Origin of the sequence: Pseudofulvimonas gallinarii, from assembly GCF_004343305.1 — a bacterium.
Lineage (GTDB): Bacteria > Pseudomonadota > Gammaproteobacteria > Xanthomonadales > UBA2363 > Pseudofulvimonas > Pseudofulvimonas gallinarii.
The window spans coordinates 112910-170264 of record NZ_SMAF01000006.1 but is presented as its reverse complement, the minus strand read 5'-3'; the positions used below and the strand labels follow the sequence as shown (position 1 = coordinate 170264).

The 57355-nt window shown below is 68.1% G+C and carries 51 protein-coding genes and 1 tRNA gene (2 of these 52 cut by a window edge); 28 read left to right on the top strand and 24 right to left on the bottom strand.

The genetic code is table 11. From position 1 onward, the window contains the following. The 5 genes from ftsH to EDC25_RS06250 form a co-directional block, all read right to left on the bottom strand. Nucleotides 1–602 carry the 5' end (the start) of an ATP-dependent zinc metalloprotease FtsH gene (gene ftsH / locus EDC25_RS06270; protein WP_123521053.1) on the bottom strand. Its footprint begins 1321 nt before the window's first position, so the window shows 602 of its 1923 coding nt (coding positions 1–602); it begins with the start codon at nt 600–602; its stop codon lies beyond the left edge, outside the window. Nucleotides 603–656: 54 nt separating this feature from the next. Beyond that, on the bottom strand, nt 657–1286 hold the full coding sequence (rlmE, locus tag EDC25_RS06265; RefSeq protein WP_123521052.1) for a 23S rRNA (uridine(2552)-2'-O)-methyltransferase RlmE: 630 nt from the start codon (nt 1284–1286) through the stop codon (nt 657–659). Between the two features lie 159 nt (nt 1287–1445). Then, nucleotides 1446–2153, bottom strand: coding sequence for a hypothetical protein (locus EDC25_RS06260; RefSeq protein WP_123521051.1), 708 nt, complete (start codon nt 2151–2153; stop codon nt 1446–1448). 13 nt (nt 2154–2166) lie between these two features. Further along, entirely contained in the window at nt 2167–2766 is a 600-nt protein-coding gene (locus EDC25_RS06255) for a hypothetical protein (protein ID WP_123521050.1), read from the bottom strand. A 40-nt stretch (nt 2767–2806) separates the two neighbouring features. After that, complete coding sequence (locus EDC25_RS06250) at nt 2807–3448, bottom strand: hypothetical protein (protein ID WP_123521049.1); 642 nt, start codon at nt 3446–3448, stop codon at nt 2807–2809. Nucleotides 3449–3999: 551 nt separating this feature from the next. Between EDC25_RS06250 and EDC25_RS06245 the strand changes: the two genes are divergently transcribed. Both EDC25_RS06245 and EDC25_RS06240 read left to right on the top strand, forming a co-directional pair. Then, the gene (locus EDC25_RS06245; protein ID WP_123521048.1) at nt 4000–5754 is read left to right on the top strand and encodes a cation:proton antiporter; all 1755 of its coding nucleotides are present in this window, start codon (nt 4000–4002) and stop codon (nt 5752–5754) included. Nucleotides 5755–5759: 5 nt separating this feature from the next. After that, nucleotides 5760–6728, top strand: a complete 969-nt coding sequence (locus EDC25_RS06240) for a mitochondrial fission ELM1 family protein (RefSeq protein WP_123521047.1) — start codon at nt 5760–5762, stop codon at nt 6726–6728. Nucleotides 6729–6865: 137 nt separating this feature from the next. Here the strand turns inward: EDC25_RS06240 and EDC25_RS06235 are convergent, their stop codons facing one another. The 4 genes from EDC25_RS06235 to fabA all read right to left on the bottom strand — a co-directional run bounded on the left by EDC25_RS06235 (nt 6866) and on the right by fabA (nt 12385). Continuing rightward, a complete protein-coding gene (locus EDC25_RS06235) occupies nt 6866–8863 on the bottom strand; it encodes a serine/threonine-protein kinase (protein ID WP_132577313.1) in 1998 nt (665 codons plus the stop codon). A gap of 185 nt (nt 8864–9048) precedes the next feature. Continuing rightward, nucleotides 9049–10482 carry a choice-of-anchor Q domain-containing protein gene (locus EDC25_RS06230; RefSeq protein WP_123521938.1) on the bottom strand — a complete coding sequence of 478 codons (1434 nt, stop codon included), beginning with the start codon at nt 10480–10482 and terminating at the stop codon, nt 9049–9051. Nucleotides 10483–10662: 180 nt separating this feature from the next. Continuing rightward, nucleotides 10663–11871, bottom strand: a complete 1209-nt coding sequence (gene fabB, locus EDC25_RS06225) for a beta-ketoacyl-ACP synthase I (protein ID WP_123521939.1) — start codon at nt 11869–11871, stop codon at nt 10663–10665. A 1-nt stretch (nt 11872) separates the two neighbouring features. Continuing rightward, a complete protein-coding gene (gene fabA / locus EDC25_RS06220; RefSeq protein WP_205984951.1) occupies nt 11873–12385 on the bottom strand; it encodes a 3-hydroxyacyl-[acyl-carrier-protein] dehydratase FabA in 513 nt (170 codons plus the stop codon). 29 nt (nt 12386–12414) lie between these two features. Here fabA and EDC25_RS06215 point away from each other — a divergent pair, with 29 nt between their 5' ends. The 8 genes from EDC25_RS06215 to EDC25_RS06180 all read left to right on the top strand — a co-directional run bounded on the left by EDC25_RS06215 (nt 12415) and on the right by EDC25_RS06180 (nt 20257). Then, nucleotides 12415–12630, top strand: a complete 216-nt coding sequence (locus EDC25_RS06215; protein ID WP_132577312.1) for a hypothetical protein — start codon at nt 12415–12417, stop codon at nt 12628–12630. A 33-nt stretch (nt 12631–12663) separates the two neighbouring features. Then, nucleotides 12664–13713, top strand: coding sequence for an ABC transporter substrate-binding protein (locus EDC25_RS06210; RefSeq protein WP_123521941.1), 1050 nt, complete (start codon nt 12664–12666; stop codon nt 13711–13713). After that, entirely contained in the window at nt 13710–14723 is a 1014-nt protein-coding gene (locus tag EDC25_RS06205) for a FecCD family ABC transporter permease (protein WP_123521942.1), read from the top strand. The genes EDC25_RS06210 and EDC25_RS06205 overlap by 4 nt, the downstream gene beginning before the upstream one ends. After that, a complete protein-coding gene (locus EDC25_RS06200) occupies nt 14723–15496 on the top strand; it encodes an ABC transporter ATP-binding protein (protein ID WP_123521943.1) in 774 nt (257 codons plus the stop codon). Before EDC25_RS06205 ends, EDC25_RS06200 begins: the two co-directional genes overlap by 1 nt. Nucleotides 15497–15660: 164 nt before the next feature. Then, nucleotides 15661–15909, top strand: coding sequence for an EF-hand domain-containing protein (locus tag EDC25_RS06195; protein ID WP_123521944.1), 249 nt, complete (start codon nt 15661–15663; stop codon nt 15907–15909). A 200-nt stretch (nt 15910–16109) separates the two neighbouring features. Continuing rightward, a complete protein-coding gene (locus EDC25_RS06190) occupies nt 16110–18251 on the top strand; it encodes a TonB-dependent receptor (protein WP_132577311.1) in 2142 nt (713 codons plus the stop codon). A gap of 145 nt (nt 18252–18396) precedes the next feature. Then, the gene (locus tag EDC25_RS06185; RefSeq protein WP_123521947.1) at nt 18397–19590 is read left to right on the top strand and encodes a class I SAM-dependent rRNA methyltransferase; all 1194 of its coding nucleotides are present in this window, start codon (nt 18397–18399) and stop codon (nt 19588–19590) included. A 49-nt stretch (nt 19591–19639) separates the two neighbouring features. Further along, a complete protein-coding gene (locus EDC25_RS06180; protein ID WP_123521948.1) occupies nt 19640–20257 on the top strand; it encodes a glutathione S-transferase family protein in 618 nt (205 codons plus the stop codon). Between the two features lie 157 nt (nt 20258–20414). On the opposite strand, the gene EDC25_RS06175 is transcribed toward EDC25_RS06180, so the two are convergent. From EDC25_RS06175 to rsmD, 7 genes are all read right to left on the bottom strand, one after another. Beyond that, a complete protein-coding gene (locus EDC25_RS06175; RefSeq protein WP_123521949.1) occupies nt 20415–21485 on the bottom strand; it encodes a class III poly(R)-hydroxyalkanoic acid synthase subunit PhaC in 1071 nt (356 codons plus the stop codon). 4 nt (nt 21486–21489) lie between these two features. Then, nucleotides 21490–22713, bottom strand: coding sequence for a class III poly(R)-hydroxyalkanoic acid synthase subunit PhaE (gene phaE, locus EDC25_RS06170; RefSeq protein WP_164484019.1), 1224 nt, complete (start codon nt 22711–22713; stop codon nt 21490–21492). 102 nt (nt 22714–22815) lie between these two features. Next, nucleotides 22816–24537, bottom strand: a complete 1722-nt coding sequence (ggt, locus tag EDC25_RS06165) for a gamma-glutamyltransferase (RefSeq protein ID WP_123521951.1) — start codon at nt 24535–24537, stop codon at nt 22816–22818. Next, on the bottom strand, nt 24534–24791 hold the full coding sequence (locus tag EDC25_RS06160) for a YfhL family 4Fe-4S dicluster ferredoxin (protein WP_123521952.1): 258 nt from the start codon (nt 24789–24791) through the stop codon (nt 24534–24536). Before EDC25_RS06160 ends, ggt begins: the two co-directional genes overlap by 4 nt. A gap of 79 nt (nt 24792–24870) precedes the next feature. After that, nucleotides 24871–25389: a hypothetical protein gene (locus tag EDC25_RS06155; protein ID WP_123521953.1), complete on the bottom strand. Its 519-nt coding sequence runs from the start codon at nt 25387–25389 to the stop codon at nt 24871–24873. A 73-nt stretch (nt 25390–25462) separates the two neighbouring features. Beyond that, a complete protein-coding gene (coaD, locus tag EDC25_RS06150; protein ID WP_123521954.1) occupies nt 25463–25954 on the bottom strand; it encodes a pantetheine-phosphate adenylyltransferase in 492 nt (163 codons plus the stop codon). A 47-nt stretch (nt 25955–26001) separates the two neighbouring features. Further along, a complete protein-coding gene (gene rsmD, locus EDC25_RS06145) occupies nt 26002–26610 on the bottom strand; it encodes a 16S rRNA (guanine(966)-N(2))-methyltransferase RsmD (RefSeq protein ID WP_123522036.1) in 609 nt (202 codons plus the stop codon). 76 nt (nt 26611–26686) lie between these two features. Between rsmD and ftsY the strand changes: the two genes are divergently transcribed. Genes ftsY through EDC25_RS06125 form a run of 4 tightly spaced genes read left to right on the top strand, consistent with a single transcriptional unit; the run spans nt 26687 to nt 30343 of the window. Beyond that, nucleotides 26687–27880: a signal recognition particle-docking protein FtsY gene (gene ftsY, locus EDC25_RS06140; protein ID WP_377600463.1), complete on the top strand. Its 1194-nt coding sequence runs from the start codon at nt 26687–26689 to the stop codon at nt 27878–27880. Between the two features lie 3 nt (nt 27881–27883). Then, nucleotides 27884–28990, top strand: coding sequence for an AsmA family protein (locus EDC25_RS06135; protein ID WP_123521956.1), 1107 nt, complete (start codon nt 27884–27886; stop codon nt 28988–28990). Continuing rightward, nucleotides 28947–30068: an A/G-specific adenine glycosylase gene (gene mutY, locus EDC25_RS06130; RefSeq protein ID WP_243695102.1), complete on the top strand. Its 1122-nt coding sequence runs from the start codon at nt 28947–28949 to the stop codon at nt 30066–30068. Before EDC25_RS06135 ends, mutY begins: the two co-directional genes overlap by 44 nt. Before the next feature lie 2 nt (nt 30069–30070). Further along, complete coding sequence (locus tag EDC25_RS06125; protein WP_123522038.1) at nt 30071–30343, top strand: oxidative damage protection protein; 273 nt, start codon at nt 30071–30073, stop codon at nt 30341–30343. A 223-nt stretch (nt 30344–30566) separates the two neighbouring features. Here EDC25_RS06125 and EDC25_RS06120 read toward each other — a convergent pair whose 3' ends face one another. Next, nucleotides 30567–30980 (bottom strand): DUF6491 family protein, encoded by a 414-nt coding sequence (locus tag EDC25_RS06120; RefSeq protein WP_123521957.1) that lies wholly within the window; start codon nt 30978–30980, stop codon nt 30567–30569. A 204-nt stretch (nt 30981–31184) separates the two neighbouring features. Between EDC25_RS06120 and EDC25_RS06115 the strand changes: the two genes are divergently transcribed. Continuing rightward, nucleotides 31185–31260, top strand: a tRNA-Phe gene (locus EDC25_RS06115). A gap of 181 nt (nt 31261–31441) precedes the next feature. On the opposite strand, the gene EDC25_RS06110 is transcribed toward EDC25_RS06115, so the two are convergent. Next, on the bottom strand, nt 31442–31708 hold the full coding sequence (locus EDC25_RS06110) for a hypothetical protein (protein WP_123521958.1): 267 nt from the start codon (nt 31706–31708) through the stop codon (nt 31442–31444). A gap of 1075 nt (nt 31709–32783) precedes the next feature. Between EDC25_RS06110 and EDC25_RS06105 the strand changes: the two genes are divergently transcribed. From EDC25_RS06105 to EDC25_RS06065, 10 genes are all read left to right on the top strand, one after another. Further along, on the top strand, nt 32784–33599 hold the full coding sequence (locus EDC25_RS06105) for a hypothetical protein (protein ID WP_123521959.1): 816 nt from the start codon (nt 32784–32786) through the stop codon (nt 33597–33599). A gap of 10 nt (nt 33600–33609) precedes the next feature. Next, the gene (locus tag EDC25_RS06100) at nt 33610–34221 is read left to right on the top strand and encodes a hypothetical protein (protein WP_123521960.1); all 612 of its coding nucleotides are present in this window, start codon (nt 33610–33612) and stop codon (nt 34219–34221) included. After that, nucleotides 34218–34751: an SH3 domain-containing protein gene (locus tag EDC25_RS06095; RefSeq protein ID WP_123521961.1), complete on the top strand. Its 534-nt coding sequence runs from the start codon at nt 34218–34220 to the stop codon at nt 34749–34751. The genes EDC25_RS06100 and EDC25_RS06095 overlap by 4 nt, the downstream gene beginning before the upstream one ends. 143 nt (nt 34752–34894) lie before the next feature. Then, nucleotides 34895–35389, top strand: a complete 495-nt coding sequence (locus EDC25_RS06090) for an SH3 domain-containing protein (protein ID WP_123521962.1) — start codon at nt 34895–34897, stop codon at nt 35387–35389. 60 nt (nt 35390–35449) lie between these two features. Then, on the top strand, nt 35450–35830 hold the full coding sequence (locus tag EDC25_RS06085; protein ID WP_164484020.1) for a hypothetical protein: 381 nt from the start codon (nt 35450–35452) through the stop codon (nt 35828–35830). 530 nt (nt 35831–36360) lie between these two features. Then, on the top strand, nt 36361–37839 hold the full coding sequence (locus tag EDC25_RS06080) for a choice-of-anchor Q domain-containing protein (RefSeq protein ID WP_164484021.1): 1479 nt from the start codon (nt 36361–36363) through the stop codon (nt 37837–37839). 29 nt (nt 37840–37868) lie between these two features. Then, entirely contained in the window at nt 37869–39542 is a 1674-nt protein-coding gene (locus EDC25_RS14680; protein ID WP_165910882.1) for a choice-of-anchor Q domain-containing protein, read from the top strand. 28 nt (nt 39543–39570) lie between these two features. Beyond that, entirely contained in the window at nt 39571–41316 is a 1746-nt protein-coding gene (locus EDC25_RS06075) for a CSLREA domain-containing protein (RefSeq protein ID WP_164484023.1), read from the top strand. 4 nt (nt 41317–41320) lie between these two features. Then, the gene (locus tag EDC25_RS06070; protein ID WP_164484024.1) at nt 41321–42928 is read left to right on the top strand and encodes a CSLREA domain-containing protein; all 1608 of its coding nucleotides are present in this window, start codon (nt 41321–41323) and stop codon (nt 42926–42928) included. Between the two features lie 24 nt (nt 42929–42952). Continuing rightward, entirely contained in the window at nt 42953–43534 is a 582-nt protein-coding gene (locus EDC25_RS06065; protein WP_132577310.1) for a hypothetical protein, read from the top strand. A 562-nt stretch (nt 43535–44096) separates the two neighbouring features. On the opposite strand, the gene EDC25_RS06060 is transcribed toward EDC25_RS06065, so the two are convergent. Further along, a complete protein-coding gene (locus EDC25_RS06060) occupies nt 44097–46391 on the bottom strand; it encodes a tetratricopeptide repeat protein (RefSeq protein ID WP_164484025.1) in 2295 nt (764 codons plus the stop codon). Between the two features lie 456 nt (nt 46392–46847). Here EDC25_RS06060 and EDC25_RS06055 point away from each other — a divergent pair, with 456 nt between their 5' ends. Both EDC25_RS06055 and EDC25_RS06050 read left to right on the top strand, forming a co-directional pair. Then, nucleotides 46848–47609, top strand: coding sequence for a c-type cytochrome (locus tag EDC25_RS06055; protein ID WP_165910881.1), 762 nt, complete (start codon nt 46848–46850; stop codon nt 47607–47609). After that, nucleotides 47606–48913: a c-type cytochrome gene (locus EDC25_RS06050; protein WP_123521971.1), complete on the top strand. Its 1308-nt coding sequence runs from the start codon at nt 47606–47608 to the stop codon at nt 48911–48913. Before EDC25_RS06055 ends, EDC25_RS06050 begins: the two co-directional genes overlap by 4 nt. 80 nt (nt 48914–48993) lie before the next feature. On the opposite strand, the gene EDC25_RS06045 is transcribed toward EDC25_RS06050, so the two are convergent. The 4 genes from EDC25_RS06045 to EDC25_RS06030 all read right to left on the bottom strand — a co-directional run bounded on the left by EDC25_RS06045 (nt 48994) and on the right by EDC25_RS06030 (nt 54836). Further along, the gene (locus EDC25_RS06045) at nt 48994–49482 is read right to left on the bottom strand and encodes a hypothetical protein (RefSeq protein WP_132577309.1); all 489 of its coding nucleotides are present in this window, start codon (nt 49480–49482) and stop codon (nt 48994–48996) included. 34 nt (nt 49483–49516) lie between these two features. Next, the gene (locus EDC25_RS06040) at nt 49517–50917 is read right to left on the bottom strand and encodes a hypothetical protein (protein ID WP_132577308.1); all 1401 of its coding nucleotides are present in this window, start codon (nt 50915–50917) and stop codon (nt 49517–49519) included. A gap of 90 nt (nt 50918–51007) precedes the next feature. Next, nucleotides 51008–52162, bottom strand: coding sequence for a beta propeller repeat protein (locus EDC25_RS06035; protein WP_123521975.1), 1155 nt, complete (start codon nt 52160–52162; stop codon nt 51008–51010). A gap of 64 nt (nt 52163–52226) precedes the next feature. Continuing rightward, the gene (locus tag EDC25_RS06030) at nt 52227–54836 is read right to left on the bottom strand and encodes a hypothetical protein (RefSeq protein ID WP_132577307.1); all 2610 of its coding nucleotides are present in this window, start codon (nt 54834–54836) and stop codon (nt 52227–52229) included. On the opposite strand from EDC25_RS06030, the gene EDC25_RS14675 reads away from it, so the two are divergent. Continuing rightward, the gene (locus EDC25_RS14675) at nt 54829–54972 is read left to right on the top strand and encodes a hypothetical protein (protein WP_164484027.1); all 144 of its coding nucleotides are present in this window, start codon (nt 54829–54831) and stop codon (nt 54970–54972) included. The genes EDC25_RS06030 and EDC25_RS14675 overlap by 8 nt on opposite strands. Nucleotides 54973–55163: 191 nt before the next feature. Here the strand turns inward: EDC25_RS14675 and EDC25_RS06025 are convergent, their stop codons facing one another. Next, on the bottom strand, nt 55164–57355 hold the 3' portion of the coding sequence (locus tag EDC25_RS06025) for a tetratricopeptide repeat protein (RefSeq protein ID WP_164484028.1). The gene runs 778 nt beyond the window's last position; the window shows 2192 of its 2970 coding nt (coding positions 779–2970); the start codon falls outside the window, past its right edge; its stop codon occupies nt 55164–55166.

The following is a 57355-nucleotide window of genomic DNA, read 5'->3' as shown; positions in this document are numbered from 1 at the left end:
GGGCCGACCATCAGCACGCCGCGCGGGATCTTGCCGCCCAGCTTCTGGAACTTGGACGGATCGCGCAGGAACTCGACCAGCTCGCCGACTTCCTCCTTCGCCTCGTCGCAGCCGGCGACGTCGGCGAACGTGACCTTGACCTGGTCTTCGCCCTGCAGCTTGGCGCGCGAACGGCCGAAGCTCATGGCGCCGCGGCCACCGCCGCCGCCCTGCATCTGGCGCATGAAGAAGAACAGCAGGCCGATGAACAGGATGAAGGGGAACCAGTTCAGCAGGATGTCGAACAGGCCCGGGCCGGATTCAGGCGTATCGCGCGTGACTTCGATGCGGCTGTCCTTGCCGAGCAGGTCGTTCATCAGTTCCTGGTCGCGGCGCGGCGCATTGACGCGATAGCGCGAGCCGTCACCGCGGGTGACCTGCAGGGTGATCTCGTCCTGGCCGATGTGCACCTTGGCGACGCGGCGGTCACGCACTTCCTGGATGAAGGTCGAATACGCCACCTCGCCCGCACCGCCCGCCGGCGGCGCGAAACTGCGGAAGACCGCCATCAGCACCACGGCGACGACGATCCAGAGAAGGAGGTTCTTGCTCATGTCATTCATGGTGGCAACAGTACCAGCTTGGCGCCGGGAGGGCTGATGGGAGGGTAAACAGGCTCAGGCCTGTTCCGGCTTGCGGCCGGTGGCCAGGGCATAGACCTCGGGACTGCGCGCCCGCGACGCCTTGGGCTTGCGTACCACGACCCTGGTGAAGGCGCGGCGCAGGTCGCGGACGTAGTCGTCGAAACCCACGCCATGGAACAGCTTGACCAGGAAGTCACCACCGGGCTTCAACCACTGCAAGGCGAAATCCCTTGCCAGTTCAGCCAGATGCATCGCCCGGGCCTGGTCGACCGATTCGACACCACTCATATTGGGGGCCATATCGGACAGCACAAGGTCGACCTGCTGGCCGGCGAGCAGGCCTTCCAGCGCCGCCACGGCGCTGTCCTCGCGGAAATCGGCCTGGATGAAATCCACGCCAGGCAGCGACGGCATGTCGAGGATGTCCAGGGCGATCACGCGACCCTGGCCGCCCAGCGTCCGGGCCGCCAGCTGCGACCAGCCGCCGGGCGCGGCGCCGAGATCGACGATGACCATGCCCGGACGGATCAGCCGGTTCTTGTCCAGCAGCTCCTCGAGCTTGTACGCGGCGCGCGAACGCAGCCCCTCGGCCTGCGCCTTTTTCACGTAGGGATCGCTGAAGTGCTCGCGCAGCCAGCGGTGGGAACTTTTCGAGCGGCCCATCAGCGGCAGGACCGCCTGGCGACCGGCCGCAACGGCCCGGTCCTGTAATCGGAGTGACTCATGGCGGCATGATACCGGCTCGCCCCCGGTACGGCTGGCCGCGACCGCGACCACCGCGGCGACCGCGCGGACGGCAGAGCCATCCGCGCGGCGCCTTGATCAGCCGTTCCAGTAAACGCGGACTTTCTGGAGCCTGACATCGTCTCCGTAGTCGACCGGGATCGAAAACATGGCGCGCACGTAATAGACGCAGACGCGATTGTCGACGTACGTCACGGGGATGGTCGCCCAGTTGAAGGCATTTCCGCCGCTCTCGCTGCCGCCTTCCACCATCGCCAGCTCGGTCACCTCGGCCGCGGCGCCGGTGAAAGGAGGCTGGCATACCTCGTAGAGAGCGACATCGACGCCCCTGGCCGGGTTGGTGTCGTGCGTCCAGACATCGAGGTACATCAGCCTGCGATCATCCTTGAGGAGAATCGGGGCATCGGCGAAACGGTTCGGCGTGCCCGGCTCGATGGACAGGTAGTAATTGCCGCCGGTGTTGTAGAGCGCGGACTCACTGAGAAACCTGAAGTCCGAAGCCTGCACCGTGGCCCAGTTCACGCCCGGGCCACCGACCTCGGCGCTTCCGGCACGTTGTTCGCGCGCCCGACGCTCCGCCAGCCGTTCCTCCTTTGACCGCGTGTCACTTGCGGGAACCAGCCGCCGCAACGGCGGGCCATCCGGGTTGAAGCCCCTGGCTTCCAGCTGCACGGGATCGGTGATCCACTCGTATTCGCGTTCGCCTGCAAGCGTTGTCCCGGACGCCGACAGCGCCGCCAGAACGATCGCTCCGGCGATAGGGGTGCTGATGCGTTGATTGCACATGGTCGGGTGCTCCTCAGAATGCTTCGCGGAATGCGCTGCGGAAAATCCGGTCGGTCAGGGAGCTCTGGACCCGGATCTTCATGATGCGCAGCGCTCCTGGATACGCGGCGCACGCCGACGCCGCAGACCCCATTTCCACCTCCACCACGTAGCGGCACAGTGCGTTGTCGGGCATCTCGGTCGAATCGACCCCGATCAGCGCCGAAAAATAGCCGGGCGCCTCGGCGACCGAAGTGGTGCCGATCGTGGTCATGACCGGGGGAACAGGGTGGAGGAAATTCGTGCACGAGCGCCGCAGACGGATGTCCAGGTCCGCGGTGAGGTCCGCCTTCTGGCCCCATATACGTACAAAATGGATCTGGCGCAGATCGGGCAGCATGAATGGATAGCGGATCAGACGGCTGCCACCCGGGCCGCCGTTGGCGCAGTCGTACGACGACGAGTTGTCGAAGTTGCTGATATAGGCAGCGGTATGGGCCGACGGATCGGCGGCGGTGCCCACCCAGCCGACGTAGTCCATGTTGTTGTAGGCCGGCGTTCCGCGCAGCTCGATATCATCGGCACGCAACCCGGTACCGGTGAAGGCGGCGAGCGCGAGGGCGACCGTGGCCATCAGGGGTTTCGCGAGTGTCATTTCGTCTTCTCCCGACAATTCACGGACTGGTCGAATACTGGATGCGCGCCCGGCGGAACGTCGTCTCCCCGCCCCCGCCGCAGCCCGTCCCGAAACGGGCCCGGATGAAATACGAGCAGAGGTTCGTGTTCGTCGGCTCTGCGGAGATGTTCACGTAGTTCGTGAAGTCGCCCGGCGACCCGCTCGAGCTCACCATGCCCAGGATGGTGTTCTGCGGGTCACCCGGATCCACGGTGGGGAGACAGCTGCGAAACAGGATCGCGGCGACATCGTGGCCGGCCGCATTATCGTAAGCCCACAGGCGCAGATGGGTGATGTAGACGTTGTGAGGCACATCCACCCGCGCATCGGCGAATCGCTCACTGCCGGTACACCAGTGCGCCCCGGAATCCGTGATCGCCGCGTACTCGTATGGCGCCGTCCTTCCCCGCAGTTCGTAACCGAATACATGGGCCCAGCCCACCCCGGTCGGCAGTGTTCCGCGCTCACCGGGCGCATCGCTCCCGATGAAGTCCGGATCACCGCCCACCGACTCCAGAACGATCACGTCATCGCCACCACCATGCCAGCTGTCTGGCGCTGCCTGCGCCGCGACCACTCCCACAGCACTGGACAGTGCCACCGACACCAGGCCTGTTTGGACCTTTCGCCAGCTGTTCATGAGACTTCCCTCCTTTGATTGCCCCATCCGACCGAGGACGTCCGCCTGGACCCGAAGCGACCCGCGGACCCGCCCCCATGTAGACGCGATATCCGGAAAAAGCCCGACACGCCGGCGCATCTCTTGTCCGGCCGTCATCGCGAGCGCGCACCGGCAGTGGCCGCGACCCGCCGGAGAGGAGGGCCGGTGTGCCCGGAGCGCGACGTGATGCTTGATCCGGTTGTCCCTGCGTTCCCGCAATTGTCGCAACCTGCGGGTGCAGGATCAATCGATGGCTTGCTCTTTGCCTGAGGTGGAGAACACCTGTCCCCGTTGCCGTTTCCGGCGCTCCTGTACTGTTACGCAATTACGACGTTTTTCCGGCCATCGCGGAAAAATGCGGGCGACGTGTCCGACGCCCGCCGCCGCGGTGGGCGCTGCCCGACCACGGCCGCGCACGGGCAGTCGGCCGCAGCGGATCCCCGGGCCTTGACCCTCGCTCCGGCGCGGCGGGGGCGCCGTCGATGGCCCGGCACTCGCTGGCGCCGCGGGCCAGCGGTTAGCATCTGCGGATGCATCCCATCACCCTGCTCCAGGACCTGGCGACCATTCTGGTCTTCGCCGCCGCGGCCACCCTGCTCTGCCATGCCCTCAAGCAGCCGGTCGTGCTCGGATACCTGCTCGCCGGCCTGCTGATCGGTCCCCATACGCCGCCCTGGCCGCTGATCGCCGACGAACACACCATCGAATCGTTCGCCGAGATCGGCCTGGTGATGCTGATGTTCGGCCTCGGCCTGCACTTCTCGATCGGCAAGCTGCTCAAGGTCGGCCGGATCGCGGTCGTCGTGGCACTGATCGAGGTGGTGGTGATGGTGATGCTGGGCTACCTGCTCGGTCGCGCCTTCGGCTGGTCGGTGATGGACGCGGTGTTCCTGGGCGCCATCCTGTCGATGTCGTCGACGACCATCATCATCAAGGCCCTGCAGGACCTGAAGATGACGCACAGGCCGTTCGCGCAGATCATCTTCGGCACGCTGATCGTCGAGGACATCATCGCCATCGCCATGCTGGCGCTGATCTCGACCGCCAGCGCCGCCGGCGGCAGCGAAGCGGTCGATGTCGGCGCGGTGATGCTCAAGCTCGGCGAGTTGGCCCTGTTCATGGTGCTGACCACCGTCGCCGGCCTGCTGCTGATGCCGAGGCTGTTCGCCTTCGTGTCCCGCTTCGGCAGCAACGAGATGCTGCTGATCACCGCGCTGGGCGTCTGCTTCGCGATCTCGCTGCTGGCCTACCAGCTTGAATACAGCATCGCGCTGGGCGCCTTCCTCGCCGGCGTGCTGGTCGCGGAAAGCCCGGCCGGGCCCAAGGTCGAAGCCGTGGTCGAACCGGTGCGTGACATGTTCAGCGCGGTGTTCTTCGTCGCCATCGGCATGATGATCGAACCAGCCACGCTGGTGGAGTACTGGATGCCGGTCACCCTGATCACTTTGCTGGTCGTGGTCGGCAAGGTCGGCACCTGCGCGCTCGGCGCGTTCATTGGCGGGGCACCAGCGGTGCGCGCCTTGCGCTCCGGCATGGGCATGGCGCAGATCGGCGAATTCAGCTTCATCATCGCCCAGCACGGCACGGCCGCCGGCGTGGCGAGCGGCTTCCTGTATCCGGTAACGGTGGCGGTGTCCGCCGTGACCACGTTCCTGACGCCCTACCTGATCAAGTCGTCGGACGCCTTCAGCAAGCTGCTGTCGCGTTTCCTGCCGACGCGACTGAAGCTGCCGCTGCGCTACTACCAGCGCTGGCTCGAATCCTTCGGTGACGTCGCCGACGACGAGCGCGCCATGATCCGCCGCATCCTGCGCCGGATGACCCTGTACATCCTGCTCGACCTGGTGCTGATCATCGCGATCCTGGCCTTCTCCGGCCTGGCGGCGCGACGCTTCGACGCCGAGCTGGAGGCACTGCTGCCGCACCTGTCGTGGGCGCTGCCGATCGCGGCGCTGGTGCTGTGCCTGCCGATCATCATTCATGCCATCGGCAAGCAGCGCGCGCTGGCCATGGCGCTCGCGGACGTCGGCGTCGGGCCCAACCGGCCCTTCGGCCGCGCCCTGATGCGCCACCTGCTGTTCGCGCTGATGCTGCTGCCAACGGTGGCGATCGTGCTCGGCTTCACGATGGCCATGGTCGGTTCCTGGCCGGGCCTGGTCCTGCTGCTGGTCCTGCTCGCCGTCGCCGGCGTGCTGTGGCAGCGACTGGCCAGCCTGTACACGCGCGCGCAGCTGGACATTACCGCGACGCTGGCGGAACGGCCGGCGGAACCGGGCCATCACTGACCGGCATGACCACCTGCTGGGTCATCACCGACGGCGCCGCCGGCAATCGCAACCAGGCGCTCGCCCTGGCCCATGGTCTCGGGTTGGCGCCGCAGGTGTTCGATATCCGGCTGTCTGCGCCATGGTCATGGCTGTCACCTTTCTCGGCGCGTGACCCGCGACGCATGCTTGCGACGGTTCCGGACGGTCTCGCGCCGCCATGGCCCGACCTGGCGATCGGCTGCGGCCGCGCCGCTGCCGGCGTTCTGATCGGCCTGCGACGCCTGTCCGCCGGACGCACCCGCGTCGTGCAGATCCTCGACCCGCGCTGGCGGCGCGCGTCGTTCGACGCCCTGGTCGTGCCAGAACACGACGAGGTGACCGGCGACAACGTCATCGTCAGCACCGGCGGCCTGCATCGCATCGACGACGACTGGCTTGATGACGGCCGCAGACGCTTTCCGGCGTTCGCGGCCCTGCCCTCACCGCGGACCGCAGTGCTCATCGGGGGGGCCGTGCGCGGCCTGCCCTTCGACGCCGGCTATGTGGATGGCCTGCTCGACGCACTGGAACGGGATCATTCCCGCGACGGCGGCAGTTTCCTCGTCACCTGTTCGCGGCGGACGCCGCCGGCGCTGGCGCAGCGCCTGCGCCAGGCCTTCGGCACCTGGCCCGGCGTGTTCTGGGCCAGTGGCCATGACGGCCTCAATCCCTATGCGGGATTGCTGGGCTGGGCGGACCGCATCGTCGTCACGCCCGACTCCAGCAACCTTGTCGCGGAAGCCTGTGCCGTCGGTGTGCCGGTGCAGGTCCACCTGCCCGCGGGCATCGCCCTGCCAGGCAAGCGCCGGCGGCTGCTGGACCGGCTTCTCGGCACCGGACACCTGTCCTTGCTTGATCATGCGCTGCCGGGTACGGCTGCGGATCGCCCGGCGCCGCTGCGCGAACTGCCGCGCATTGGCGCACGGCTGCGCTCCAGGCTTGGTATGGAATAACGCCGGCGCACCGGCACCGCGGCCTGCGCTGCCGCCCTGCGCCATCGAACTCGCCGGCTGATGGCCTCATCGCCAGGCAAAAAAGAAGCCCGCGACTCGACGTCGCGGGCGGCAGTAAGGAACGCTTGCGGGGAAAATTAGCCGCGCGAGGTCTGGCGCAGCACCGGCGCGACGACGCGGGCCAGTGACGAGAGCTCCGGATCGAGTGCTTCGTTGGCACGCTGCTCGGCATTCAGCGCGGCGAACTCGACCTTCTGGCGGAAGCCCGACGACAGCGGCTGGCCGGTCTGGGTGTCATAGGCACGCACGCTCAGGTAGGCCGTGTAGGCGACGTCATGGCGACCGTAGAAATGCAGGTCGCGGCTGCCGATGGGCTCGGTGCGCACGATCACCACCACGCGGGCGTGACGGCGGGCGGCGCGGATCAGCGACGCGGTGTCAGCAGCGGACAGGCCGGGCACGGTTTCCGCATCCACCAGGCGATGACCGGCGCCGGAAAGGTAGTCCTCGATGCGCTGCTGCGCCGGCAGGCTCAGGGCGCTGTCGCCCTGCGCGATGACGACGAAGCGCGGCGGCGGAGGCGGCTCGGCGGCGGCACGCGCCTGTGCCGGACGACTCGGCTGCGGCGTGCTCTGCGCGCCCGCGCGGAGCCCTTCGCTCGAAGCCGGTGCCGTCGCCGGCGGCTGGCTGTCGACGCTGGCGGCCAGCGCCTGCGGATCGCTGCCGGCAACGGTAGCCGTGCTGGCGGACTGGCCGGCCACCGACTGTGACGCCTGCGTCTCCCCGCCGGCCTGCACCATCGCCGGGGCATCCCCCATGGCGACAGCTGTCGGCGCCTGCGACGGCGACGCCGAAGCGTTCTCCACCTGCGGCGGGGCCGCATCCATCGCGCCGGTTGCAGGGGAAGCCGACGTCAGCGCCGCGACCGGCAGGTCGTTGGCATGGCTCGGCGGAACCGGATTGCTGACCTTTCCGGCGACGAAGCCGTCGCGGAAACCGTTGGCAAACCCGGTGAAGTAGTCGCGGAAGGCGTAGCCGGTGCCGGCCAGGACCAGCGCGGCGAGCGCGAGGCCGGCGACCAGGCGCTGGCGACCGGTTGGATCGTTGGCGGCAGCCGGCGCGCGCACCAGCGTCGCTTCCGGATCCTGCGCGGCGGCGGCTGCCGGGCGGGGACCGCGCGGGCGCGTGTCGGCGGCGTCGGCATCGGCGCGCGATACCACCGGCGGCGGCGTCGGCACGCGCGGCTGCGACAGCGCGGCGATCACGGTCTGGCTGTCGCTGGGCGGCACGACGGGGACCGACAGCGGCTTGCCGTCGGCGACCAGCGGATGCCGCGCCAGGTCGGCGGCCAGTTCACGCGCGCTCTGGTAACGGTCGTCGGCGTTCTTTGCGACCATCTTCGCCAGGATCGCCGCCGTCTCCGCGTCGACCTGGTCGTTCAGTGTGTGGATGTCGGGAATCTGCGCATTCACCACTTCCAGCATCAGGCCCAGCGGGCTGTTGTCGGTGAACGGCATGCGGCCACTGAGCATTTCGAACATCACCACGCCCAGCGAGAAGATGTCCGAGCGCGGGTCGATCGGCAGGCCCTTGCAGATTTCCGGCGAGACGTAACCCGGGGTGCCGATGAACTCACCGGTGCTGGTCAGCTTCTGGCCGGGATCGTTGGCGGCCAGTGCGATGCCGAAGTCGGCCAGGCGCACGCGGCCCCTGGTGTCCACCAGGATGTTGCCCGGCTTGATGTCGCGATGGATGACGCCGCGGTCATGCGCGGTCGCCAGGCCCTGCGCCGTCTGGTGCAGGATCTTCAGCGTGTCGGCGACCGGCAGCTTGCCGAGGCGGCGGAGCATGTTGCCCAGCGCTTCGCCTTCGACGAATTCCATGACGAAGAACGGGCGGCCGTTCTCCTGGCCGATGAAGTGGATGCCGACGATGTGCGGATCCGAGAGGGCGGCCATCGAACGCGCCTCGCGCAGGAAGCGCTCGACCAGGGCGGGGTCGTCAGCCAGCGCAGGCGCCAGTTCCTTGATGGCGACCACACGGCCCAGGGCCGGATCCAGCGCCTTGTGCACAACGCCCATGCCACCCCGTCCCAGCTCGGCGACGATCTCGTAATGTCCCAGACGACCTTTCATGACAAACTCCAGATGGGGCTACCGCACGGACAATCCATGCTACTCCTCAAACGCAAAAGGCCGGAGAAAGTCGCCAGTCCGGCCCCGCCCGTTCAGCTTCAGGCCGGTCTGGTGGCCGCCGGACAGGCGGCCCGGCCCGGACCGGCAGGCGCCGGAATGCCGACGCCCCCGGAACCACCGCCAACTCAAGGCAGCGCTTCGAAGCCGTCGGCGAACAGCGTGTCGTCCAGCGGGTGTTCGTAGGCGCCGACGTCGCAGCGGGCGTGGCCATCGCCATTGCCATCGATCGGCCTGGCATTGCCCAGTACATCCTGGGCCAGGCAACCCTTGTCATCGCCGCCATCGATCACCGGGCTGCCGGCGGCGAACCGGACAACCGGCACAGCCGGGCTGTAGTCCACTTCGACGGGACCCAGCACGGCGTTGGCGGCAATGCCGGGCACCAGCAGCCCGCAGGTTCCGTCGGCGGCAAGATTGCCGGCGTCCAGCCCCGGCATCTCGATCGTCCAACCCATGCAGGCCTTGCCGCCGGCAGTCGGTGCGAACACGTTGTTGGCCACGTTCTCGACAATGGCGCTCTCGAAATACACGTGACCGGCGGCATCCGCCGGCGCGAGGTTGTGGTGGAAGGTGTTGTGGACCAGGGATGCGGAAACGAACAGCGCGTACAGGGCTCCGGCCGACAACGCTCCTTCGTTGCCGTGGAAGGTGTTGTTGTGCGCCACCAGACTGGCCCGGTTGATGTCCTGGTTGCCGCGGACGAAGACCGCACCCGCCCAGTCCGAGAAGTTCGCGGTAAAGGTATTGCGTTCCAGGACCGCATCGCAGGCAACGCAGTCGATCAACACCGCGCCAGCCTGGCCACGCCCCGGCGTGGCGGTGCTGAAGGCGAAATTATCGTGGAAGAAGGAATCGCGGATGACGGCGCTGTCCGTGGTCGTCACCGCACCGCCCCTTGAAACATGGCCGATGGCGGTGTTCGTGATGAAACGGCTGCGCTCGACCAGCAGTTCCCCATGCGTAGTGATGGCGCCGCCGGAGGCGACGTCGGACTGCGTGCCGCCCTGCGTACTGGCAAAGCTGTGACTGATTTCGCTGTCACGTATGGTGACGAAACCGAAGTTCCAGAAGATCGCGCCGCCCCGTGCCCAGCCCGAGGTCTGCACGACGGCGCAGTTGTCGAACCGGCTGTTCTGGATGACCAGCGTGGAAGACGGACCCGCCGCGTGCGCGGCCAGGCAGCCGCCCCCTTCATCCGTGGCGCGACCGGAGGAGAGGGTGAGGCCATTCAATTCCAGGCGGCTCAGCGTCGATGCGGCAACGAGCAGGGGGAACGTATCGTTGCCGGCAATGCGTGGATTGTATCCATTGCCGTGGATGGTCAGCTGGGCCGCCGTGAGCGTCGGCAGGGTGCTGCCGAGCTGCACCAGGCCATCTTGGGGAAAGGGGCCGTCGAAGCGGACCTGATGCGCGCCAGGACCCGCGGCATTGGCCTCGTCGATGGCCGAGCGCAACGAACCCAGGCCGCTGTCGTGGGTGTTGGTGACGAAGAACACGGCCGCACTGGCGGACAGCGGACAGGCCAGCAGAAGGGCCAGGGCGGATATGAGGCGCGTCATGGGTTTCTCCGGAGAACAGGCAGTCCCCTCCTTACGCAGGACCTGCCTGGAACCGGACAGGCCGACGTGCGCGACGCTTACGTGGACGTCGGCAGCGGCGATCGCCCACTGGCCCGGCCCATGCAATCCGGGGAGCGGCCGCATCGCGCACGGCGACACGGCCCCGGTCCCGCAATGCGCTCAGACGCGCGCGAAGACCAGCGAGGCGTTGTTGCCGCCGAACCCGAAGCTGTTCGACATCACCGTCTCCAGTCGCGCCTCGCGGCTGGCCAGCACGATCGGGCAACCTTCGGCACACGGATCCAGGCGGTCCACGTTCGCCGAGCCGGCGATGAAACCGTCGCGCATCATCAGAAGGCTGTAGATCGCCTCGTGCACGCTGGCCGCGCCCAGGGAATGCCCGGACAGCGACTTGGTGGACGAGATCGGCGGCATCGCATCGCCGAACACGGTGCGGACCGCGTCGAGCTCGACGACGTCACCGACCGGCGTCGCCGTCGCGTGGGCATTGAGGTAATCGATGGGCCGATCCAGCCCTTCCATCGCCTGCCGCATGCAGCGGACCGCGCCCTCGCCTGACGGTGCCACCATGTCGGCGCCATCGGACGTCGCGCCATAGCCGACCAGTTCGGCATGGATGTGCGCGCCGCGCGCACGGGCGTGATCGTAATCCTCGAGCACCAGCATGCCGCCACCGCCGGCGATCACGAAGCCGTCGCGGTCGGCGTCGTAGGGACGCGATGCCGTCTCCGGCGCATCGTTGCGGGCCGTGGACAGCGCGCCCATGGCGTCGAACAGGCAGGTCATGCCCCAGTGCACTTCCTCGCCGCCACCTGCCAGCACGATGTCCTGGCGGCCGGCACGGATGAGGTCGGCGCCCATGCCGATGCAGTGCGCCGAGGTGGCGCAGGCGGCGGATGGCGAGATGCCGACGCCACGGATGCCAAAGGCCGTCGCCAGCGCCGCCGACACCGTCGAACACATCGTACGTGGAACCATGTATGGACCGATGCGGCGCACGCCACGCTCGCGCAGCAGGTCGGCGGCGGCGATCTGCCACTGTGCGGAGCCACCCCCGGAACCGGCGATGACGCCGGTGCGGTCGTTGGCGACCTGGTCCTGGCGGAGTCCGGCGTCGGCGATGGCCTGTGCCGTTGCGACATGGGCGTAACCGGCCGCGTCGCCCATGAAGCGGCGCAGCTTGCGGTCGATCACGGCGTCCAGGTCGATGTCGGGAACACCGGCGACATGGCTGCGCAGCCCCATTTCCATCTGGTCACGCTGGTGGCGGATGCCGGAACGGCCTTCGCGCAGCGCCGCCGAAACGGTATCGGCGTCGTTGCCCAGGCAGGAGACGATGCCGATGCCGGTCACCACAACACGACGCATCTCAGAAGCCCTCGGTCGAAGCGAACAGACCGACGCGCAGATCCTTGGCGGTATAGATTTCCCGGCCATCCACGCTGGTGCGGCCGTCGGCGATCACCAGGTTGAGCTTGCCGCGGATCACGCGCCGGATATCGATCTCGTACGTCACCCGCGATGCGCCCGGCAGGATCTGGCCGGTGAACTTCACCTCGCCGACGCCGAGGGCGCGACCACGGCCGCTTTCACCCAGCCAGGGCAGGTAGAAACCGGCGAGCTGCCACATCGCATCCAGTCCGAGGCAGCCGGGCATGACCGGATCGCCGATGAAATGGCAGTCGAAGAACCACAGGTCGGCGCGGATATCGAGCTCGGCGCGTATCACGCCCTTGCCATACGCACCGCCGTCGCTGGCGATATGCGTGATGCGGTCGAACATGAGCATGGGCGGCGCCGGCAGCCGGGCGTTGCCGGGACCGAACATTTCGCCGCGCGCACAGGCCAGCAGCTGCTCGCGGTCAAAGGATGCAGCGGACATGATTTTTCATCTTGTAGCGAAGACAGGCCATGCTGGCGGAACCGATCCAGTGGGTCATTGACCTGTATCAACGGGTGGCCCGCATGATGCTATGGCATGGCGGCCATGTCGATCAGCGCGTTAAGGAACGGTTTCGCCGTTCGGTAAGATGGCGCATTCCACGGCGGATTCCGGGCTTCCCGCCGCATTCGATTCCCGACCGGAGTAACCAATCCGATGGCTGCGCGACCAGAGTTCCGATGTGATGCGCGCACGTCCCGTGCAAAGGTCGGCATCGCATGAACCGGCGCTCGTTCCTGTCCCTGCTCGCCCTGGCGACGCTGTGCTCCCGTTCATCGCGATCGTTGGCGCGCGAGGGCGGTGTTGCCGCCCGTTTCGGCGAGCTGCCACCAGCAGGTCGCGTTTCCCGGGTGTTCGCGGCGGGCTCGCCGGCGGCGGTGCTGGCCTGCGTGCTGGCGCCGGGAAAACTGCTGGGCTGGCCGATGCGGATGGACGCGGCCGCGCGGGCGCTGTTGCCGGCACCCGCGGCCGACCTTCCTTTCCTCGGCCGCCTGTCCGGACGCGGCAGTACGGTCGGCACCGAAACGCTGCTGTCGCTCAGGCCCGACCTGGTCCTTGATGCCGGCAGCGTCAATCCGCTGCATCTGTCCGGCGCCGAGCGCGTGTGGCAGCAGACGGGCCTGCCGTACGTGCTTGTCGATGGCCGGCTCGAAGACCATCCGGCGCAGTTGCGCGAGGTCGGCAGGCTGATCGGAGCGGCAGGGCGCGGCCGGGAGCTGGCGGGCCTGGCCGCGCACATCCTCGACCGGGTGCGGGCCGAGGCATCGGCGAACCGTGACGAAGCGCCGCCGCGCGTCTATTACGCCCGCGGCAGGGACGGCCTGGAGACCGGCCTGGCCGGCTCCATCAACATGGAGGCGATCGAATTCGCGGGCGCGAGCAACGTCGCCGCTGAAGCCGGCAGCGGCGGCCTGACCCAGGTGTCGATGGAACAGATCCTCGCCTGGAACCCGGACGTGCTGCTGACGCAGGATGCCGGCTTCGCGCGCCGCGTCCGTGGGGACCGGCTGTGGCGGTCCGTGCGGGCGGTGCGCAATGGACGTATCCATGTCGCCCCCATCCTGCCCTTCGGCTGGCTCGACGGTCCGCCCGGCGTCAATCGCCTGGTCGGGCTGCCGTGGCTGTTGCCACGGCTGTATCCGCACCGTTATCCCGGGTCGGATCGCGGGCGCCTCGACCGCTTCACCGCGGAAACCTTCGAGCGCTTCTATGGCAAGGCGCTGCCCGCGGCGCTGGTCGCGGCCGCGGCGGATGGCGAGGCCGGATGAGACCGGGTCCGCGCAGGTCGCTGCCATGGCTGGCTGCGCTCGCGGGCCTGCTCACGGTGCTGGTGATCGCCTGCTGCGCCGGCAAGTTTCCGCTTCCGCCGGAGCAGCTGCTGCGCGCGCTGCTGGCACGCCTGGGATGGGCCGACCCGGTCGATGCGACGGTCGATACCGTCGTCTGGAACATCCGGCTGCCGCGCATCGCCGCCGGCCTTGCCATCGGCGCCGTGCTCGGGGCGGCCGGCGCGGCCTACCAGAACATGTTCCGCAATCCACTGGTATCGCCGGACATCCTTGGCGTCTCCGCTGGCGCCGGGCTGGGCGCGGCGGCGGCGATCTTCCTCGCACTGCCGCTGGTCGCGGTGCAGGCCATGGCCTTTGCCGGCGGCCTGCTCGCGGTCGTAGCGGTGTACCTCGTCGCCCGCTCCGTGCGACGCCATGATCCCGTGCTGGTACTCGTGCTCGCCGGCGTTGCCGTCGGCACGCTGCTTGGCGCTGGCATCTCGCTGCTGAAGATCCTTGCCGATCCCTACACGCAGTTGCCCAGCATCACGTTCTGGCTGCTGGGCGGCTTGAACGCGGTGACCGGCGGCGACCTGCTCGCCGCTTTACCGGCGATGCTCCTGGGCCTGCTGCCACTGGCACTGCTGCGCTGGCGCATCAACCTGCTGAGCCTTGGCGACGAGGAGGCGGCGGCACTCGGCGTCGAGGTGCGACGACTGCGTGCGCTGCTGATCGCGGCGGCGACGCTCGGCACCGCCGCCGCCGTTTCGCTGGCCGGCATCATTGGCTGGGTCGGGCTGGTGGTGCCGCATGTCGCCCGCCTGGTGGTCGGCCCGGAGTTCTCGCGCCTGCTGCCGGCTTCGCTGCTGACAGGCGCCGGCTTCCTCGTCGCCACCGACACGCTGGCACGGACGGTGGCGCCCATGGAACTGCCGCTGGGCATCCTGACCGCCATCGTCGGCGCCCCGTTTTTCCTCGTATTGCTGGCGCGCGGGCGAGGCCACCGTTGATGTCTGGAGAACCCCTGCTCAGGTTGCTGGAACTGGAGGCGGGCTACGCCGGGCACACCGTGCTCCATGGCATCGACCTGGCGCTGTCACGCGGCGAGGTGGTGTGCCTCCTTGGACCCAATGGCAGCGGCAAGACCACGCTGTTGCGGACGCTGCTCGGCCTGCTGCCGCCACGGGCAGGCCGCGTCGAGCTGCTCGGCGTGGCACCGGCGCGCTGGTCGCGCGCGGCGTTCGCCCGCCATGTCGGCCACGTTCCGCAGGCCCACGAGGTGCAGTTCGCCTTCAGTGCCGAAGACATCGTGCTGATGGGGCGTGCGTCGCGTGTCGGCCTGTTCTCGACCCCGTCACGGCATGACCGGGACATGGCGATGCAGTGCCTGGCCACCCTGGGCGTCGCCCATCTCGCGTCGCGCGTCTACACCACGCTCAGTGGTGGCGAACGCCAGCTGGTGCTGATCGCGCGCGCGCTGGCGCAGGAGCCGTCGATCCTGGTCATGGACGAGCCGACTGCGAGCCTGGATTTCGGCAACCAGCTGCGCGTGCTCGAACACGTCGACCGCCTGCGCGGCCTCGGCCTGGCGGTGCTGATGTCCACGCACCAGCCCGAACACGCGTTGCGCGTCGCCGATCGCGTGCTGTTGCTCGCCCAGGGTCGCGTCCTTGCCGAAGGGCCGCCGGAGCCGACGCTGACGGTGGCCAACCTGGCGGCGCTGTATGGCGTACCCGAAGCGGTCATTGGCCCCGTGTGGGCGGCGAGGCCCCCATCGACCTAGCTGGGTCGCTCCTTTTGCACGGAGACCTTGCACGGTTCGTGCAGCGTGCTTGGGCATCCCGGCGCCCGCGCGGCCCAAATCATTGATTCTTCGATTGGCACGCCTCGTGCGTAATGGCACTCGCGCTTCACTTCCCGCGTCCCACTTAGTCAAGGAGCACGACCATGACCAAGACCCCCCTGATCGCAGTCGCCGCCGTTGCCTTCGGCTTCTCGACGTTTGCGCTGGCCGACGACGGCCGCAGCTTCCAGTCGCTGGACGCGAACAACGATGGTTACGTTTCCCGCGACGAGATTCCGGCCGACCACGCCCTGGCGGCGAACTTCTCCACCTACGACACCGATGCCGACGGCCGCCTGAGCCAGTCCGAATTCGATGTCTATACCAGCTCCAAGCAGCGCGACGAGGAGTAATCCCCGTCGTTCGTCCCCGGACGGCCGTCCTCCCCCGGCCAGTCCACCCTCATTGCGGGCGCCCAGCGCCCGCTTTTTTTGCCTCCGGGAACATCTCCGTGCAGCCGGGTGCCGATGTGCCGCACGAGGCCCAAGGGAGTGCATTCCGGGCCGTCGATTTGGTTATGATATAACGTCTATATTCGACGAGAGCCGACCGCATGCGTATCGCCAGACCCTGCCTTCTCCTCTGCAGCGTCCTGCCTTGGCTGGCCGCGACCCCGGCAAGGGCCGGCGAACAGGGCCACGCCCACGGCCACGCGCATGACCACGCCCGCGAACTGGACGAAGTGGTGGTGACCGCAACGCCGATCCGGCAGGCTCCGGACGACATCACCCGGCCGACGGAAGTGTTGTCGGGCACCGGCCTGGACGACAGCCGCGCGGCGACGCTGGGCGAATCGGTCGGGCAGCTTCCCGGCGTGCAGTCGAGTTTCTTCGGCGCCGGCGTCGGCCGCCCGGTGATACGCGGGCTGGATGGCGCCCGCGTGCAGGTGCTGGGCGAAGGGCTGGCTGCCATGGATGCCTCGACGGTCAGCGTCGACCACGCGGTCACCATCGAGCCCTTCCTCGCCGACCAGATCGAGGTGCTCAAGGGGCCGGCGACGTTGCTGTTCGGTTCCGGGGCCGTCGGTGGCGCGGTCAACGTCGTTGACGGCCGGATCCACGAACACGCGTTCGAGGGCACGCGCGGCCGTGTCGAACTGCGCGGCAATGACGTCGCGGACGAGCGCGCCGGCGCAGTGCGGATCGATGCCGGCCACGGCCACCTGGTCCTGCACGCCGATGCCTATCATCGCGAAACCGGGGACTACGCGATCCCGGGACCTGCGGGACGCTCCGCGGACAGGCACGACCACGGACACGCCGGTGACCACGCCGGCGGCCACGATCATGACGAGGGCGTCCTTCCGCACAGCGCGACGCGCACGCGCGGTGGCGCCATCGGCGCCAGCCATGCCACGGCGCGCGGGTTTGCCGGCATCGCCGTCAGCCGCCATGAAAGCCGCTACGGCGTGCCCGGTCATTCGCACGACCACGGCGACGACCACCACGATCACCGGGCGCTGTCCCCGATGAACCTTTCCGCCGCCCACGACAACGGACACGACCAAGGCGTCGCCATCGACCTGCGCCAGACCCGTATCGATGCCAAGGCCGGACTCGACGATCCGCTGCCAGGGCACGAAACACTGAGACTGCGCCTGGGACACGCCCGCTACGCCCATACCGAGTTCGAGGACGGCATCGCCGGCACGCACTTCCACAACGAGGGCCACGAGGGCCGGATCGAACTGGTGCATGCGCCGCTGGCGGACTGGCATGGCGCCTGGGGCCTGCAGGCCAGCCGTCGCGATTTCACCGCTGAAGGCGAAGAGGCCTTCGTTCCACCGAGCGTCACCCGTGACCTCGGACTGTTCCTGCTGGAGCGCCGGCACTGGGAGCGCCTGAAGCTGGAAATCGGTGCACGCCATGACCGCGTCCATGTCGAGCCGCAGGCCGGAATGCCGGCACGACGGTTCCATGCCCTGAGCGCGTCGCTGGCGACGGAATGGCGGATCAGCGACCACTGGCACATGCGCCTGGGCATGGATCGCGCCCAGCGCGCGCCGACGGCGGAAGAGCTGTATTCCGACGGCGTGCACGTGGCGACCGCATCGCATGAGGTGGGCGATGCCTCGCTGGGCGTGGAGACATCCAGGCAGGTTGAACTGGGCCTGCACTACCACGGCGACCGGTGGGACATGCGTATCGCTGCGTGGCGCAACCGCTTCGACCGCTTCACCTACCTGCGCCACGACGACGAGGCCGCGCACGCGCACGGCGGCCATGAAGATGACTTTCCCGTGCTGTTCTGGCGCCAGCATGACGCGACCTTCCGCGGCGGCGAGATCGAGGCGCGACTGAAGCTGGCCGAGCACGGCAGCGGCCGCTACACCCTGCGCGTGATGGCGGATACCGTGCGCGCGGAACTCGACGCCGGCGGCAACCTGCCGCGCATCGCGCCGGCGCGCGTCGGTACCGGCCTGGACTGGTCACACGGCGGCTGGCGCGCCGGCGTTACCGCCCTGCGCTACCGCAGGCAGGATCGCGTCGCCGAGCACGAAACGCCGACGCCGGGATACACGCAGCTCGATGCCGATGCCAGCTGGTCGTTCGAGTGGCAGGCGCGCGAGGTGGAGCTGTTCCTGCAGGGACGCAACCTGCTGGACGAGGACATCCGCGTGCATACGTCCTTCCTCAAGGATGTCGCGCCGCGCCCCGGTCGCAGCCTCGCCGCCGGAATTCGGGCCTGGTTCTGACCCCCGGCAGGCGGAATGGCCGGCAGCGTCCAGTTCCATCGCGGGATTCCATGGTCGATCACGGAAATCCACGGCCGGCGATGGCCGGCATTCATCGGCGGCGACAGCGATCGGCTACGCTATTCCGTTGCCAAAGGAATCCGCCATGACCGCCACCCTGCCCCCGCTGCGCCTGAAAAAAGGCGAGGACCGGCGCCTGCGCCACGGTCATCCGTGGATCTACAGCAACCAGATCGATACCGCCGCAACGCCACTCGCCGGCTTCGAACCCGGGCAGCTCGTGCGCGTGCATGATGCCCGCGACATGCTGATCGGCATCGGCTACATCAATCCGCACAGCCTCATCACCGTGCGCCTGCTCACCCGCGATACCGGCACGACCGTCGATGCCTACCTGGTCGCCAAGCGCCTGCGCGCGGCGCTGGCGCTGCGCGAACGGATGTACGACCAGCCCTACTACCGGCTGGTGTTCGGCGAAAGCGATGGGCTGCCGGGCCTGGTGATCGACCGCTATGGCTCGACGCTGGTCGGACAGATCGCCACCGCGGGCATGGAAGCGCTGCGGCCGCTGGTCGAACAGGCTGTCGCGGAGGTGCTGGCGCCGGAAAACCTGGTCTGGCGCAACACTGGCGGTTCGCGTGCGATGGAGAAGCTGCCCGAGTACGTCGAGGCCGGCATCGGCGAGGTACCTGGAACCATCGAGGCACGCGAAGGAGACCTGCGCTTCCGCATCGATTTCGCGCATGCCCAGAAAACCGGCTGGTTCTACGACCAGCGCGGCAACCGCGACCTGTTCGCGCGCTACGGCAGCGGTGCCCGCGTGCTCGACGTGTTCTCCTATCTCGGTGGCTGGGGCCTGCGTGCCGCCGCCACCTTCGCCGAACGCGTGGTCTGCGTTGATTCCTCGCTGCCGGCCTGCGAGGGTATCGAGGCGAATGCCGCGCTCAACGACCTGTCCGGCAAGGTCGACACCCTGCATGCCGATGCCTTCGACGCGCTGAAGGCGCTGCGCGAGGACGGCGAGCAGTTCGATGTCATCGTCCTGGACCCGCCGGCCTTCATCAAGCGGCGCAAGGACCACGCCGCTGGCCTGGTCGCCTACAAGCGGCTCAACCAGCAGGCCCTGCGCATGCTCGCGCCCGGCGGCCTGCTGGTCACCTGCTCGTGTTCGCACCACCTGCCCGAGCCGGAGCTGATGCATGTCGTCCACGAGGCGACCTCGCGCGCCGGACGCAATGCCTCGGTGCTCGCGCGGCTGCAGCAGGGTCCGGACCATCCGCTGCACCCGGCCATCGTCGAAACCGCCTATCTAAAGGGTCTGGTCTGCGCCGTCGCCTGAGGCGTCGTCGCCCGGCCCTGGTTTTCCACCCGCAATCCGAGGACCTCCCATGAAGCTGTACTACATGCCCGGTGCGTGTTCACTCGCGACGCATATCGTGCTCGAGTGGATCGGCCAGCCCTATGAAGCCGTCAAGGTGCCGCGCGACCAGCTGAAGTCGCCGGAATTCCTGGCCATCAACCCGGCCGGTGCCGTGCCCGCGTTTGCCGACGGAGACGGCTGGGTGCTGACGCAGAACGCCGCCATCATGGCCTACCTGGCCGACACGTACCCGCAGGCGGGGCTGGCCGGTGACGGCACGGCGCGCAGCCGCGCCGAAGTGAACCGCTGGATGGGCCTGCTCAATGCCGACCTGCACAAGGCCTTCGTGCCGATCTTCGCGCCCGCCAAGTACATTGCCGACGAAAGCCAGCACGATGCGGTCAAGGATGCCGCACGCACGAACGTCCGCGCGCTGCTCAAGGGCATCGATGCGCACCTGGCCGACCACCGGTGGCTGGCGAACGACCAGCGCAGCTATGTCGATCCGTATCTCTACGTCATGCTGCGCTGGGCCAAGGGCGTCGGCGTGGACCTGTCGGGCCTGGACAACCTCGCCGGCTTCAGCGCGCGCATGGAATCCGACGAAGCGGTGCGCAAGGCGCTGGCCGCCGAAGGGCTGGCCTGAGGCCACGCGACGCGGGGCGCGCCAGTGACGGCGGCCCGCCGCGCCAACCGGTACGGCGTCGCGGTCGAGGCGCCGTCCGCTGGAAAAAGAAAGGCCGGTATCCGTCGCGGGAAACCGGCCTTTATTCATTGCGGCGAAACGCCTTGCGCCATCCGCGTCAGCGGTTGCGCCTGGCCAGCCAGTCGTGGATGGCGGAAGGCACTTCGCGCTGCGCACGCGAGGACACGTAGATGCCGATGTGGCCGCCACGGAAGGCCAGCTCGGTGTAGTCGTCGGTGCCGATGATCCCGCCCAGCGGGCGCGAGGCGCTCGGCGGCACCAGGTGGTCCTGCTCGGCGAAGATGTTCAGCACCGGCATGGTGATGCGCAGCGGATCGACGTCCTCGCCGCCGATCTGCAGGCCGCCCTGCACCAGCTTGTTGCCGTGGTAGAAATCCTTGATGAACTGGCGGAAGGTCTCGCCGGCAAGGTCGGGCGAATCGAAGATCCACTTCTCCATGCGCAGGAAGTTCTCAAGCTCGTGCTCGTCGTCGAGGATGTCGGCCAGACCGACGTACTTCTGGAAGTTCAGCCGGTAGGGCTTGAGCATCAGGTAGCAGTAGTTCATCAGGTCGGCCGGGACGTTGCCCAGCGTGTCGACGAACAGGTCGACGTCCATCGACCGCGTCCAGTGCGACAGCATGTTGTCGTCGGTGTGGAAATCCACCGGCGTCACCATGGTGATGAGGTTCCGCACGCGCTCCGGATGCAGCGCGCTGTAGCAGATCGAAAAGGCGCCGCCCTGGCAGATGCCCAGCACGTTGATGGCCGGCAGGCCATGGCGCTCGCAGATCGCCCCGACGCAGTTGTGGATGTAGCCGTTGATGTAGTCGTCCAGGGTCAGCCAGCGGTCGGAACGGTCCGGATAGCCCCAGTCGATCAGGTAGACGTCCTCGCCGCGCGCCAGGAGGTTGCGAACCAGGGAGCGGTCTTCCTGCAGGTCGACCATGTAGGGGCGGTTGACCAATGCGTAGACGATGAGGATCGGCACCCGCGCCGTCGGCTTGCCCTCGCCCTTGAAGCGGTACAGGACGGTCTTCCCTTCGCGGTAGATCTCTTCCTTATCGGTGCAGCCGAAGTCGACGTCGGGTACGGAACGCAGCGTCTTCAGGCCGGCGGCGATCTTCTGGTTGAAGCGCAGCGCTTCCTCGACCACGGCCTTGGGATCGAACTTGATGGCTGTCGTCATGGTGTCAGCCTCGCTTGCGCGTGCGCGCGGCGGTGTTCTGGATGACCGGCGTCACGCCGGCGGTCGATGCGGCCGGCGATTTGGCCGTGCCCTTGGCCGTCCCTGCCTGCTTCCGGGCTGCCGGACGGCGCGCGGCATTGGCGGCCCGCGTCGCGACCGGGGTCGGCGGAGCGGCAACCAGCTGTGCCGACTTGCCGGCTGCGGCGCGCGGCTTCGCCTTGCGTGGCTGACGCGCCGCCGGCTTGCCGGACGCCGGGGCTGCCTTCGCCGGATTCTCGCCGGCAGCGCCGGCCGTTCGGCCACTACGACGCAGTTCGCGACGCAGTTCATGCAGCTGGCGTGCCAGCGAATCGACTTCTGTCCGCGTCGGCAGGCCGAACATCTCGCCGATGCGCTCGATCTCGCGGTTGATGCCGGCGCGCACGCGCATCTGCGTGTTCACCAGCTCGCCGTAGACGTCGCGGTACTCGGCGCTCATCGCCACCTCTCCGAAGGCTTCCTCGGCGGCGTCGATCCACAGGTCGTACAGCGCGCGCGCGGTTTCGATCTGGCGGCCAGGCTCTTCGCCGCCGGCGAACCTGCCTTCGAGGATGTCGAAGGTGCGCCGTGCCGACTCCATCATCAGGGCGTCGTAACGCTTCTGCGCTTCAAGGTAGTCGAGCCACGCGCTGGCCAGCGCCTGCACCCGCTCCTGGTGTTCGCGGTTCAGGCCGAAGGCCGGCGTCGCAAGCCAGGACTGCAGCTCTTCCTTCATGCCCCGTGCCGGCATGCCAGTGAATGTCTTCACCAGCTGCTCGACCTGCGCCGCCTGCAGGCCGGTGAACCACGGCATCGGCTCCATCTTGCCGAGCAGGTCTTGCCCGATGCGCTCGTGCGTGTCGCGCATCTGTTCCAGCCAGGCGCGGGGATCGAAGTCGCCCTGCATCGAGCCGAAGGCGTCGCCGGTCATCATGCCCTGCAGGACGCCGAGATAGCGCTTGCCCTGCTCGAGCATGCGCTCAAGCGGATCCGCCGGTGCGAAGGCATTGGCGGCAAACGGGAAGAACGGGTTGGCCGGCATCTGCGGGCGCAGGCCCATGGCGCGTGCCCAGCCCTCCATGCCGTCCTGCCACGGCGTCGCGGGCGCCGGTGCGGCACCCATGGCCTGACTGCTCATTTCACGCCAGCCGTTCCAGTACTGCTGCTGCAGCTCGCCGAGCTGCTTCAGCCATTCGCCTTGGTCCTTCATGTGCGGCATCCCTGATGGTGGATGCCGCCTATGCTAGCCGCTGGCAGCCGCGGTTGTCGTCGCCGGCCGCGGCCGCCTTGCGCGGACGCGGCCGGCGCCTCGTCAGCGGACGATGGCGCGACCGGATTCGCTGCGCGGGTCCGAGGCCGCCTCGAGCTCGCCACTGGCGCGGTTCCAGATCGCCACGTGCATGTTGCCCCACTCGCGCCGACCGGCATCGACGGTGTGGCCCATCGCCTCCAGCGCGTGCACGGTTTCCGTGGCCAGCGCATCCGGTTCGGCCGAGATCACGTCGGGCAGGTACTGGTGGTGGATGCGGCGCGTGCCGACGATGCCCTTGGCATCGGCGCCGTCGATGAATTCCAGGACACCCAGCAGAACCATGGTGATGATGCGGCTGCCGCCGGGCGTGCCGATCACCAGCGTGCGGTCCGGGCCACGCACGAAGGTCGGCGTCATCGACGACAGCATGCGCTTGCCGGCGGCCGGGGCGTTGGCCTCGCGACCGATCAGGCCATAGGCGTTCGGCGCATCGGCGACCAGCGCGAAATCGTCCATCTCGTTGTTGAGCAGCACGCCGGTACCCGGTGGCACGAAAGCGGAACCATATGGCAGGTTAACGCTCAACGTCGCCGACACCATGTTGCCGTCGGCGTCGATGATGGAGAAATGCGTGGTGTCGGTGCCACGCGGCGCGTTGTCGCTGCCGGGCAGCATGGAGCTCGGCGTCGCCTGGTCGAGGCGGATCGAGGCGCGCAGGCCGGCGGCGTAGTCGGGGCTGAGCAGCATCGCCAGCGGCATCTCGACAAAATCCGGGTCGCCCAGGTAGATGCCGCGATCCCGGTAGCCGCGACGCATGGCCTCGACGACCAGGTGCACGCGCTGCACCGCCGTCATCTTCTTCAGGTCCCACACCGAGAGGATGTTGAGGATCTGGGCGATGACGACGCCGCCCGACGAGGACGGCGGCGAGGTGACGATCTCGTGGTCGCGGTAGCGCAGGCGGATCGGCTCGCGCTCCTTGACGCGGTAGTTCGACAGGTCGTCGAGCGTCCAGCTGCCGCCGGCCTCGTTGACGCCGGTCACGAGGCGACGCGCGGTGGTGCCCTTGTAGAAACCGTCGAAACCGCGCTCGGCGAGGCGCTCGATGGTCCTGGCCAGATCGGGTTGGACGATGACGTGGCCCAGCTCGGGCATCTCGCCGGCGACAAGGAACTGGCGTGCGGCATCGGGATGGCGACGCAGCGCCTCGACGCGCATGCCGATCAGCTGGCGGTATTTTTCATCGACCGGGAAGCCTTCCGACGCCAGCCTGATCGCCGGGGCCAACGACTTCGCCAAGGGCAGGCGGCCATAGTGTTCGGCCAGCCATACCAGGCCGGCCGGCTGCCCGGGAATGCCGGCAGCGAGCGGACCGTTGACGCTGCGGTCACGATCCGGATTGCCGGCGTCGTCGAGATACCAGTCGCGGCTGACCGCCGCCGGCGCGACCTCGCGCGCGTCGACGAACACGTCCTTGCCATCGCTGGCGCGATGCAGGAGGAAAAACGCGCCGCCGCCGATACCGGAGCTGGACGGTTCGACCACGGCCAGGGCCATGGCGACCGCCACCGCCGCGTCGAAGGCGTTGCCGCCGGCGGCGATGATCTCGTGGCCGGCCTCGGTCGCCAGGAAGTGCGCGCTGGCGATCGCCGTCCTGCCGGGCACGGCCGCCGTGGCGGTCGCCTGTGATCCCTGCGGCGCGCCATCGCCCGCGGCATGGACGGCACCGGCACAGAGGACTGCCAGCAGGGCGAAGTGCCGGAGCGGACGGAAGAGGTTCATTGCACGGGTTCCAGTTTCAGGCGTTCGAGCTTGGCCAGCAGTTCGGCCTCGCTCTCCGGTCGCGCCGGATCGGGCAGGCAGCATTCCACGGGGCACACGGCCTGGCATTGCGGCTCGTCGAAGTGGCCGACGCATTCGGTGCAGCGGGCCGGGTCGATCTCGTAGATCAGTTCACCCATGTGGATGGCCTGGTTCGGGCAGGCCGGCTCGCAGACATCGCAGTTGATGCAGGCGTCGGTGATGTACAGGGCCATTGCGGAAGTATAGCCGCCGGGCCCTGCCGGGGACTTGAACGGCGCCGGCGCATTGCGCGCCGGCGCGGGCGGATCCGGCTTACTTGCCGAACTCGAGGAAGATGAACTCGGCGCCGGAAGGAGCGACCGCGCTCTCGGCGACGCCGCGATGGGCGGCATCACCCACGAACACCACGCGCGCGCCCTTCAGGCGATCGGCCGGGATGTCCTTGAACAGCTCGACCATCTGCGTCGCCATCAGCTGCGAGTCGCGCGAGCCGAAGGCGATGATGGTGTCCTTGACCACGCCGCGCTGCAGGGTCTGGCGTGCATTGTCGATGACCGGGAACGGATCCTCGTCCGGGCTCACGTACACGGCGAACGGCGGGATGCCACGCTTGACGCGGACATTGCGCGACACCTGCTGGCCGATGTAGCGCTTCCAGTCGTCGTCGCTCTGCGACGCCGGCAGCATCAGCGGCGCGCGCTGTTCGGCCGCGGGCGCGGCCTGGCCGCCGGCCGACGACGGCCTGCCTTCACTGGCTTCCTTCTGGCAGCCGGCGAGGGTGAAGAGCCCCGCCACCAGGGCGAGCAGGGCGATACGAAGACGACTGGACATGGCTGTGCGCACTCCTGTTGACGCGGGGCGGCCATTGGTGGCCGGCTGAATGGGCAGAGTATAGCCGCAGGCTTCAGCGGAATCGCTGCTTGAGCGCGGCGTTCACGACCGGATGCACGAACTCCGAGACATCACCCCCGAAGCGCGAAACTTCCCGGACCAGGGACGAGGAAATGAACGCCCACTGCTCGGCCGGCGTGAGGAACAGCGTTTCAGCTTCCGGAACCAGATGGCGGTTCATGCTGGCGAGCTGGAATTCGTATTCGAAGTCGGACACCGCGCGCAGGCCGCGCAGGATCACGCCGGCGCCGACCTCGCGGACGAAATCCGCAAGCAGCACCCGGTAACCCTGCACTTCGACCTTGTCGATTCCCTCCAGCGCCTGCTTCGCCAGCTCGATGCGTTCCTCCAGGCTGAAGCTTGGGCCTTTCACCGGATTCTCGGCGATCGACACCACGACCTTGTCGAACAGCGGCACGGCGCGCTGCACCAGGTCGATGTGCCCGTTCGTGAGCGGATCGAACGTGCCCGGATAGACCGCGATGCGGGGATTGCCGGCTTTCATCAGGGTGTCTCCAGGGCCTGCCTTGGCGTGGCGGAGGCGCGAGCGTATCAGGCGCCGGCACCGGTCGGCACTGTCGCGGGCAGGCAGCGGTAGAGCGCGTGCGCGACTTGACCGGCCCGGCCGCTGCGCCAGGGAGGAAGGTCGATCGGCGACGGCTGTCCTGCCGGCCATTCGGCGTAGACATACGCCTGCGGTGCCAGCCAGCCGCCGTCGCGAAGACGCCTCCAGGCCGGCGCGAGCAGGTCGGCGCCGTACGGCGGGTCGAGGAAGACGACATCGAAACGGGATGTCGCCGGCTGGTCCAGCCACTGCAGTGCGTCGGCACATTCGACCCGGACCTGGCCGGCGCCGAGGCGCGTGACATGCCCGCGCAGCGCCGCCGCGGCGCCGCGGTCGCGTTCGACCAGGACCACTTCGGCCGCACCTCGCGACGCCGCCTCCAGCCCAAGCGCGCCGGTGCCGGCGAACAGGTCGAGGCAGCGCGCACCCTCGCTGACCGGCATCAGCCAGTTGAACAGCGTCTCGCGGACGCGATCCGGCGTCGGCCGCAGGCCGGGCAGGTCGGGAACAGCCAGCTTCCGTCCCCGCCACTCGCCGGCGATGATCCGGACTGAACCGGGCGTGGCTGCGGAAGTTGTTGAACGCTTGGTTTTCATTGGCGGTGATAGCATACCGGGCCGCCCCGGGACGTCCGTGCAGCGCCTGTCATCCGGCCGCGCCGGCGCCCTCGCCATTCCTCGCGATCCGCCACGCCGCCTTCCAGACCGCCACGCCATGCTCGGGTTTTTCCGCAAGAAGAAGACTGTCGAACCGGCCGCACCGGCCGCCGGTGACAGCCCCTCCGTCGATACCACCATCGAAACGCCGCCGCAGGTCGACGTGGCAGCGGAAAATGCCCCCGCCGCCATGGACGCAGCGAACCTGCCTGCCGCGCCTGCGCCGGTCGCGGCTGCACCCGCGGTGGCCGCAGCTGCTCCGCCGCCCGCACCCGCGGCCCCCGTCGCAAGGGCGAAGCCGAGCTGGCGCGAGCGCCTGTCCAACAGTTCGCTGGGCCTCGGCATCCGCGCGCTTTTCTCCGGCAACAAGCCGCTGGACGAGGACCTGCTCGAGGAGCTGGAAACGGTACTTCTGACCGCCGACGTCGGGGTCGCGGCGACGAACGAACTGGTCGACGCCCTGCGCCGCGGCATCAAGGCGCGCAGCTATGCCGACTCCAACGCGCTGCTGGCGGACCTGCGCACTCGCCTGCGCGCGCTGATCGATCCGGTGGCGCGACCGCTGGCCATCGATCCGTCGGTGCAGCCCTTCGTCATCCTCGTCGTCGGCGTCAACGGCGTCGGCAAGACCACCACCATCGGCAAGCTGGCCCGCCGCTACCACGAACAGGGCCTGGCCGTGACACTGGCGGCCGGCGACACCTTCCGCGCCGCCGCCGTCGCGCAGTTGCAGACCTGGGGTGAGCGCACCGGCATCGCGGTCTATGCACAGGGCCAGGGCGCGGACTCCGCCTCGGTGATCTTCGATGCCCTGCAATCGTCGCGCTCGCGCGGCGCGCAGCTGCTGATTGCCGACACCGCGGGCCGCCTGCACACGCAGTCGGGCCTGATGGACGAGCTGGCGAAGATCCGCCGCGTCATGGCCAAACTGGACGGCAACGCGCCGCATGAAGTGTTGCAGGTGATCGATGGCACCACCGGCCAGAACGCGGTCAACCAGGTGCGCCAGTTCCATCAGGCCGCCGGCGTGACCGGACTGGTGGTCACCAAGCTCGACGGCAGCGCCAAGGGTGGCGTCGTGTTCGCACTCGCCCGCGAATTCGGCCTGCCGATCCGCTTCGTCGGCCTCGGCGAAGGCGTCGAGGACCTGCAGGTCTTCGATCCCGACGCCTTCATCGACGGACTTCTGCCGGATTCGCTGGGCCGCTGATCGATGCTGCGAGGCCGCCGCACGCTGCTGGTCATCGGCCTCCTCGCCGTTCTCGCCGCCGGCACGGTCATCGCCGTGCGCTGGGTGCTGCGCCCGGACAACGTCGCGCGGATGATCGGCAACTGGACCGAACGCGAGCTGGGCGCGACGCTGACGCTGCCGGAATCGCCCGGCGTGCGGCTGCTGCCGCGCCTGCAGGTGCAACTGTCCGGCGCGCGGGTCGAGCGCGACGGCGCCCTCGCCGCCAGCGCCGGGGAACTGAACCTGGCGTTGCCCTGGTCGGTCCTGTGGACCGGACAGACGCGCGTCGAGAGCCTGCAGCTGCGCCGCCCGGTGATCGCCTGGCCGGAACTGATGGCGCTGCTTGCCAACCTGTCCGACGACGATGGTCCGGCGCGCGCGCCACGCCTGCCGCGCATCGAGGTCGGCCTGCGCGTCGAGGATGGCACCCTGCTGTCGGGCGATGGCGAAGACGACTGGCGCCTTGACCAGTTCTCGCTGATCACCACGCCGATGCTGGACGGCGAAGAATTCCACCTCGACGCCGGCGCGCGCCTGCGTGGGCGGCAGAGTCGCGCCCTTTCGCTCACGCTGCGCACGCGACCGCGCAACGATGCCACCGGCATCGCGCTGGAAGACACGCACTTGCGCTGGGTGGTGAGCCCGGACGGCCAGCCGCTGTCGGAAGGACTCGGCATGGAACTGGGCGGCCGCCTGCACCTGGACGCCATCGGCCTCAACCATGTCGACCTGGCCGGCACGCTGCCGGCCTGGCCGGACTGGCTGCCCGATCCGCTGGGCCTGGACGCCACGCAACCGGTCGCGATCGCATTCCGGCTGGACGAAGGCGAGAACGCGCTGCGCTTCGAGCTGACGCAGGGCAGCCAGCACTTCCGGGCCGAACTGGCCGCCGACGAGGCCAACATGGCGCTGGCGCAGCTGGCCAACCCCATCGCCGCGATTGCCGCCATCCGTGGCGAGTGGCGCCTGGAAGCGCTGGAAGTCGGCGGCGCCCGCATCGAGGGCATCGAATTGGACGTGCGCACGCTGCCGCCGGCAGCACAGGATGACGATGGCCCGGGCAGCGACGGCGCACAGTCCGGCGAGTGAGCCGCTGCCGGCATTCGCATCGCGACTGCTGGCATGGCATGCGAAGCATGGTCGCCACGACCTGCCCTGGCAGCAGCCGCGTGATCCCTATCGGGTCTGGCTCAGCGAAATCATGCTGCAACAGACGCAGGTCGCTACCGTCACCGGCTACTTCCTGCGCTTCGTCGACGCACTGCCGACGCTGCCCGCGCTGGCGCGTGCCCCGGCCGACCAGGTGATGGCGCTGTGGTCGGGACTGGGCTACTACAGCCGGGCCCGCAACCTGCAGCGCGCGGCGCGGCTCTGCGTCGAACACCATGGTGGCGAACTGCCGGCCGACCTCGATGCATTGATGGCGCTGCCGGGCATCGGCCGCTCGACGGCGGGCGCGATCCTGTCGCAGGCATTCGGACTGCGTGCGCCGATCCTCGATGGCAACGTCAAGCGCGTGCTGTGCAGGAGCCACGGCATCGACGGCTTTCCCGGCCAGCGCGCGATCGAACTTCACCTCTGGTGGTTGGCCGACGCGCTGCTGCCGCCTTCGCAGCTTGCCGACTACACCCAGGCGATCATGGACCTGGGAGCGACGGTATGCACGCGCGCGCGGCCGGAGTGCGGAAACTGCCCGCTCCGGGACGATTGCGTCGCCCTGGCGACCGGACGCGTCGCCGAACTGCCGACACCGAGACCGCGCCGCACACTGCCGCAACGGAGCGCAGCGTGGCTGGTGGCGGTGCACGACTCGCGCCGGGTACTGCTCCACCGCAGGCCGTCACCGGGCATCTGGGGCGGCCTCTGGAGCCTGCCCGAATTTCCCGACGAATCATCGCTGCGCGGCGACCGCGCGCTCGGAACGACCTTCCCTCCGCCTGCGCTGGTGCCGATGCCTGCCGTGCGTCATGTTTTCACCCACTACGCGCTGACGGCGCAGCCGTTCCGGCTGGACATCGGCGAGGACCAGGTCCACGTCTTCGCGCCCGGCCCGGGCGTGGCCGAGCAGGATGGATGCCGCTGGCATCCGCTCGACGAACTTGCCAGCATCGGGATTCCGCAGCCGGTGCGCCGCCTGCTCACCGGACTGCGACTGCGAGAGGATTGACCATCATGCGAACGATTTTCTGCCAGAAACTCCAGCGCGAAGGCGAAGGCCTGGATTTCGCGCCCTGGCCCGGGGAACTGGGCCAGCGCATCTACCGGCACATCTCGAAGGAAGCCTGGGGCCAGTGGCTGGCGCACCAGACCATGCTGATCAACGAGAACCGGCTTTCGCCGCTGGATCCGCAGACGCGGAGGTTTCTTTCCACAGAGATGGAAAAGTTCCTGTTCGGACCCGGCGCCGACAAGCCGCCAGGCTATGTCGAGCCGGGGGCGTAGGGGGCCGATGCGCCCGGTGCGCCGCCGGATCGCGGCGACCGGCACTGCAGGCTTTCACGATCCGCCCACGGCTACGGTGAACCCATATCTACGGGGGTAACCGGAGCGACTGCCCTTGCCGCAACCGGCGCGCCATCCAGTGACTGGCACCGCCCTGGCCTTGCCGTTCGCCACCGGCCTGGGTGCGATTTCCGCCCGTCCTGACCAGGGGGTGGCTGGCTTCTCATTGCCGACTTTCCCGAAGTTCGCGCAGTTCCGCTCGCGCCGCCTTGTAGTCGATCGGGCGGATCGTCCGGATCCGGCAGGGCTGGCCTTCAACGAGAATGCTGTCGAACCGCGCCTGCAGCGTGTTCATCGAAGTCTTGACCCCGATGGCCTGCGCGTATGGCAGTTCCATGCACGGGCCGTCCACTTCCAGCCAGTACCACTCGTTCAATCGCGCTTCGAGCAGGAGGTTGAGGTCACCGGCCGGCTGCCAGCTGATCAGACGGAAACTGCGTATCCGGTCCACCGGCTCACCGGCATGCTTGCTGTAGATGGCCAGCTGTTCCTGTTCGAACTGACGGCGCTCGGCGGTGCTGGCGCAAGCGGCAAGAGCAAGAACCGTGGCGAGGCAGGTGATCCGGACGACATTCATGGCGGCACTCCGATCAGGGGCCCGAGCGCAGGCGTCGGGCAGGCAATGCAACGATCCTACCGCCCAGGGCGATCGCGGAGACCGGATCGTCGCGCAACGGCGGTCCATATTCACCTCGGGGCAAGCTTGACGTCACCGCCCGGTGACGGTCTAATACGCGGCCCGCACGCACCATCCGCATCCGGGTGGACGCGTGGAGTTTCCGGCCAGGTAGCTCAGTTGGTAGAGCAGGGGATTGAAAATCCCCGTGTCGGCGGTTCGATTCCGTCCCTGGCCACCATGTTTTCAGGTACTTCGAGAAAGCCCGGCCCCGCGCCGGGCTTTTTCGTTTCCGGCTTCTGGCCGGATGTTTGCCGTTCGCGGCATCGAAGGAACGGGTGGCCCTGAGGCCAGCGTGCGCAGCTGTCAGGCGCAAGGGCTGCGGCAAGGGTCCGGCGCAGCCGCGTCTCCAATGGCTGGCTTCAGACGTCGTTGAAACGGCTGGCGGCCAAGGTGTTCCAGAACCCCGGATCGGATTCCGCCCTCTCCCGATACCAGGGCTTGTGTGACAACCGCTCTTTCAAGCGTTGCGCGACCAATTCCAAACGTGCGCGCGTCAACGCCCGTCGCTCTGGTTCCGGCAGGGAACGCCTGAGCGCCTCGAATGCTTCTTCCGGCAGCGCCGCGTCTTCCGGCTTCCAGGCGGGTGCCGGCTCGGGCGCGTTCAATGACTGCGCCGAATTCGTCATCGTGACCTCGCTCGCATCAGCGTCCTCAAAGCGCCGGTGGAGCCCGATTGTAGGCCACGTAGTGATTTGCAGCAGACGCCTCGCGCTGCAGCTGCGCTTCGGCGGACGGCGCACCCGCACCACGAGGACATACCTGCTTCATGAGGCTATCTGCTCGATTCGGGTCCGGAACGGTCAGGCACACACTCGCCTTGCGCCGTTTCCAATCCAGGGTGCGTTCGGCGGAAGAATTTCTGCACCTTGCACTCGTTGGAGGAATCCGGGAGGTACAGCGGCAGGGGGTCCCCATCCAGCCGGGCGCCGCCCTTGGGACGGGGCAGCATCGTCACATTGCCGACGCTGTAGCGGCCTGGCGTCTCCATGACCCAGGTCGCGGCGGTGGCTCGGGGATCGTGTCGGCCTGCTCCGGCGGCATCACCAGCGTCGGCGCGCCGACCGGCTTCGTATTCGCCATGGCCGCGCCCACGTTGAGCAATGCCGGAAGTGCCCTGGCGCAGGGGCCCAGGCGACGGCGCGGGATCCTTGTCGTTCCTGGTTGAATGGTCCATGGGCGTCCCCCGGCCGGGCGGCTGTCGTGCTCGACGCAGTCCACCGTGTCAATCCACTCGGGTCCGCGGGCCCATCCAAGCGCGGTTGGCGCCAGCCCCAACATGCCCACCGTCGACAGGGCCCATCCCGCGTAGGTCGAGGCGACACACCCATACGACTTGCCACCGCCATCACTGCAGCAAACGCCGGGCACAACGGCCGGGCTGCGACAGAATCGCCACCAGCCGGAGCCTCGGTCTCCGCCGGCACCTGCAGCCGCCCCGGCTGCGCCTGCCATGACGGCTCACGGGCAATCAGCCAGGCAGTCGCCCTGGCAATCGGCGCCGGATCACGAGCGGTCAGGATCCGGTCACGTCCCGGTCATGACCCGGGTGTCCCTCCCCGGCCTACCTTGACGCCGCCTGTCCCCTCGCCGCTACCGCGATTCCGGACGGTGCACCTGCGAACGCCGCAGGACACGACCCTCGAACGGAGATCCTGTCCAATGCCCACTTCCTGTTCCCGCCTCCGCCTGGCTTCACCCGCATTGCTGGCGCCAGCCCTCCTGCTCGCGACGGCGACGTCCGCGCCCGCGCGCGATCCGTCAACCCTGGCCCATGCGCCGGGTTTGACCGCCAGCCTTGCCATCACTTCCCGGGTCACCGGCGCCCAGACCAGCCAGGAGTCAGACATGTCACAGCCATCGCAGCCCCGGCCCTGGGAGGTGCAGGAACTGCACGACCATCTGTTCGGCTGGACCGGCAAGGAGGTTGTGGTGGCGGGCTACCCGATGCTGTTCTTCGACAACGACCCGCTGGAGCGGACCGTGAGGCTGCACATCGAGCCGGGGAAGTCCGATACCCAGCCGGGGCTGCTCCAGGGCAACATGGCGGCGCCGGATGCAGAGCCGCTGTCTCGCAACCGCGTCATCCTTGTTCGCGGCCGGATCACCGGAACCGTTGCCGACCATGTCGAAATGGAAGACTGCCAGCGCATCGGTGACGCCGATGGTCTTCCGCCACCGGCGCCACAACCGCTGCAGGCGGACAGCCTCCCGGCCACCACTCCCGTGCGGGTGGACGACCTGCAAGCGGCGATGCGGGGATTGATCGGACAGGAAGTCACGGTCCGCGGTTACTTCAACGGCTGGACCACGTCGCAGGTCGACAGCGGCACGATCCATCACATCGAACTGCAGGATACGGCCACCCACCGCAAGGGCGTTTTCGTCCAGCTGCGGGCGGCGCCGGGCGAGGACCTGGCGGTGCCGGATCGCGTTCATCTGGTGCGGGGGCGGGTTGACGGCGCGTTGGGCCAGCAGGTCAGGCTCGTCGACGCCGAAATCGTTGCCAGCGACGTGTGACCGGCGCCGGATGAAACGGTCAACCGTCAAGGCGATGATGCTGTCGGCGCTGCTTGCCGGATGTGCCGACAGCCCCCGTCCCGGCCAGTCCGGCCAAGACGGGCCGCCGGCGATCACGTTGAATTTCGATGGCGAAGCCGTCCCGTTCGAACCGACCTACGCGACGTTCTCGACCTACCGGAAGAACCTGGTCCTGACGGACGCGGCCATCGCGAACCCGCAGGAGCGCGTACCCGCCACCGTCCACCGCATCCTTCTGGCCAACTACGACCTGCAGGCGGCCAGGGCGGGGCTGGAGGACTTCCGAAGGATCCACTCGCCCGGGCAGTTCCGCGTGGACATACAGATCGAGGCCGGAATGGACACGCCTGCCGATGCCCCGATCCGGCCCGGCGAGTACAGGCCGGCGTCGACGCCTTTCAACAGGGTCGGCACGGTGCTCATCGCCCGTTACAGGAACGGTCGGGATTCGGTCACGTTACTGGGAGGCCGCGAGGCCAGTGGCCTGGTGCGGATCCTGCCGGCAGCCGCGATGGAAGTCTCTGCGGAAATCGACATTGCCGATGCCGATGGAAGCGTCCGCGGTACTTTCACGGCACATCGCCTCCAGGAGACTCCATGAACGAACACACCCGTAAGCGCTCCCCGCGTCCGCTGCTGCTGGCGGCCTTCGCGGTTCCCGGGCTGGCGCAGTCGGCAACGGAATGCGACGTTGCCGCTTTCGTCGCCAATCCCTACGGAACGGTCGAGATCCATGCCGACGCCGATGTCTCGTCGCCCATCGTGGGCAAGCTGCCACCGAGTCCTGGAGGAACACTGGTCTTGCTGAAGGGCGCGAGGAAGGACTGGATCAACGTGGCGTCGGCTGTCGATGCAACCAGGACGCGCGTGTTCGATGGCGCCGGCTGGATACATGCACCGCAGCTCGCCGTGCGCACCATCGATCCGCACGATGACCTGGTTCCGTTTCACGCCTCTCCCGACCGGAAGAGCGAGGTACTCGGCAGCCTCAGGGCGGAGCTCGACGTGAACCTGCTCGCCTGTTCGGATGACTGGATGAAGATCGTCGTCCCCGTGCGCGGCGGCGAAGATCTGGAAGGATGGCTTCCCCGCGGCAGCTGGTGCGGCAGCCCCTGGGAGGACTGCATGTGAACGGCGTACCCGGTACGGCCTTCCAGCCAAGGCGGTTTCTCCCGGGCCGATGGCCAGCGGATACGCGGAACGGGCCCTCCCCGTCCTGCCGACATGCTGCATGGTCGCCGGGCATCGCGGCCGCCCGCGCCGGCGCCCGTGTCGTGATCGTGCTGGCGTGCCTGTGTCCGCCCACGCATGCCGCCACCTCGTGCGACATCCACGCCTTCTCCCTGGACCCGGAAACGGCCATCGAGGTCCGTAGTGGCCCCGGCAACGATTTCGCCTCCATCGCGACCGTGCCGGCAGACCCCGGACGGACGGTTTTCGCGGTGGTCGAACACAGCGGCGAGTGGACGCGGGTCGTGCACGCCGTGGACTCGCGTGGCAGCGAAGCCTTCACCGGCAGCGGCTGGGTCCCCGCCGTGAAACTGGCGGTGCGGCCGCCACGGAAGTACAAGGTGCACCAGCGCGCCGGTCGGACGTCGGAAACGATCGACATTTCACTGTTCGCCATCGACCTTCCCCTGGCGGGCTGCCGTGAGGACTGGGTGGAAGTCGAGCTGCCCGTCACTGGCACGGAGATCGACAACCCGGTGTTGCGTGGCTGGATGCCGCCCGGAAGTGCGTGCGGAAATCCCTGGACCGGATGCGACTAGTTCCACCCCTGTGTCAACGGATGCATCGGCTGGTTGACAGACCTGTATGGAGGAATGGCGATGGCGAAAAACCGGTTCTGCCTGATTGCGATGAACGCGGCCACCCTGCTTCACGCCGGAGCCGGCTTCACGCAGGAAATCGAGGTGCCGTTCCCCGAGGACGGCTCCCCCCTCACCATCAGCGGGCAGCTTTCCGACCGCTCTCCCACGTATGTCATCACCGGCGTGGAGGCGGGACGCGAGGCCGAGGCGACCCTGCATGCCGAGGGAGGCCAGATCATTTTCTGCAGAAGCGAGATCGACCACAGCCACCGCACGACGGCACGCACCACCGTGCTTGAGGGCAAACTGTACTTCTGCATCGAGAATCTCGACTGGCGTTCGGGTGAGCCACGGCCGTTCACCATGACCGTGTCGGTCCGGCCCGACCCAACGCCCTGAAGGTGTGCCCGGCCCGGGCGATGCGTCCCGGCGCCCGCTGACGTCGCTGCGAGATTTCCCGGGGCGGCTGGCGCCTGCCCTTTTCCATGGCCCCGGCGCCCGCACGCGGTCGCCTTGCGCCGCGACGATACATCGCGCACGCATCCGGCACATCCAGGCGCCTTCCGTCCGGGCCGGGTGCAACCGTCTCGGCAATGAGGCAGATCGTCGCGGAAGTGCGACGTCAATGCACGTTGACGGCCGCAAGTCTCTGTTTCTTCAGCACAGAAGGACTGGCACGCGTCCTGCAATGTGCTCTCCATCCATGTCGGCACGGACCGGAATACGCGAGCGCGACCGTCAGGTGGTTCCGCTCCGCACCGTTCCGGAAGGATCACTCCGCTTCGCTGTCAAGCCGGCACGACGCCAGGAAAACCGGAATGGAATCGGGAGAAACCACCATGCAGTGCATCCAGCCAGTTCCAGCTTCCGCCCCGGCGGCTGCCCCGCCCGGCCATCCAGTCACCTGTTCCGTTGTCAAGGACTGTGCAATGCATTGGTTCAACAGGTTCCTTCGCCACGCAGCCTGCGTGCTGCTGATCGCGCTGATGGCCCCGGCGGCGCATGCGGCGTTCATCATCGTCAACACGCTGGATGACGAACTCAACAACGATGGCGACTGTTCGCTGCGTGAGGCCGTGCAAGCGGCCAACACCAATGTGGCGGTCGATGCCTGCACCGCCGGCCACAACACCGGCGGCGGCCTCGACGTCATTCTCTTCGCCGCGAACCTCCAGGGCGGCGAGATCCCGGTGAGCCAGATCATGGTGGTGACCCAGGCACTGGCCATCATCGGCACCAACCAGCACCTCCGGCTGACCACGGCCTACCGGATATTCGAGGTCAACATGACCAATCCGGCGCACAAGTTCGAGCTGCAGAACCTGACGCTGAGCGGCGGCTGGACCCAGTTGTCCGAACTGCAGGTCGCCGGTACGGCGGTACAGCTCAAGCGCGCCGGCCCGGTGAAGTTCTGGAACGTCACGTTCCGCAACAACTCGCAATCGGCCGTCGCGCACCTGGGCGGCGCACTCGGATTCGGCTCGGTGGCGTCGGTAACGGTGGAGAACAGCCGCTTCGAGGACAACGAAACCCAGGCCGCCTCCAGGCCCGGCTACGAGGGGTGGGGTGGCGCGGCGATGTGGCTGCGGGGCGTGCCCGAAGTCACGATCCGGTACACGACGTTCCGGAACAACCACCACCGCCAGTACGGATTCGGCGCCGCGCTGCGGCTGGAGGACTTCGACCAGGCCCGCATTTCCGACTCGGTGTTTGTGAACAACACCGCCCTCCTCCAGGGAGGAGGCGCCCTCCACGTCAGGGGCACGATCGAATCCGTGGGCGCGCTGTCGGTACACCGGACCACATTCTCCGGCAACCGTGGCGGCTCTTCCGGGGGTGACATCGTCGTCGACTTTCCGGTACGCGCGCACATCGTCAACAGCACCTTCCATGACACGAAAGGCGCCGTCCAGGCCTTGAACTACGGCGAGGCCATCATCAACACCTCGACCTTCATCGGCAACGACAGTCATCTGGGTTTCCTGAACGGCTCCCCCCAGGGCGTGGTTTACTTGGATCGCAGCGTCCTGTTCGGCAGCCCGGCCCATCCACTGTGCACCGCATCGGAAGAGGGCACGGTCTTTTCCGGTGGAAACAACCGCTTTCAGCAAGGCGATACCAGCTGCAACCTGGCGCCATCGGACCAGGGCATCGACGACCCGCGCCTGATGCCGCTGGGCGACTACGGCGGCCCGGTGCCGGTGATGCTGCCACGCATCGACAGCCCGCTCATCGACGCGGCAGGCGCGACATGCGGCACGGATGTCGCCATCGACGCACGCGGCCTGCCGCGCCCGGTATCGGGCACCGGCAGCGGAACACCGCTGTGCGATGTCGGCGCGGTGGAGTTCAACCCGGACCACGACCTGATTCTCGTCGACGACATCTTCGCCGACGGCTTTGAGTGAATCCTCGTTCCGCACTGGAAATCCTTGCCATGACCACGAATGCTTCCTCGAGCCGCAAGCGTGCGGCCGCGCTCGCCTTGGCCGCCATGCTGGCGATTCCAGCAGCCCAGGCCGCCACCATCACCGTCACCACCGTGGACGATGCCATCCCGCCGGCCACCGACGGCGAGTGCTCGCTGCGCGAAGCACTCGCCAATGCCAGCGACGACGCGGCCACGTATCCCGACTGCGCGGCAGGCACCGGCAATGACAAGATCACCTTCGTCAGCGCGCTGTTCCGGCCGATCAGCCAGTACACGGCGACCATCCACTTGTCCGGCATGCTGGAAGCTGGCAAGGACACCGGCACGAAGCACGCGCTTCAGATCCGGCCGCCCAGCTCCACGGGCGTTGCGCGGCGTGTCCGGCTGGTGGCCTCCACCACTTCGCCGCATCGCGTGATGCACGTTCGCGCAGCGGTTGCCACATTCGAACTCGAGCGGATCAGCATCGAAGGCGGCGGCCAGACCTCGGGCAATGGCGCCGGCATTCTGCTGGCCTGCAACGATGCGATCTTCCGGGACGTGAGCTTCATCGGAAACCAGACCGCCACCGGTGTCGGTGGCGGCCTGTACCAGGCCGATGGCGAGGGGGTGCTGCAGATTTACGGGGTGCGCTTCGAGGGGAACACCGCCTTGACGGGCGGCGCCATTTCCCTGAACAACGTGCGTGCACACTTCGTAACCATCCAGGGCAGCCAGTTCGTCGACAACAACGCCTGGGCCGGCCGCGGCGGCGCCATCGCTTTCCGGGTGCAGCCCGGCCTCTCGCCCGAGGCCCAGCCTCCGAAGCTGAACATTAGCGGAAGCATTTTTGACGACAACCACGCTTCGATCGAAGGCGGCGCGATCTACATCACCTCGGGAGAGGACGGCGCCAATCAAGCGTTCATCGCCAACATCAACAACAACCGGTTCAGCGCCAACGACGCAAACAATGGCGGCGCGTTGTCCGTTCGTGGCACACCGCACAATACGCTGAGTACATTGATCCTGAATCGCAACAGTTTCATCGCGAACGAGGCCGGAAACGGCGGCGCTCTCCGCACCGCCGATCTGCGCCTGACGCTGGCCGACAATCTGTTCTCCGGCAACGCCGCCGAGGTGCGTGGCGGTGCCTTGTACCACCTCCTCTCGTCCGAGACCCACCAGATCGACGGCGAGATGCGAGGCAATACGTTCCACCAGCAGCACCTGACCGGTTCGGATCCGCTCCGCAATGGCCGCACCCTCTGGTTGCAGATCGATTCGACCCAGTCCCCCAGGTGGGTCATGCTTGGCAACCTGTTCGCGCCGGCGATCGATCTGCCGCCGGACCTGGAGGAGTGTGTGCGCGCCGGGAGCACTTTGGTGCCCACTAGCTGGGACAACCTCTCGCCGGATGCCGCTTGCCTGTGGCACAACCCCGGCAACGACATCCTGGCCGATCCGATGGTGGCTACCAGCGCCAGCGGACACGCACTGCATCCGTTGCAGGTACTGCCGCAATCCGGCAGCCCGGCCATCGACGGCTGGCCCACCGGCGCATGTACTTCCCACATGGACCTGCTTGGCAATCCACGCCCGTTGGATGGCGACGGCGACGGCGAGGCCCACTGCGACATCGGCGCCTTCGAGCTGTCGGCGGCCGGCACCGACCTCATTTTCGCCGACGGCTTCGAATGACCATTCACCCATCGAGGAGAGACCCGCCATGAACCTTATCCATCCTCTGCGCCGGTTGCCGGGCGTGCTGCTCACCGCGATCGGTGCGCTGGCGTCTGCGAATACCTATGCCGCCACGATCACCGTGAACACCGTGGACGATGCCATCCCGCCGGACACCGACGGACTGTGCTCGCTGCGCGAAGCACTGGCCAACGCCAGCGACGACGCAGCCACCTTCGCCGATTGTCCGGCGGGCACCGGCGATGATGAAATCACCTTCGCCGAAAGCCTGTTTACGTCCCCGCCGCACGTGGCGACGATCCAGCTGTCGGGTGAGCTGAGCGCCGGATATGGCGCCGGCGAGCCGCATGCGCTTGGCATCCGTCCCCCGGTCTTGGGCACGCTGCCGGGGCGGGTCCGCCTGGTGGCATCCGCTACCACGGAGCATCGCGTCATGAGCGTGCGCGCCACGGCTTCCCCGTTCTCAATGGAGGGGGTCAGTATCGAGGGCGGCACACGGCGGATGGGGCACGGCGGTGGCGTCCATCTGAGCAGCGATGACGCCACCTTCACCGAGGTACAGTTCATCGGCAATGCCACGTCCCCGATGGGAGCGGGAGGCGGGCTGTACCAGGCCAACGGCAATGGCTTCCTGCGCCTGGACAAGGTGCAGTTTTCCGGCAACCGTGCAGGGCGTGGCGGCGCGATCTTCCTGGACGAAGTCGGTGGGCACGGGGTGACCGTGCTCGACGGCTACTTCGACGACAACCAGGCCATAGTGGGCCGCGGCGGTGCAATCGGCTTCCAGGTAGCGGCGAACCATCCGCCGGAAGCGGAGATGCCGTATCTGGACATATCTTCCAGCGTGTTCACGAACAACCAGGCCGCGACGGATGGCGGCGCCATCAGCGTCGACGCCGGCACTGCAGGCGAAGCCCAGCGCTTCGTTGCCTACGTCAGCGACTCCCGGCTGGGCAACAACGAGGCGGGTGTCGGCGGGGCGATCCGCATGCGTGGTGCCGCCAACAACAACCTGAGTTCGGCCATCCTGCGCCGCAACAGTTTTCTCGGCAACCAGGCCACCGATGGAGGAGGCGTGGCGACCGGTCAAGTCTTCCTGGCGATGGAAAACAACCTGTTCTCGGCCAACCTGGCGCAACACCGTGGCGGCAGCTGGTTCCACAGCGTTTCGCCAGACGCCCAGCCCCTTCCCGCCACCGTCGCCGGCAACACCTTTCACCACAGCCACCTAACGCCTGGGTTAAGCCGCGCCGTGCCCCTTCCCGCCACCGTCGCCGGCAACACCTTTCACGCACAGTCACTGACAGGCTCGCTGCCCGAAGGCGGCGGGCGCTCGATGTGGCTCGATGTCGACGTGTCCTCATTCCTGTCCCTGTCCCTGGTCGGCAACCTGTTCAAGCCGGCCGCCGGACTGCCGCCGGTCGGGCAGGAATGCCAGTTCCTCGGCCCTGTCTCGGCGACCGGCGGCTACAACCTGTCGCCGGTGCACAGCTGTCGGCTGCTGGATGGGGACGATCTTTTCGCCGACCCGATGGTGGCGGTCAGCGTCAGCGACCATCCGATCCATCCGCTCGCGGTGCTGCCGCAACCGGGCAGCCCGGCCATCGACGCCTGGCCCTCGCTGCCGTGCTCACCCTTGGGCAGCGACCTGCTCGGCCAACCGCGCCCGATGGATGGCGACGGCGACGGCGATGCGCACTGCGACATCGGCGCGTTCGAGCTGTCGGCGGCCGGCACCGACCTCATTTTCGCCGACGACTTCGAGGACTGAAGCCATGACGAACGAACTGCGCACGCATGCCCGCAAGGCCCACGGCACCACGCGGTCCGCGTCCCCTCCCCCGGCGTCGGGACAGGCCAGCATGCTCCGTCGTGTCGTGATGACGCTGCTGCTGGCCGCGCTCTCGCCGATGGCCCAGGCGGCCGCCATCATCGTCAACACGCTCGATGACGAAATGAACAACGATGGCGACTGCTCCCTGCGCGAAGCGGTTGCGTCGGCCAACTACAACCTCGGGTACGATGCCTGCACCGCCGGCGACTCCAGCGGTTGGGATGTCATCCTCTTCGCGCTGCCGGGACCGGGTGAGATCCCGATGAGCCAGAACCTGGTCATCACCCAGGCCGTGCAGATCTACGGCGGGGACCTGGTGACCCTGCGCCGCGCCCCGAAAGGGGCCAGCCACATGATCGTGGTGGACATGGCCAATCCGGGACACGATTTCGGGCTCTCGAATATCGCGCTGGTCGATGGCAACAACTACGATGGCTGGAACAGGGACAACGCCGGAAGCGCCGTTCAATTGCGCCAGGCCGACCAGGTGACATTCTCGAACGTGACGTTCCGCAACAACGCGCAATCCGCACTCGCCCATTTCGGCGGTGCGTTCCCAGGAAAACAGGTCAACTCGGTACGCGTCGTGGATTGCCTGTTCGAGCGGAACCGCGCCACGACCGGTACCGGCTACACCGGAAGCGGTCATGGCGGCGGTGCGATAGCGCTGGACCGCGTGGACAATGTGACGGTCCTTCGCAGTACGTTCCGGAAGAACGGCAATGTGGACGACCTTCCCTTCGCATACGGACCCGGCGGAGCCATCCGTGTCCAGCGCGCCAATTCGATCGACATCTCCGATTCGTTGTTCGAACAAAACTCTGCGCGCACCCGCAGCCATAATGGCGGCGGTGCGATCTCCGTCGAAGGGCCCTATTCAGGAACGACCCGGGCCGCATTGAGCGTACGCAACAGCACCTTCGTCCTGAACAGGAGTTACGCGGATGGCGAGCTACTGGGGACCGACATCGAACTGGTGAGCAAGGCCCAGGCGATAGTGGTCAACAGCACGTTCTACACCGCCGACAATTCCCTGCGGGTCCGTGGCGAAAGCGAGTTGTACCTGCTCGCTTCGACCGTCTTCGACATCGTCGTTGCGCCCCGCATAGCCGGACTGATCAGAACCGAAGCCTACGGTCGCATTTCGATGCAGGCATCCCTGCTTTTCAGTTACGCCTCTGGCCCGCTATGTGAGCACAACAGCATTGGCTACATCCGTTCCAACGGGCTGAACCTCTTCCCATCCAGCGACCAGAGTTGTGAACGCCATTCCTTGGACACCGGCATCGAGGATCCGCGCCTGCTGCCGCTGGGCTATTACGGTGGGCCCGTGCCGGTGATGCTGCCGCGCCCCGACAGTCCGCTGATCGACTCGGGCGGCCACTACTGCAGCAACATCAGCATCCACACCGACGCCCGCGGCCTGCCGCGCCCGGTGGCCGCCAGTGGCGTGGGACCGGCCCTGTGCGACCTGGGTGCGGTGGAATGGAACCCGGACCATGACCCGATCTGGATCGACCGCCTTTTCGCCGACGGTTTCGAGGGCTGAGCCGTGTCATGCCGGATCGCGTGGGTGGCGGTGCTCGCGCTAATGGCCACCCATCCCACATGGGGCAACGGCAGCGACGCGGCGCATGCGCAGCACGTCGAACAGGCGCGGCAGTTGCGCCAGTCCTACCTCGACAAGGGTTTCATCACCGGATTACCGAAGCGGAAGGGCCGGGCCCTGCACGTGGGCGGTGAACGCCGTTCCTCGTTCGCGCCATCCACCCCGCCGCGGATCAGCGGTGAACTGCGCATCGGGCGGCTGGAGGGCCTGGTGCACCTGAGCCTGGCGCGCACCCGTCAGGTTCTTTACTACGGACAGGTCGCCCGGGTGAGCGGCACGGCCACGGTGGACAGTGGCCACCTGCGGATCTACAGCCGGGTGGACGTCGATCCGTGGACCATGGCGCGCGTGCTGGTGAAAAACCCGTCCAACCAGCCGCCACCGGAGGATTTCCGGCTCGATGGCTGGACCATGACCGATGTGGTGCCGGGGCAGTCTTCACGCTTCACGGCGCAGTTGGTCAGCTCGGGCGGCGACTTCCTGTTGCTGCTGGAGGCCATCGACGGCCACGCCGAGGGCATCCGACTGGTGCTGGATCCACCTTGAAGCCGTTACGGCGTCAACGCGTGGGCACCTTCGCGGGACACGTTGCTTAACCGGTCTGGTCCAGAAGTGGAGTGGATCCGGGCCGAGCTCATCCGGGCGCGCCGGGTGGTCTGAGGCGCCCACGAGTTTTACCGCGCCTGCAAGCCGGGCAACCGTTGAATCCGGCATCCACGAACCGTCCCGCAGCCACCCGGGGGCCACATTGTCAATCCGTTGCGGATGGGCGATGAATGCCTGCAGGAAGATTCACCACCGGACCGTGCTGCCGTCCTGATCGCAGCGGTTGAAGGAAGCGGCGAGCGCTGCCCGGCCCAGGCCCGGACCAGACCAGTCGATGCCCCGCGACCTTCGCCTCGCGAACGCGCGTGTGGGCCACGCGATCCTGCGCGTCGGCGCCCGCCCGTGGCTGGCCTCGCTGGACCCTGCACGATCGCGGTCGCGTACGGCCGACCCGGCCAGCGACAAGCGGTGCGGCGCGTGGACGCATCGATGCCCGCGGCTGTCCTGAGGGAAGTGGAAAGTCCCAGGCATGCTGCCGCATGGACGTTGCGGCGAAGTCGGCTCAGTCCGTCCTGCCCGTACCGGTTTCCACAGCCCGCAGCGCCTGCGCCAGCTCCCGTGTCCGGTAATAGCCCGGCGACCAGGCACGGGCAATGGCCAGCACGCGCCCCGCGGTGGCGACGTCGCCGGTTTCCAGGGCGAGATGCCCGGCGAGGATCGCGGCCTCCGCTTCGATGTCCCATGCCCCGCTGGCGCGGGCGTGCCGGATGGTTTCCAGCAACGCCGACAGGGCCCCGGTGCGTTCTCCGCGAGCTGCAAGCCACTGCGCATTGACAACCTCGTGGCCAAGGGCGACGCCGGATATCCCCGCAGCATCGAGATCGTCGGCGACCCGCCGTAGCAGGCCGTAGGCGGCGTCGGGCCGCCCAAGAGCCAGGTGCATCTGCGCCAGCTCCAGACGCGCCAGTTGTGCGTCCTGGCGCTCGCCGACCGCCTCAAGGTCGCGCACCACGCCTTCATGCCCGGCTACCGTGGCCGCGGTCACCGAGCCACTGCGCAGGGACAGCCGTCCCTGCAGTTGCCGGACCCAGACCAGGCCGAGCGCGTCGTCATTGCTTTCCGCGACCGCCCGCGCCTGCTCCAGCCATGTGGCGGCATCCTCGTACTTCTCCAGGCGCATCGCGATTTCAGCCAGCTCCTCGCAGTTGTCGAAGACGTCGTGCCGAACGTCGTGCGCGATCGCGGTGTCCAGGGCCATGCGCACCAGTTCCTCGGCCTCTTCGAACCGGCCACTTCGCCGCAATACCCTGCCGAGCCCGTAACGGGAAGCCGCCACGAGGGTGGGGAAACCGGACCGTTCACGGATTCCAAGCGCCTCCTCGTGATACTGCTGCGCCTCGGCCAGACGCCCCATGTCTTCGGCCAGGTAACCCAGGTTGGTCAGCGCCATCGCCAGGAAGTAGGGACTGTCGAGTTGCCGCAGCAGCGATTCCGCCGCGCGCGCATGCTCCCAGGCCACATCGAACCGCAACAGGGACTGTTCGACCATGGCCAGGCTGTTGAGAACGCGTGCGCGCAGCAGCCTGTCGATGCCGGGGTCATCCAGTGCGTCGCGCAGGAGCCCTTCCGCCTGCTCCATCTCGCCCACGAACCAGAGCAGCTTCCCGACCTCGAAGCGGAGCGTCGCGCGGGCCAGCGACGCGTCAGCCGGAAGGCCGTCCATCACTTCGCGAAGGCGCTGGATGGAACCCTGGACATTCGCCGGATCGAACGCAACCTGAGCCACCGCCACTTTCAACTGCGTCGAACCCGGTGCCCGCGCCAGGGCCGCCTCGAGCAGCTTGACCGCCTGGGCGCGCTCGTTGCGCATCGCGGCCTCCATGCCGCGCGAATAAAGTTCCAGTGCCAGCGGGTCACCGGCATCGATTGCGTCCGACACCATCACCGGAGCGACGCCACGCGCCGAGGCCAGGACCTGTCGCACCAGCTCCCGTGCGATCAGTGTCGCCTCTGCGGTGGTGAATTGGCCCTGGTGGCGGCCACCGTCATCGCGGACCAGAAGCCAGGCGACAGCGAACCTGCCCTCTTTTCTTGCCACCGTCGCGGTCAGACCGAAGCGCGCGCCGACGTATGCGCTGCGGTGGTCGAGATCACCTTCCGGGACGTCCTCCAGTTCCCGCGGGCCAAGCGCTTCGACGCCTTCGGCCAAGGCCAGCAGGTCGCGCGCGGCGGCGGGCAGGCCGTGACGCAACCAGTCGTAATCGACTTCGCCGGTTGCGTTTTCAAACGGGAACACGGCAATCCGCGTCGCTGCCGGAAGCGGTTCAGCGGCGATGGCAGGTGCCTCCCGGACGCCGGGCCCAGGGAATGCCAGCCACAGCCCCCAGGCGCCTGTGAGGAGCAACAGGATGGCAACGACGCGCCAGCCGGACGCAGGCCCGGGGCCAGCGGCCGCGACCGGCAAGCCGGGCGTGGACGCCGCGGCGGGTGGCGGGGCGGCTGCATCGCCTGACGTGACGTCGGCCTCGAACCGGATGCCGCGGCCGTGGACAGTGCGGATATACATCTGGGTGCGGCCATCGTCGCCGAGCGCGGCGCGCGCCTTGCGGACGGCCTGGGCGATCGTCGCGTCCGTGAGATGCCGGTTGCCCCAGACCTCCGCGAGGAGGCGCTCCTTGGAAAGCGTTTCGCCCGGATGGCTGGCCAGGTACAGCAGCAGATCGAAAACGAGACCCTGCACAGGCACGGGGTCGCCGCCATGAAGCAGTTGCCGGGCCCGGACATCGAGCTGGAACGCATCGAAACTGTAGCGGTCGGGACGCGGATGCACTGGCGTGGCGGGCTGGAGAAACGTCACGCAAGTATGCCACCGCACGCGCGATGGTCGGCCGCGGCGCCTTTTCCAACTTCACTGCGAGTACGCTTTTCCCGCAACGGCAGGCGCGGTCTCCGGCATGGCGTGCCTGGCGGGGCCGGAGCCAGGCGTCACGCCTGCGCGCGAATCGTGAACCCGGTCGCCACCGTCCGTCATGCCTGGCTCTCGATGGCCATACCCGTCCGCCGCACGCAAGCCCGGGCGTCGGCGGACTGGACGACTGTCACACTGACCTGCCCTCCGCGGACAGACGGCGCGGGCAACGTCCTGTTTTCCCGATCGTGCCGTCCGCTGCGACCGCATCCCGTTCCAGTCAGGGGGACGGGACGCTAAGCGGCCGAACCGGTTGGAACCGGTACCGACGTTGGGCGCATAATCGCCATCGACATGCCTACCTCCCCATCCTTCCTGCATCGCCTGCCGGTTCTGATCCTTTTGATGCTCGCCGCACCCGCATCTGCGCAGGTGGGCGCGACCGCATCCGGGACTGACGCCATCGAAATCCCCGCGGCCGATGCCCAGCCGGCCGCCGTGCCTGTCCCCGACCTGCGCGAGCAGCTGGCCGCCTGCGCCATCTGCCATGGCGAGCACGGCGAGGGCGCCACGGAAGGCGGTGAATACTTCCCGCACCTGGCCGGCAAACCCGCTGGTTACCTGCTGGCCCAGATGCAGGCCTTCCGCGACGGCCGCCGCCTGTATCCGCGCATGGTGTACCTGATGCAGTACATGGATGACGGCTGGCTGGGCGAGATCGCGCACTGGTACGCCGCGCAGCCGGCGCATACGCAGCGCGTGGAATCCACCGCCCTCGATGCGGCCGCACGCGCGCGCGCCGAAACGCTGGTGTATTCCGGCGACCCCGAGCGCGGACTGCCGGCCTGCGCGGCCTGCCATGGCGATCGCCTCACCGGCGTCGAGCCGGGCATTCCCGCACTGGTCGGGCTGCCCACCGACTACCTGATCGCGCAGCTCGGCGGCTGGATCACCGGCGCGCGCAGCAGCAAGGCGCCCGACTGCATGGCGGACATCGCCCGGCGCATCGATCCGGTCGATATCCGGCTGGTGTCCACCTGGCTGGCGGGACAGTCGGCCGCACCCGGCGAGCGGCCACTGCCGGCCGGCTCCGTGGAGCCGCCCATGCCCTGTGGATCGCTGACCGCCGCGCACGACCCCGCTGTCACGACGGAGGCGTCGCCATGAACCGCCGTGGCATCCGCTGGGGCCGGCTTGCCCTGCTGCTGCCCTTGCTGGCGATCCTGCTGGTGGGCGTGCTGATGTTCCGCGCCCAGGGTGGCTTCGCCCCCTTCAAGGTGCCGGAGGAAGGCAGCCGTCCGGCGGCACTCGACGACGCCCAGGTCGAACACGGCGCCTATCTGGCCCGCATCGGCAACTGCGTGACCTGCCACACCACGCGCGGCGGCACGCCCTACTCGGGCGGCCGCGTTTTCCAGTCCGAGTACGGCAGCATCCATGCCGGCAACCTCACGCCCGATCCGGAGACCGGACTGGGTGACTGGACGCTGGAGGAATTCCGCCACGCCATGCGCCATGGTGTCAGCCGCACCGGTCCACTCTATCCGGTCTTCCCGTTCGCGAATTTCGCGCACCTGACCGATCACGACCTCGACGCGCTGTTCGCCTTCCTGGGCACGCTGCCACCGGTGAAGGCGGCAGCGCCCGAGAACGTCCTCACCTTCCCGGCCAGCTGGCGCCATGGCGCCGTCCTTGCCTGGCGCATGCTGTTCCATCGGCCGCGGACGCAGGCCGACGATCCGTCGAAACCGGCGCAATGGAACCGCGGCCGCTACCTCGTGGACGGACTCGGCCACTGCGACATGTGCCACAGCGGACGCGGCGCCATGCAGTCGCTGCCGGTGGAGCAGTACATGGCCGGCGGCCACATCACCGGGCTGGGCTGGTACGCGCCGCCGCTGGACCGGATCAGCCTGGAACGCTGGGACACGGCCGAACTTGCCGATTACCTGCGCAGCGGCGTGTCGCGGCACGGCTCCGCCTACGGCTCGATGGCCGAGGTCATCTACACCAGTCTGCAATACCTGGACGAAGGTGACGCACTGGCGATCGCCACCTACATCAAGACCATCGAGCCGTCGCTGTCGCGGCGGGCACGCGCGCGCAACCGCGGCGATCTGGTGACGACGGGCCCGGCCTCGGCGAACGGCCTGCTGATCTACCAGAACCATTGCGCGCAATGCCATGGTGACGACGGCCGCGGTCGCGGCCTGGATTATCCGCCGCTGGCCGGCAATCCGCTGGTTGCCAGTGCCAGCGCCGTCAACAGCGTGCGCCTGGTGCTGTTCGGCGGCGCGGCACCGACGACGGAGGGCAACCCGCGACCGTATTCGATGCCGCCGTATGTCGGTCGCCTTGCCGACGACGAGATCGCCGCCGTGGTGTCGTACATCCGCGCCGCCTGGGGCAACGGCGCACCGCCGGTCAGTCTCGACGAGGTGCGGGCACTGCGGCGCATTCCGCTGGACTGAGCGGCGACGGGCGCAGCCGGTGCACACGATCTTTGCCGGGTCGCGTCGGGGTGGCTGACGGTGCGGCGGCGGTGTGGCGCTCAGCGGTGGCGGATGTAGGCGAAACGCTCCACCACTTCGTCGAACACCTCGTCGGATTGCGCCTGGATGAGGAACAGCCAGGTGTCGTTCTGCCAGGCGAACAGGCGGCCTTCGCCACGGCCATGCAACTGCCAGCGGCCGTCGACCCTGCCGTCGATGCGCCGCGCGTAGTCGGCCAGACGTGGCCGCACCTGCTGCTCGACGTAGGCGTCCAGCTCGGCAACCGATCCGGCATGCACGATTTCCAGCTTTGCCTGCATGCCGTAGCGCGCGCGGGCGCCGCGCAACACCGTGCTGTCGGGCGGCCAGGCGCTGATCTGTGCATCCAGGCCGGCGACGCGCGCCGGCATCACTTCGGCATAGGTTTCGCGGCCGCTGGGCGGTGGCAGGTCGGTGATGTAGCCGCCGCGCACCGACAGCGCGGCGATGACCAGGGCGGCGATGAGCGTCGCCACACCGGCCAGTGCAAGTGTCCGGGACCAGGCCATGCTGCGCATCCGTGCCGGCACCATGACCCGGCGCTCAATCGAAACCGTGGGCGAAGATGACATCACCGTCTCCGTAGTACTCCACCGCGCCGACATCGCAATGCGCACCGCCGGCACCCGGACCGCCACCGCGGAGGCGGCCGCGCTGGTCGCGGCTTTGCCCATGGCCGCAGTGGGCGAGCGCCAGCGCGTCGACCAGCGGACTTCCGGCCTTCAGGTCGTGGCCGTGGTCATGCAGCAGCGGCTGGATGTGCGCCCACGGATCGGCGTCGACGAAATCCTCGCCGAAGGCGTCGAGCGTGCAACCACGATCCGGCGCCAGAAGGTTGGCGCCGCCGCTCTCCCAGTACACGCGCGGCATTCCGCCCAGACTCACGCAGTCCTTGTCATTGGCGCCAGCACCATTGCCGTGCAGGATGCTGCGGGCGTAGTGGATGAACACCTGCCCTGCGTCCATGCCGGCATGGGCACCAATGCCTTTTGCCGACGTGCGGGCACGGTTGTCGACCAGCGTCACCTGCTCCAGGCCCAGTGACAGGACGAACCCCTGGCCGACCTGCAGGCCAATGCCGCCGGCGGTGTCGGCGCGATTGCCGCTGAACGTGCTGTTGCGCACCCACACCTGGCTGACGAGTCCATCGGGCACATCACCCGCCTCGGCGCCCAGGTCGCTGATGTGCAGGGCACCACCATTGCCGGCCTGCGGCACATCGACCGGTTGCGTACGGTTGTCGATGAAGGCGCAGCGCTCGATCTCCAGCTCGCCGCCTTCGATCCAGATCGCGCCGCCGCCGCTTCCGTGCTGGCCCGGCAGGGTATCGGTGAAGTTGCCTTCGAACAGACAATCCTCGAAGACGGCATGGGCGCCGATACCACCACTGGCATTGGCAATGAACACGGCGCCGCCGCGGCCGTTGCTGCTGGCCCCGTTGTCGATGAACCGCACATCGCGCGCCAGCAGCGAGCCGCCGCTTTGCGAGATCACCGCGCCACCATCGAAGTAGTACGTCGTCTGCAACCGGGCGTTGCGGAAGGTCAGGCCTTCCAGCGTCAGGCTGGCCGCGCTCATTGTCATGAAGCGGAACGGTGGCGTGGAGGGATGTGCGGAGCGACGCAGCGTGCTGCCGTTGCCCTGGATCGTCATCGGCGTGGAGATATGCGGCAACGCGGTGTTCGATCCCGGTGACAGCGGCTGGGCCAGAACGTAGTCGCCGGGCGAAAGGCGGATGACATCGGCACCACTGCCGGCAACACAGTCGGCATGCACGCGGGAATCGGTCTGCGCGTTTTCCATCGCCTCGATCAGCGAACAATGGCCGTTGGCGGCGATGCCCGTTTCGCCGGCTGCGACAACGATGGTCGCAGCCGATGCGCTGCCCGCCGACAGCGCCAGGCCCAGGATCAGGGGCAGAACGCGGGAACGCGCTGGGTTCATGTCAAGCCTCCGGGCAACAGGCAACGGGCAACAGGCAACGGGCAACAGGCAACGGGCAACAGGCAACAGGCAACAGGCAACAGATGACGATCAGGGGCGCTCGTAATCGTTGCGGAAGATCCAGTCCGGATCCTGACGAATGCCGACGAAACCGCCAGCACCGGCGACGATGATCGTTCCATCCGGCTCGATCACGCACTTGTTGATGCTGGACGGTGCACCCGGCGGCGTGATCACCGTGAAGCTGGCACCGTCGTTGTTGGACAGCAGCACGCGGCCACTTCCGGCGCCCATGGGATGACGCTCGCCGACCACGACGACGCGGTTGCGGGCGATGCACGCGCCGCGCGCCCAGGTGGTGGCGTCGCCGGTGATCGACGACATCGACGATTCCACGTAGCTGCCGGGGAAGTAGTAGTCACCCGTGCCGACGAAAATCTTGCCGACGCTGTTGTCCTGGTCCATGCCAACCGCCACCAGGCGCCGGTTGTTGACGGCGATGCCCCACAGCTCACCACGCCAGCCGGTGCCCGATTGCAGCTCCAGCGTTTCGAACTGGTAGGGATCGGCAGTGGTTCGCGGCGGCAGGAACAGCCGTGGCGGCTCGACATTGCGGCTGCCGGCACCGTAGAAGCGGTCGCCGTAGACGGTCATATCCAGCATCTGCACCGTGCCCAGTTCGCGCACCCAGTTGCTGGCGCTGCTGCCCACCGTGGCATTGGGTCGGTACAGCAGGTTGGTGCTGGTGAGCGCCTCGGCAATGGCGCGACCGTCGCCCAGCTCGCGATAGGTGCCGACGTGGAACTGGCGGCCGGTCTGCGCGACACCGGTGAGCGTGTCGGTCACCGGATGCGGCGAGGATGTCGTCGCCACCCGCCGCACCATCTGCACCACGCCGGGCTTGAAGCCGGCCACGTACAGCGCATTGTCGTGGCCGCGCGAAATCGAGTTGACGCGGAACTCGTGGAAGGCATCGGCCGGCGACACCGGCGCCGCCGCCCAGGTGACGCCGCCATCGAGGCTGCGGAACAGCCCGTAGCCGGTGGCGTTGGTGCCGCAGCCGGCCCACAGCGTGCCATCCGGGTCACGATGCAGGGCATCGGTGCGGTTGCCGCCGTTGCAGCCGTGGTTGTGGGTGGACCAGGTGGCGCCGCGCTCGAACGCCGACGCTTCGGCGGCGAACGCCGGCGTCGCGATGGCGGCAGCGAATGCCAGTGTGGTGAATGCAACGATGTTGGCTTTCATGTGTGATGTCATTCCACAGGTGGGAAGTCCGGCGCGGCGTGTTGCCGCGCCGGCTTGGGCTGGATCAGTCGAAGCCGTTGGCGAAAATGATGTCGGAGGCAGGGCCGCCGTCGAAGCGCCAGGCCGGCGAATACTGCACATGCGTGCCGGCACCGCGGGCATCACCGGTGACCGTGGCGGTGCGCAGGTAGTAGACGCCGCTGAGTCCGGTGAAGTCGGCCAGCGAGTACACGCGCTGGTTGCCCAGCGCACCGCCACTCATTTCCGAGGTGCCCGGGAAAGGGATGAAACTGTCGTGATCACAGCAGTCGATCGACACCTGCAGCTGCGGCGGATGCAGGATCTCGGCGGCCGGCCCCTGCCACAGCCACTGCAGGACCGGGACGGTGCCGACGATGCGCAACTCGTGGCGCACCGCCTGCGGCACGGCCAGCCGCGCCAGGTAGTCCCGCGACTGGCCGTCCACGGTTTCGAAGGTGCCGCCGATCAGCACCTTGCCGTCGGGCTGCACGGTCATCGCCCGCACCAGGTTGTCCGCGTTGCCATCGAAATCGGGCATCAGTGCGCCGGTGCTGCTCAAGCGGGCGACCCGGCCGCGCGCCGTGCCGCCGATGCTGGTGAAGGCACCGGCGACGTAGACGCTGCCATCGATGCGCGGCACGATGCTCCATACCGTGTTGTTGGCGCCGCTGCTGAACGTCGCCAGCAGTTCACCGTCGGCATCCAGGGCAGCGATGCGGTTGCGGGTCGAACCGTCCACCTGGGTGAAGGCACCGCCGATGATGAGGTTGCCGTCACGGTCCTGGGCGATTGCACGCACCGCGCCATTGGCGCCGGCGGTGCCGGCGATGACGCTGTCCATGTTGCCGTTGGCCTTGAGGCGGGCGAGGTGGTTGCGTGTCCAGCCGCCTCCCATGGTGGTGAAGTCGCCGCCGATCACCACCCGGCCATCGGCCTGTACGGCGATTGCGCGCACCATGCCGTTGCTGGTCGGCGGCAGGAAGGACGTGTCCAGCGAGCCATCGGGGTGCAGGCGGGCCACGCTTTGCCGGATGACTCCTGCAATCTCGGTGAAATCGCCGCCGATCAGGATGCGGCCGTCCTTTTGCGGCACGATGGCGACCACGTTGCCATCGGCGATCTGCGCATTGAAGCTGACGTCGACACTGCCGTCGGGGTGCAGCATGGCCAGGCGGCGGCGGGTGACGCCGCTGACGGAGTTGAATGCTCCGCCGACCAGGATGCGCCGGTCCGGCATGACCGCGATGGCATACACGGAGATGCCAAAGCCGGGGGTGAATCCGCTGTCGACCGCGCCGTTGCCGGGATGCAGGCGGACGATGCGGTGGCGCTCGTGGCCGTTGAACTCGGTGAACACGCCACCGGCGAGGATCTTGCCGTCATCCTGTACGGCAATGGCCATCACTCCACCATTGGTCGAGCCGGGTGTGATCAGGCTCTGGTCGATGGTGCCGCTGGTGTTGAGCCGCGCCACCCGGGCCCGCGGCAGGCCGCTGACAATGGTGAAACCGCCGGCAAAGGTGGCCGTTCCATCCGTATGCGCCAGCACCGCCCCGACGGGCTGGTCCGGATCGATCTGCGCCGCGTAGGTGGCATCCAGGCTGCCGTCCTCGTTGAGTCGCGCGATGCGGCTGCGCACCGCGCCGAGGGTGAAGTCGCCGGCGATCAGCATCCGGCCATCGGGTTGCAGGCTCACGCCCATGATCCCGCCGTCGAGGGTCGGCGGCACGAAGCTGTCGTCGAGGCTGCCGTCGACGTTCAGACGCGCGATCATCGTCCGGGTCTGGCCGTTGACGACATCGAAGTCACCGGCAATCAGGATCTTGCCGTCCGGCTGGACAGCCAGGGCATTGATGATGTTGCCGAAGGTGGTGCCGCCGGAGACGGTGACGTTGAATCCGGTATCAAGCGCACCGGTGCCCTGGTGCACGCGGCGCAGCCTCGCCACCTCGCCGTCCATGTTGTAGGCGCCGGCAACCAGCAGGCCGTGGGTGGCGCCGGTCTGGTCGCGGTGCAGGCGAATGGCGCTGACCAGGCCGCCGGAGATCAGCGGCGGGTTGAAGGTGGTCAGCACGTTGCCATTGGCCTGGATGGCGGCCAGGCGTGGCCGCGGTATGCCGCCGACATTGGAAAACAGGCCACCCAGATAGATGATGCCGGCGCTGCCGTCCGGCGACATGGTGGAGTCGAAGCTGCGCACCTGGCCGTCGACGCTGACATTGAAGGCCGTGTCCAGGGTGCCGTTGACGTTCAGCCGGGCCAGGTTGGAACGCGGCTGGCCATTGACCTGCTGGAACTGGCCACCGATCAGGACCTTGCCTTGCCCCGGCACGGTGCTGGGCTGCTGGTGCAGGGCCCAGATGGTGGGCACCGTGCCACTGCTGATATCCGGCGCGAAGCCGCTGTCCAGCGTGCCATCGGGAAGCACCCTGACCAGCCGGTTGTGGGTGGCGCCTTCGGCGCTGGTGAAGTTGCCGCCGACCAGCAGCAGGCCATTGCCCTGCTCGTGCAGGACGCGGACCAGGCCGTTGTCGATTTCCGGCGCGAAACCGTCGTCGACGCTCTGCGCCGCCAGCAGCGGGCACCACAGCAGCCAGGCCAGCCAGGCCAGCCGGCCGCGGGCGGATTTCCGGGAACTGCGCTTCGTGTTCATCGTCGCCTCCTCGTTGCGGTCGCCGCGCCGCGTGCTTGCGATCGGCGTCGTGGCCAAGGTGCGCCGGGAGGTCGGTGAAGACTTGCGCAATGCCTGCCGGAGTTCTTCGAAAATCCTTCGATTCGCCGGCGAATGACAATCAAGTCATTGATTTGTCTGGACGTCTTTGCTTTTTGTAGGTCCGTAGCTTGCTGCGCACGCTCTTGGTTGGGTTTGCGGCAGATTCGACAGCGGCCTTGCGGCCGCAGCGGGCAGCAAGCTACCCGCCTGCAAGGGCGCGGAGACGCCGCATGGCGGCCGCAGCGGAACAATCGCGGACCATGCGAATCAGGGCGCGGCGCGCAGTCCGGACAGGCCCAGCGAGGCGACCTGTGCCAGCGCTGCGGCATCGGCCGGATCGGCATCGAGGCGGCTGCGCAGCGCCAGGACCTGGAAACCTTCGGCTTCGGCCTGGCCGGCCAGCTCCTGCAGCCGCACGCGCCCGGGCGATTCCAGCGGTGCGTCGGCGAGGATGCGCAGGCGGCCCAGCTCGTAGGCCAAAGCGGCATCCGGCCAGGCCGCCAGCAGCGTCTCGGCCTTGTCGAGCAGCGGTGCGGCGCGCTGCGGCCGCTCGGCGGCCAGCAAGGCCCGCGCCTGCACCAGCACCGCCATGAGCTGGCCGTGGACATCGCTGTCGCGGACGAATTGCCGGTACAGGCTCTCGGCACGAGCGCGGATCTGCCCGGCCGGGCGCGCTTCCGCCAGGTCGACCCGCAGCAGGTCCAGGTCACTGTAGGCGACCTTGTCGGCGGCACCCCTGGCGGTTTCGCGCAGGCTGCGTGCCTGGTCGAATGCCGAGCGCGCCGCCTGCGGATCGCCGGCCAGCAAGGCGATGTGGCCGGCGGCGGCATGGATGCGCGCCTGCGTTCCGGCATCGGACGAGGACGCCAGTTGCGCCGCCACGCCGTCGAGTACCGCGCGCGCATCGTCAAGCTGCGCCATCGCCAGCTGCACCCGCGCCAGCGCCGCCGCGGAATGCAGCGCGCGGTCGCCGGCGGCCTCGCGTTGCGCATCCAGCGCCAGCCGGTACAACCCGGCGGCAGCGGCCAGGCGCCCCTGGCGCTCGGCGACCTGCGCCAGGTCGTAGCGCGTGCGCGCCATGTGCTGGCCGGAGTCCAGCTCGATGAAGCGGTCCAGCGCCTGCTGGAACTGCTCGCTGGCCAGCACCAGGTCGCCGCTGCTGACGGCGACGCCACCCAGATTGCTGAGGGTGATCGCCGCGCCCAGCCCGTTGTCCACTTCGTTGAACACGCGCAACGCCTGTTCCCAGGCGTTCACGGCGGCATCGGTGCGGCCATTGCGGAACAGTACGTTGCCCAGGTTGTTGTAGACGCCGGCCTCGTTGTCGATCTGCCCGGCCTTGCGCGCCTCGGCGGCGGCGCGGCGCAGGTAGGCCTCGGCCTTGTCGATCTCCTTGTTCAACGTCGCCTGCACGCCCAGGGTGTTGAAGTAGCGCGCCAGCAGGCCGGCATCTTCGAGCACGGCGATGCGCGGCTCCAGCGCCTCCAGATCGGCCAGCGTCTGGTCACTGTGGCTGCGCAGCGACTTCACCGTGTGCAGCTCGACATGCGCGAGCATCTGCTGCGCTTCGTTGCCGAGGTCGCCGGCCAGGGCGATGGCCTGTTCGATGGCCTGCTCGGCGCCGTCGAAGTCGCCGGTATCGCGCAACAGGTTGCCTTGTTGCAGCAGGCTGCGCACGCGCTGCGCCGGTGTCAGGTTGCCGGCCAGCAGTTGTTGCAGACGCTGGCCGGCGGCCTGCGGATCGTTGCGCCTGCGGTCGACGGCAACGCCGACCAGTTGCGCCTGCGCCGCCAGTTCGTCCAGACCGTAGCGTTCGGCCAGCGCCTGCGCCCGCGCGGTCGCCGCCGCCGCCTCATCGAGCTTGAACTGCATGATCGCCAGCTGCGCCTGCGCCAGATGCCAGCGCGGGTCGCGGCTGCCTTCGCTGGACAGCGTATCCAGGCCGCGCAGCACCGTCTCGGCGGCGCCGGCCTGGCGCGCCTGGATCTGCGCGTCGACCAGGTCGTAGGCGACCTCGACATCGTCGGCCACCATGCGGTGCAGGGCCAGCAACGAGGCGGCGGCATCGGCCGGACGGTTGTTGGCGCGCGCCAGTTCCGCTTCCAGGCGCAGCTGCTCGACGGCGGTCAAGCCGTGGCGACCGCCGAGGATGGCCTCGAACTGCTGCCGCGCCTTGCCGACATGGCCAGCGGCCCGCCAGGCGCGGGCCAGCGCCAGGTGCACACGGGCACCGGCGCCGGCATCGGCGGCCGCGCTTTCCAGCTCGGTCACCGCGGCACCGGAACGACCGTCGGCCAGCGCCGCCAGTCCACGGTAATACGCATCGCGGGCGCCGCGCTCGCGCGGCAGGCCGGCCAGTTGCGCGGCGTCGACGGCGACCAGTTGCAGATGCCGGCGCAGATCATCGGCGACATGCCGGCTCACCGCGCCGAGGTCTTCGTCGCCGGCGCGCCCGCTGT

Bases quoted from the DNA above. Each gene is read 5' to 3' on its own strand.
- rlmE (WP_123521052.1), bottom strand. From the start codon at position 1,286: ATGGGCCGCTCGAAAAGTTCCCACCGCTGGCTGCGCGAGCACTTCAGC.
- EDC25_RS06260 (WP_123521051.1), bottom strand. From the start codon at position 2,153: ATGTGCAATCAACGCATCAGCACCCCTATCGCCGGAGCGATCGTTCTG.
- EDC25_RS06255 (WP_123521050.1), bottom strand. From the start codon at position 2,766: ATGGCCACGGTCGCCCTCGCGCTCGCCGCCTTCACCGGTACCGGGTTG.
- EDC25_RS06250 (WP_123521049.1), bottom strand. From the start codon at position 3,448: ATGAACAGCTGGCGAAAGGTCCAAACAGGCCTGGTGTCGGTGGCACTG.
- EDC25_RS06245 (WP_123521048.1), top strand. From the start codon at position 4,000: ATGCATCCCATCACCCTGCTCCAGGACCTGGCGACCATTCTGGTCTTC.
- EDC25_RS06240 (WP_123521047.1), top strand. From the start codon at position 5,760: ATGACCACCTGCTGGGTCATCACCGACGGCGCCGCCGGCAATCGCAAC.
- EDC25_RS06235 (WP_132577313.1), bottom strand. From the start codon at position 8,863: ATGAAAGGTCGTCTGGGACATTACGAGATCGTCGCCGAGCTGGGACGG.
- EDC25_RS06230 (WP_123521938.1), bottom strand. From the start codon at position 10,482: ATGACGCGCCTCATATCCGCCCTGGCCCTTCTGCTGGCCTGTCCGCTG.
- fabB (WP_123521939.1), bottom strand. From the start codon at position 11,871: ATGCGTCGTGTTGTGGTGACCGGCATCGGCATCGTCTCCTGCCTGGGC.
- fabA (WP_205984951.1), bottom strand. From the start codon at position 12,385: ATGTCCGCTGCATCCTTTGACCGCGAGCAGCTGCTGGCCTGTGCGCGC.
- EDC25_RS06215 (WP_132577312.1), top strand. From the start codon at position 12,415: ATGCTGGCGGAACCGATCCAGTGGGTCATTGACCTGTATCAACGGGTG.
- EDC25_RS06210 (WP_123521941.1), top strand. From the start codon at position 12,664: ATGAACCGGCGCTCGTTCCTGTCCCTGCTCGCCCTGGCGACGCTGTGC.
- EDC25_RS06205 (WP_123521942.1), top strand. From the start codon at position 13,710: ATGAGACCGGGTCCGCGCAGGTCGCTGCCATGGCTGGCTGCGCTCGCG.
- EDC25_RS06200 (WP_123521943.1), top strand. From the start codon at position 14,723: ATGTCTGGAGAACCCCTGCTCAGGTTGCTGGAACTGGAGGCGGGCTAC.
- EDC25_RS06195 (WP_123521944.1), top strand. From the start codon at position 15,661: ATGACCAAGACCCCCCTGATCGCAGTCGCCGCCGTTGCCTTCGGCTTC.
- EDC25_RS06190 (WP_132577311.1), top strand. From the start codon at position 16,110: ATGCGTATCGCCAGACCCTGCCTTCTCCTCTGCAGCGTCCTGCCTTGG.
- EDC25_RS06185 (WP_123521947.1), top strand. From the start codon at position 18,397: ATGACCGCCACCCTGCCCCCGCTGCGCCTGAAAAAAGGCGAGGACCGG.
- EDC25_RS06180 (WP_123521948.1), top strand. From the start codon at position 19,640: ATGAAGCTGTACTACATGCCCGGTGCGTGTTCACTCGCGACGCATATC.
- EDC25_RS06175 (WP_123521949.1), bottom strand. From the start codon at position 21,485: ATGACGACAGCCATCAAGTTCGATCCCAAGGCCGTGGTCGAGGAAGCG.
- phaE (WP_164484019.1), bottom strand. From the start codon at position 22,713: ATGAAGGACCAAGGCGAATGGCTGAAGCAGCTCGGCGAGCTGCAGCAG.
- ggt (WP_123521951.1), bottom strand. From the start codon at position 24,537: ATGAACCTCTTCCGTCCGCTCCGGCACTTCGCCCTGCTGGCAGTCCTC.
- EDC25_RS06160 (WP_123521952.1), bottom strand. From the start codon at position 24,791: ATGGCCCTGTACATCACCGACGCCTGCATCAACTGCGATGTCTGCGAG.
- EDC25_RS06155 (WP_123521953.1), bottom strand. From the start codon at position 25,389: ATGTCCAGTCGTCTTCGTATCGCCCTGCTCGCCCTGGTGGCGGGGCTC.
- coaD (WP_123521954.1), bottom strand. From the start codon at position 25,954: ATGAAAGCCGGCAATCCCCGCATCGCGGTCTATCCGGGCACGTTCGAT.
- rsmD (WP_123522036.1), bottom strand. From the start codon at position 26,610: ATGAAAACCAAGCGTTCAACAACTTCCGCAGCCACGCCCGGTTCAGTC.
- EDC25_RS06135 (WP_123521956.1), top strand. From the start codon at position 27,884: ATGCTGCGAGGCCGCCGCACGCTGCTGGTCATCGGCCTCCTCGCCGTT.
- mutY (WP_243695102.1), top strand. From the start codon at position 28,947: ATGACGATGGCCCGGGCAGCGACGGCGCACAGTCCGGCGAGTGAGCCG.
- EDC25_RS06120 (WP_123521957.1), bottom strand. From the start codon at position 30,980: ATGAATGTCGTCCGGATCACCTGCCTCGCCACGGTTCTTGCTCTTGCC.
- EDC25_RS06110 (WP_123521958.1), bottom strand. From the start codon at position 31,708: ATGACGAATTCGGCGCAGTCATTGAACGCGCCCGAGCCGGCACCCGCC.
- EDC25_RS06100 (WP_123521960.1), top strand. From the start codon at position 33,610: ATGAAACGGTCAACCGTCAAGGCGATGATGCTGTCGGCGCTGCTTGCC.
- EDC25_RS06095 (WP_123521961.1), top strand. From the start codon at position 34,218: ATGAACGAACACACCCGTAAGCGCTCCCCGCGTCCGCTGCTGCTGGCG.
- EDC25_RS06085 (WP_164484020.1), top strand. From the start codon at position 35,450: ATGGCGAAAAACCGGTTCTGCCTGATTGCGATGAACGCGGCCACCCTG.
- EDC25_RS06080 (WP_164484021.1), top strand. From the start codon at position 36,361: ATGCATTGGTTCAACAGGTTCCTTCGCCACGCAGCCTGCGTGCTGCTG.
- EDC25_RS14680 (WP_165910882.1), top strand. From the start codon at position 37,869: ATGACCACGAATGCTTCCTCGAGCCGCAAGCGTGCGGCCGCGCTCGCC.
- EDC25_RS06075 (WP_164484023.1), top strand. From the start codon at position 39,571: ATGAACCTTATCCATCCTCTGCGCCGGTTGCCGGGCGTGCTGCTCACC.
- EDC25_RS06070 (WP_164484024.1), top strand. From the start codon at position 41,321: ATGACGAACGAACTGCGCACGCATGCCCGCAAGGCCCACGGCACCACG.
- EDC25_RS06055 (WP_165910881.1), top strand. From the start codon at position 46,848: ATGCTCGCCGCACCCGCATCTGCGCAGGTGGGCGCGACCGCATCCGGG.
- EDC25_RS06050 (WP_123521971.1), top strand. From the start codon at position 47,606: ATGAACCGCCGTGGCATCCGCTGGGGCCGGCTTGCCCTGCTGCTGCCC.
- EDC25_RS06045 (WP_132577309.1), bottom strand. From the start codon at position 49,482: ATGGCCTGGTCCCGGACACTTGCACTGGCCGGTGTGGCGACGCTCATC.
- EDC25_RS06040 (WP_132577308.1), bottom strand. From the start codon at position 50,917: ATGAACCCAGCGCGTTCCCGCGTTCTGCCCCTGATCCTGGGCCTGGCG.
- EDC25_RS06035 (WP_123521975.1), bottom strand. From the start codon at position 52,162: ATGAAAGCCAACATCGTTGCATTCACCACACTGGCATTCGCTGCCGCC.
- EDC25_RS06030 (WP_132577307.1), bottom strand. From the start codon at position 54,836: ATGAACACGAAGCGCAGTTCCCGGAAATCCGCCCGCGGCCGGCTGGCC.